Genomic DNA, 49,290 nt, shown 5'->3' with positions numbered 1-49,290 from the left:
GCAAAACGCTCAGCTGGGAAACCCCAGCCGAGCGCCTGCATAAACTACTCGCCGTCTAACACAACCGACCACGTGTTGCGACGATCCCCAGAAACCGCCCTTTCCGCCCCGGGGCTTCGGCTGCCGCGCGCTCCTCTTCTGCCTGGATGCGCGTCCGGTCTCCCTGGGTGCGCGTCCAGTGCCGCCCACCCCTCGGCCCGAACCGACCCGCGCCCGGTCCGCCGCGTACGGCTCGCGCGGTGTCCCCGTCGACGCGGTCTCGCCCGGCCCCCTCCACGGCCCCTGCCCGAGGGAAGGGAGCCCCGGGCGACGTGACGAGGGACTGCCCCCCCGGCGGGACGCCGCGGCACTCCCGGGGGCCTCGCGGCGCCGCCGTCCCCCTCGCGCGCGACGAGACCGTCCCAGTCCCGGCCCGCCGCGCCCTGCCCGCACCCGCCGCTCTCTCAGCCCTCCCGCATGAGCGCCGCCAGACACCTGTCCAGGTCCACCGTGATGCGTTCCTCGCCCGGGGCGACGACCGCGGCTGTCCGCTCCAGGAAGCCGCGCACCTCCGCGCTCGGCAGGTGCACGACGGCCATGCCCTCGGGCGCGTGGAACTCCACGATCAGCCGCTCCCAGCCGTGCGGGCGCACCCGCACGTCACCGCTCCCGGCCGGGCCCGTGAGCCCGTCGCGCAGGAGGTCGCGCGCGAAGGTCCAGCTCACCTCCGTGCCCTCCAGCGTCGCTGAGGCGGGGAAGTCCACGCGCACCGCGAACGGGTCGCGCGCGTCGTAGTGGAACGTGGCCCGGACGGTGGGCAAGAAGGCGGCTGCGGCCACGACATGGGCCTTGACAGCTTGTTCGATGGTGAGGGTCAACGCCTGCTCCCCTTGTTGTCGACGGGCGGGACCTGCGGCCGTACACCAGCTAAAGACGCCGGAACGCCCCGTTCAGTGGCCGCCCGAGGGCAGTGAACTTCGTCACCGCGCCCCCGGGGACCACGTATCCGCAGGTGAGCGGGCCCATGATGGGCGCGTGGAGATCTTGCGCACACCCCCCGACTGGCCACGTACCGAGACGGAGGCGCGCGCCGCGCAGGAGGCGCTGCGCGCGCGACGCGTGCGCGACGAGGCGGGGCCCGCGCCCGGCACCGTTCCGCTCACCGGCGTGGACGTCGCCTACGACGACGCCCGCGACCTCGTCGCCGCCGCGGCCGTCGTCCTCGATCCCGAGGGCCGCGGCGTGCTCGGTCAGGCGACGGCCGTGGGCCGCGTCTCGTTCCCGTACGTGCCCGGGCTCCTCGCCTTCCGTGAACTCCCCACCGTCCTCGCGGCCCTGGAACGCCTCCCCGTCGCCCCCGGCGTCGTGGTCTGCGACGGCTACGGGGTCGCCCACCCGCGCCGCTTCGGGCTCGCGGCCCACCTCGGCGTCCTCACCGGGCTGCCCGCCTTCGGCGTCGCGAAGAACCCGTTCCTCTTCACGTACGAGGCGCCGGGCGAGGAGCGCGGCGCCCGCACTCCGCTCCTGGACGGGACGGAGGAGGTCGGCGCGGCGCTGCGGACCCGTACCGGCGTCAAACCGGTCTACGTCTCGGCGGGCCACCGCGTCACGCTCGACACCGCCTGTGCCCACACCCTCGCCCTGACCCCGCGCTACCGCCTGCCGGAAACGACGCGCCGCGCGGACGCGCTGTGCCGGGCGGCGCTCAGGGAGGCCTCGGGGAGCTGAGGCGGGACCCGTGCCGCCTGCCGCCCCGGAGGGCCGGGGGCTCGGGGGCCGTCCGGCAGCCCGTAGCGTAGGGGCGAACCTGCCCTCGCTGCCCGGGAGTCCGTCGTATGACCGCACCCCGTCCCCTTCCCCTGGAGGACGTCACCCTCCGCCGCGTCCCCGTCAACGGGGTCACGCTCAACGTCGCGCTCGCGGGCTCGGGTCCGGCCGTGCTCCTGCTGCACGGCTTCCCGCACACGTGGGAGCTGTGGCGCGTCGTCATGGCCGGCCTCGCCGACCGGTACACGCTCATCGCGCCCGACCTGCGCGGGCTCGGGGCGAGCGACAAGCCGGAGAGCGGGTACGACGCCGCGACGCTCGCCGAGGACGCCGAAGCGCTCCTCGGCGAGCTCGGCGTGACGTCGGCCGCCGTCGTCGGCATCGACGCGGGCACTCCGCCCGCCTTCTTCCTCGCCCTGAGCCGCCCCGCGCTCGTCCGGCGGCTCGTCGTCATGGAGTCGCTGCTCGGACGGCTGCCGGGCGCCGAGGACTTCCTCGCGGGCGGCCCGCCGTGGTGGTTCGGCTTCCACGCGGTGCCGGGGCTCGGCGAAACGGTCCTGGAGGGTCACGAGGACGCCTACGTCGACTGGTTCCTCTCGCAGGGGACCCTCGGCGAGGGCGTCCCCGACTGGGCGCGCGAGGCCTTCGTCCGCGCCTACACGGGCCGTGAGTCCCTGCGCGCCGCCTTCGCCCACTACCGCGCGCTCCCGGAGAGCGCCGCCCGCATCGCCGAGGCGGTCGCCACGACCCGCCTCACGGTCCCGGCCCTCGCCCTTGGCGCCCACCCGGTCGGCAGGGCCCTTGAGCACCAGCTGCGCGGCTGCGCGGACGACGTGAGGGGAGAACTGGTCGAGGACTCGGGCCACATCATCCCGCTGCACCAGCCGGAGGCGCTGCTCGGACGGCTGCGGACGTTCCTGGCGGAGTGAGCCGGGGCCGACGGGCCGCTCCGTCGCCCGGGAAAAGGGCGCGGTGCCCGTCGTCCTCCGGTGCGGGGCGGGCGGTGGCCCTCTCGCGGTGCGGGGCGTGGCGGTCGCTGCCGTGCCCCGGGCCGGGGGAGCGTGGCGCCGCGCGTACGCGAGCCGCGCCGCCGCTTCGCTCAGTCCTCCCGCCGCGCCGCCTCCCTGAACACCAGCCCCGAGTTCCGCAACCGCTCCGTGAGCGCCTCGCCCATCGCCACCGCCGGGGTCAACTGCCCCGACAGCGGCGGAAGGGCGTCCAGGGCGAGGCACAGGGCCGACTCGCCGAGGATGCGGGCCGTCTCGTCGTAACCCGGGTCGCCGCCCCGGATCTCCGTGTACACGCGCCGGCCACCGCCCTCGCCGATGAAGCGCAGCGAGAAGGTGCTGCGGGCGCGGCGTTCCTCGCTCGGGCCTGTGCCGGGCGCGAGGCGCGCGGAGAGGGCACGGCGCAGGGGCGGGAGCTGGGCGGCGGCGAGGAGGGCCGTCGCGCCCGCCAGGCCCGCGAGCGCGGTGGGGAGGCGGCGGGCGGTCACGTGGTGGCGGTAGCGGAAGTCCGGGCCGTAGCGGGGCAGGGCGCGGGCCGAGCGGACGACGAGCAGCGGGTCGAGTACGGGCAGCGGGAACGCCCAGGCGCCGAGTTCGCCCACGTGGCGGGGCGGTCCCGGCGGGGCCGTGACGCGGCGGCCCGGTCCGGGCGGCGCTTCGACGGCGGCGCGTTCACGGGCGGCGCGGGCCATCGCGAGCGGGCGCCCCAGCGCGCTCAGCGCCGAGTCGACCGTGCCGCCCGAGGGCGCCGCGTCGACCGCCAGGAAGCCGTCGACCCGCAACGGCACCCCTTCCGGCAGCCGCCCCACGGTGAAGAGGACGCCGAGGTCGGCGGGCACCGAGTCGAAACCGCAGCCGTGCACGAGCCGCGCCCCCGTCGCCCGTGCCCGCGCTTCGTGGCGCAGATAGCTCCGGTCGACGAACTCGGGCTCCCCGGCCAGGTCCGCGTAGTCCGTACCCGCGTCCGCGCACGCCCCGACGAGCGCGTCCCCGTGCCGCAGATAGGGACCCACCGTGGTCGCCAGGACCCGCGTCCGCGCGGCGAGTTCGCGCAGCGCGGCCGGGTCACCGGCGTCGGCGGCGAGGACGGGCACGTTCTCCAGCCCCAGCGACGCGCGCGTCCGCTCCAGCTTCTGCGCACTGCGCCCGGCGAGCGCCCAGCGCAGCGAGGGCGGCGCGTGTCCGGCGAGATACGCGGCCGTCAGCGCTCCGGCGAATCCGCTCGCCCCGTAGAGGACGAGGTCGAACTCGCGTTCCTTCCGGGCGGCTTCGGGGGAACGGGTGGGCGAGGCGTTCGGCTGCATCCCCCCACTGTCGCAGCTCGCCGCCGCGCTCACGGCAGGGCATGGCGGCGCGTTGTGGCCTGCCATGCCCCGCGCGCCGCACCCGGCGTCCGGCCCCGCGCCCCACGTCCGGCCCGCGCCCAACGCCCCGTGTCCGGCCCCGCGCCCAGCGCCCCACGTCGGCCCCGCGCCAACGCCCCCCCCGCCCGGCCCGCGCCTCGTGTCCTGCCCCGCGCCAACGCCCCGTGCCCGGCCTACGCCTTGCGGGCGAGGAGGTGCACCGTCCGGAACTGCCGCTTGTCCGCGGGCTCCGGTTCGGTCACCGTGCGGGCGGTTTGGCACAGTCCCCGCGCGCCGAGCAGCGCGGCGAGGCGGTCGGGGCACCAGCGGTAGGCCGTGGTCACCGCGTGGTCGTAGGACTGCGTCTCGTGCTCGGGCCCGTCGCTCGCCGGGAAGGAGAGCAGGAGGTGTCCGCCCGGAGCGAGTACACGGGCGAACTCGTCCAGGACGGCGGGCACTTCGGCCGGTGGGGTGTGGATGAGCGACCACCGCGAGAGGATGCCGCCGAGCGCGCCGTCCGCGAGGTCGAGGGCGGCCATCGAGCCGGCCTCGAAGCGGAGCCCCGGGTGGGCCTCGCGCGCGAGCCCGATCATCGTGGGCGAGGCGTCGACGCCGAAGGCGCGCAGGCCCAGGCCGTGCAGGTGCGCGGTCACATAGCCGGGCCCGCAGCCGAGGTCCCCGACCTCGCCGTCCCCGTCCGCCCGCACCAGCTCCGCGAAGGCACCCAACAGGGCCCGCTCCAGCGGGGCGTCACGCAGGGTGTCGCTGAACATCCCGGCGTAGACGGAGGCGACGGCGTCGTAGGCGGTGCGCGTGGCGGGCAGGCTCGTGAGTTCGGTCATCCGCCGAGAATACGAGCCGGCCCGCACGAGGATCCCGGGAAACGAGGACGAGCCCGGTCGCCCCGGCCGCTTCGCGCGGCGCCGCCTCCCCGGGCAACTCGCCCGCCACGACGCCCCGCCCGCCGGTGACCGGCACACCTCCCACGTGGCGGCGCTGGACGCCGCGCGGTCAAGCGCTCGGGGCTCGGTCCCGGTCTTCCCCGCCCGTGCCCCCGCGCCCCCGTGCCCCTCCCGAACGACACTTCTGAGCGCTTGCTTTCCCGGGGCTTGTGCCGGGACCGCGCCGTTCATAGCATCGCCGGTGTTACATCAGTTGTGTCACAGGCCGGGAGTCGTGCGGATGAGCGGAACAGCGGAGCGGGGCGGGCCCCTCGGCGGAGTGCGGGTCCTGGAACTGGCGGGGCTCGGCCCCGGGCCCTTCGCCGCGATGCTCCTCGCGGACCTCGGCGCGGACGTCGTACGGGTCGACCGGCCCGAGCGCGGCGGCATGTTCGGCATGGACCCCGCGCGCGACTACACCAACCGCGGCAAGCGCTCCGTCGCACTCGACCTCAAGACCGAGGAGGGCGCCGCCGCGGTGCTCGCGCTCGCGGCCCGTGCCGACATCCTCATCGAGGGCTTCCGGCCCGGCGTCGCCGAACGCCTCGGTGTCGGCCCCGAGCAGGCGCTCGCCGCCAACCCCCGGCTCGTCTACGGGCGCGTGACCGGCTGGGGCCAGGAAGGCCCGCTCGCCCACCGCGCCGGGCACGACCTCACCTACCTCGCCCCCACCGGGGCCCTCGCGCTCGGCGGCGACCCCGGCGCGCCCCCCACCTTCCCCGCCAACCTCCTCGGGGACTTCGCGGGCGGCTCCCTCTACCTCGTCGTCGGCCTCCTCGCCGCCCTGCGGCACGCCGAACGCACGGGCGAGGGCCAGGTCGTGGACGCCGCGATCGTCGACGGCGCCGCGCACCTCACGACCCTCCTGCACGGACTCATGGCGGCGGGCGGCTGGCAGGACAGGCGTGGCAGCAACCTCCTGGACGGCGGCAGCCCCTTCTACGGCTGCTACGAGACCGCCGACGGGAAGTACATGGCGGTCGGCGCGCTGGAGAAGCGCTTCTACGACGAGTTCGCCGAGCGCCTCGGCATCGCCGGAACAGCGCCCGCGCGCGAGGACTTCGACCGCTGGGACGAACTGCGCGCACGCATCGCGGCGGCCTTCAAGTCCCGTACGAGGGCGGAGTGGACGAAGGTCTTCGCCGACTCGGACGGCTGCGTCGCGCCCGTACTGTCCCTGCGCGAAGCCCCCCAGCACCCGCACCTCGCAGTCCGGGACACCTTCGTCCCCGGGCCCGGGGGCACCCCGCAACCCGCCCCGGCTCCCCGTTTCTCCGCCACTCCGGCCCCGGCTCCCGGCCCGCTCCTGACACCGGGCGCCGACACGGCGGCGGTGGCGGAGGAGTGGGGAGTGCCGCACCTGACCGCACCCGGGAGTCCCGGGCCCCGCGACTGAGTCCCCCCGGCGGGCAAGGAGCGGGGGCCCGGCGCAGGGCCCCGGGCCGAACCCTCGCCGGCGCCCGTCCGCCCCGCCCCTCGAAAGGCCGAGATGACCACCGAAGCGTATGTCTACGACGCCCTCCGCACCCCACGCGGCCGCGGCAAGGCCAACGGCTCCCTGCACGGCACGAAGCCCATCGACCTCGTCGTGGGACTCCTGCACGCCCTCCAGGAGCGCCTGCCGGACCTCGACCCCGCCGCGATCGACGACATCGTCCTCGGCGTCGTCTCGCCGCTCGGCGACCAGGGCTCCGACATCGCCCGGATCGCCGCGATCGCTGCCGGGCTGCCCGAGACCGTCGCCGGGGTGCAGGAGAACAGGTTCTGCGCCTCCGGCCTCGAAGCCGTCAATCTCGCGGCGGCGAAAGTCCGTTCGGGCTGGGAGGACCTCGTGATCGCGGGGGGCGTCGAGTCGATGTCGCGCGTCCCGATGGCCTCCGACGGCGGCGCCTGGGCGATGGACCCCATGACGAACCTGGAGACGGGCTTCGTCCCGCAGGGCATCGGAGCCGACCTCATCGCGACCATCGAGGGCTTCTCACGCCGCGACGTCGACGAGTACGCCGCGCTCTCGCAGGAACGCGCCGCGACCGCCTGGAAAGAGGGCCGCTTCGCGCGCTCCGTCGTACCCGTCCGCGACCGCAACGGCCTCGTCGTCCTCGACCGCGACGAACACCTGCGACCCGGCACCACGGCCGACAGCCTCGCGGCGCTCAAGCCGTCCTTCGCCGGCATCGGCGAACACGGCGGCTTCGACGCCGTCGCGCTCCAGAAGTACCACTGGGTCGAGGAGATCGACCACGTCCACCACGCGGGCAACTCCTCCGGGATCGTAGACGGTGCGGCGCTCGTCGCGATCGGCGGCGAGGAGGTCGGCCGGCGGTACGGGCTGCGCCCCCGCGCCCGTATCCTCTCGGCCGCCGTCTCAGGATCGGACCCCACGATCATGCTCACCGGGCCCGCGCCCGCCTCCCGCAAGGCGCTCGCCAAGGCCGGACTCAGCGCCGCCGACATCGACCTGTACGAGATGAACGAGGCGTTCGCCGCCGTCGTCCTCCGCTTCGCCCGCGACATGGACATCCCGCTCGCCCGCGTCAACGTCAACGGCGGCGCCATCGCCCTGGGCCACCCCCTCGGCGCCACGGGCGCGATGCTCCTCGGCACGCTCATCGACGAACTCGAACGCCGCGACCAGCGCTACGGCCTCGCCACCCTCTGCGTGGGCGGCGGCATGGGCGTCGCCACCGTGGTCGAACGCCTCTGACGGGCCCCGTCCCGCCCCTACCCGTCCGCAACGGAGCCCAGGAGCCCCCCCCATGAGCGAGCCCACTCCCATCCGCTGGGAACGCGACGACACCGGCGTCCTCACCCTCGTCCTCGACGACCCCGCCCAGTCCGCCAACACGATGAACGCCGCCTTCCGCGCCGCGCTCATCGCCACCGCCGACCGCCTCGAAGCCGAGCGCGACAGCGTCCGCGGCGTCATCCTCACCTCCGCCAAGAAGACCTTCTTCGCGGGCGGCGACCTCCGCGACCTGCGCGCGGCCCGCCCCGAGGACGCCGAGCGGGTCCTCGCCGACTCGCTCGCGCTCAAGGGCGCCCTGCGCCGTATCGAGACCCTCGGCAAACCGGTCGTCGCCGCCCTCAACGGCGCGGCCCTCGGCGGCGGTTACGAACTCGCCCTCGCGAGCCACCACCGGGTCGCCCTCGACGACCCCGGCTACCGCATCGGCCTCCCCGAGGTCACCCTCGGGCTGCTCCCCGGCGGGGGCGGCGTCACCCGCTCCGTGCGCCTCCTCGGGGTCACCGACGCCCTTCTCGCTCTCCTCCTCCAGGGCACCCAGTACACCCCGCGCCGCGCCCTGGAGAAGGGACTGATCGACGAACTCGCCACCGACCGCGACGACTTGCTCGCCAAAGCCCGCGCCTTCATCGACGCGCACCCCGAGTCCGCGCAGCCCTGGGACCGCCCCGGGTACCGCATCCCCGGCGGCACCCCCGCCCAGCCGAAGTTCGCCGCGAACCTGCCCGCCTTCCCCGCCAACCTCCGCAAGCAGACCGGCGGCGCCCCCTACCCGGCCCCGCGCGCCATCATGGCCGCCGCCGTCGAGGGCTCCCAGGTCGACTTCGAGACCGCGCAGACCATCGAGGCCCGCTACTTCACCGGGCTCGTCACCGGCCAGACCGCGAAGAACATGATCCAGGCGTTCTTCTTCGATCTCCAGAAGGTCAACTCCGGCGCCGCGCGTCCCGCAGGCGTGCCGCACCGCACGGCGGCGAAGGTCGCCGTGCTCGGCGCCGGGACGATGGGAGCGGGCATCGCCTATGCCTGCGCCCGCGCGGGCATCGAGGTCGTCCTCAAGGACGTCGACCCCGAGGCGGCGGCGCGCGGCAAGGCGTACTCCGAGAAGCTGCTCACGAAGGCCGTCGCGAAGGGCCGCGCCACGGAGGCCGAGAAGGCGGAACTCCTCGCGCGCATCACCGCGACCGCCGAGACGAAGGACCTCGCGGGCTGCGACACCGTCATCGAGGCCGTCTTCGAGGACACCGCGCTCAAGCACCAGGTCTTCCAGGAGATCCAGCACGTCGTCGCACCCGGCGCGCTCCTGTGCTCCAACACCTCCACGCTGCCCATCACGACCCTCGCCGAAGGCGTCGAGCGGCAGGCCGGCTTCATCGGGCTCCACTTCTTCTCGCCCGTGGACCGGATGCCGCTCGTCGAGATCATCAAGGGCGAACGCACCGGGGACGAGGCGCTGGCGGACGCCGTCGACCTCGTACGGCAGATCGGCAAGACGCCGATCGTCGTCGCCGACGCGCGCGGCTTCTTCACCTCGCGGGTCATCGGGCAGTTCATCCGGGAGGGCGTGGCGATGGTCGCCGAGGGCATCGAGCCCGCCTCCGTCGAACAGGCCGCCGCCCAGGCGGGCTACCCCGCGAAGGTCCTCTCACTCGTCGACGAGCTCACCCTGACCCTGCCGCGCAAGATCCGCGACGAGAGCCGCGCGGCCGTCGAGGCGGCGGGCGGCACGTGGGCGCGGCACCCGGCCGACGCCGTCATGGACCGCATGGTGGACGAGTTCCGGCGCCCCGGGCGCGCGGGCGGCGCGGGCTTCTACGACTACGAGGACGGCAGGCGCGGGCGGCTGTGGCCCGGACTGCGCGAGCACTTCACGAAGCCGGGCGCCGAGATCCCGTTCCGTGACATGCAGGAGCGGATGCTCTTCTCGGAGGCGCTCGACACGGTGCGGCTCCTGGACGACGAGCACGTGCTCGGCTCCGTCGCCGAGGCCAACATCGGCTCGCTCCTCGGCATCGGCTTCCCCGCCTGGACCGGCGGCGTCCTCCAGTACGTCAACGGGTACGAGGGCGGACTGCCCGGCTTCGTGGCCCGCGCCCGCGAACTCGCCGCCCGCTACGGCGAGCGCTTCGAGCCCCCGGCCTCGCTCGTGGCCCGCGCGGAGCGCGGCGAGCCGTACGCCGACGAGGACTGAGGCCCCACGGGGAGGGGGAGCCGGGTCAGTCCGCGTCCGGCTCCCCCTCGCGCGCGGTCCCTTCCGCCGGGAACGCCCCCCGCAGCTCCTCGGTGAGCGAGCGCTGGAACGCGGTCAGCAGCGCCTGGAGCACGAGTGGCTGCATGTGCGCCGACAGCGACCGCGCCTCGCCCGCCTCCCGCACGCCCACCTCGCCCCGGAACACCTCGCTCAGCTCGTGCGCCGTCCGCGCCGCGTTGCCCAGCAGCACCTCGCGCGCCGCGGCGATCGCCTCGCGCGACAGGGGGAGATCGAGGAGACGCACGGCGAGCCCGACGAGCACGGTGTCGAGGAGGTACCGCCCCTCGGTCCCCGGCACCGGCGTGAGCACCCCCATCGCCGCGAGCCGCTCCAGCTCGTCGGCCCCGAGGCGTCGCCCGATCCGTTCCTCCGCCTCCGCGCGCCCGCACTCCACGGCGGCGTCGGGGAGCCAGGAGGCGACCATCGCGCGGTGGATGGCCAGCTCGTACGCCGTCGTCTCCTCGGGCAGCCGCGCCACGTACCGCTCGATCGCGGCGAGCGTGAGGCCCTGCCGCCGCAGATCGTCGACGAGCGCGAGACGCGCGAGGTGCCCGGGGCCGTAGAGCCCGACACGGCGCGGCCCGATCCGGGGCGGCGGGAGCAGCCCGCGCGTCGCGTAGAAGCGCACCGTGCGCACGGTGAGGCCCGCGCGGGCCGCCAGTTCGTCGACGGTGTACGCGCGCTCCTCCTCGGGGTCGGGGGCGCCCGGCGTCGCGGGCGTGCGCGCGGTGCGGGTGACTGCCACGATCCTGCTCCCCGGGGGCTGCGGTGCGTCTTTGCGGTGGAACACTATTGCTGTCTCACCGATGTTGTGAAGATCGAGCCCGTCACCGAGGGTTGCGCACCCGCTCGTGCCGGGTAGCTCTTGGACATGCACCTGCTCCTCGCGGGATCGCTCCTGATCGCCTCGGCCTTGCTCCTCGCCCGCGCACTCTCCGCCCGCAGGCGGGGGCACTGGGGCGTACGCGAGACGGCGGCGCCCGCCGCGCCCCTCGCGGGCATCGTGGTCGCCGCACCGGGACCCCTGCCCCCGCCCGGCGGCCCACGCCACACCGACCAGGCACGCCGTGAGGCGGCCAGGGTCCGCGCCGAGGCCGAACTGCGTGACCGCGCTTCGGAACTCGCCGCACTCCTCGCGGCCCGCGCCGCCTGAGCCCCCGCCCCCGCCACCGTCCGTTCCGCCGCCCCCGCACCGTCCGTGTCCTCGCCCGCACCGCCCGTCCCCCAGGCGTCACCACCCCACCCCGCGCATACTGGAGGCACCGACCACCACCCCGAGGAGAGGTGCCCCGTGCCGCCCAGCGCTCCACCGCCCGAGCCGCCGCCGCCCGGCGGCGTGCTGTGGAGTCTCGCCGGGGACGTGCGGATGCTGCTCGTCCTTCCCTCCGCGCTGCTCCTCCAGGTCGCGCACCCGGCGGTCGGCGCGGGCGTCGACACGTACTCCGTCTTCCGCACCGACCCCTGGGGCCGCGCCGCGCGCTCCCTCGACTCGCTCCTGCTGTGGGTCTACGGCGGCGAGGCGGCCCGCGCGGAGGGCCGCAGGCTGCGCGCGATGCACCGCGACATCAGCGGCACCGACACCCGGGGCCGCGCCTACCACGCGCTGCGTCCCGAGACGTACGCCTGGGTGCACGCGACCGGCTACCCCGTCAACCGTCGCGGCCTCGCCCTCCTCGTCCGCCCCCTCACCCCGGCGCAGGACCGCGCCCTGTACGCGGAGTGGCTGCGGGTCGGCCGGCTGCTCGGGCTCCGCGAGCGGGACATGCCCGCGACGCCCGAGGAGTTCTGGCCGTACTACCGCCGGATGCTCGCCACGGAGGTCGAGACGAACGCGGTCGTGCGCGAACTCCTCGCCACGGCCACGCGTGTCCCCGCCCCGGACCGCGGCCCCCGCGCCCTGCGCCTGGTCCTGCGCGCCCTGTGGCCGCTCCTGCTGTCCCCGGCCCTGCGCGCCCGCCGCTTCCTGACGATCGGCTTCCTCCCCGCCGACGCCCGCACCGCCCTCGGCCTGGACTGGACCCCCGCCCAGGAGCGCCGTCTGCGCCGCCTCGCGACAGCCTTCCGCCTCCTGACCCCCGCTCTCCCCGAACGCCTCCGCTACCTCCCCTACGCCCGCCGCGCCCGCGCGGAGGCCCGGCGCACAGGCACCTGGCGGCGCGGGACACCGGCCCGCTGACGGCGTCCGCTCCGGCCTCGCGCACCTGGGTGACGGGCCGGGCGGCGCGCGGTGGCTGGGGGAGGAGCGGCGGACGAGGGCGGCCGGGCGGACGGCGGGTGACCTCGCCCTCAGCGCCCCAGCGCCCGCGCCACCAGTCCGGCCGCCTCCCGCGCGCAGCCCCACGCCACCGTCACCCCGGCGCCCCCGTGCCCGTAGTCGTGGACGACCGGGGTGCCGTCCGGGAGGTGCTCCGCGGTGAGGCGGACGCCTCCGGTGCGGGCGGGGCGCAGGCCGACGCGGTGGGCGAGCACGCGGGCCCCGGCTATCTCCGGGCGGAGCGCGGCGCAGTCGCGGATGATCGCCTCCGCCGTGGCCGGGTCCGGGGTCTCGCGGAAGTCGTGCTCCTCCGCCGTGCCGCCGAGGAGGAGGCCGTACGGCTGCGGGATGTAGTAGACCGAACGGCCGCCCTCGCGCGTCGTGGACGTGAACCACGTCGTCACGCCGGGGTTCTCGACGAGGACGAGCTGACCGCGCACCGGGTGCACCGCCTCGTCGGGCACGAGGGAACGCGCCCCCAGCCCCGTGCAGTTGACGACCGCGCGGGCCCCCTCGGCCGCCTCGGCGAGGGAGGCGGCGGTACGGGGCACGAGACGGCAGCCCGCCGCGCGCAGCCGTTCCTCCAGCCAGGCGAGGTGGTGCGGCATGTCGATGACCGGCAGCCGCCCGAAGAGCCCGGGGGAGTGCGGGGACTCCGCGGCCGTCGCGACGCGCAGGCCGCGCACGGATCCCGCCCACGGGCCCAGCGTCTCGAACGACGTCTCCGCGTGCACGCCCTCGACGAGCCGGACGCCGGTCCGTTCGGGCTCCGTGGCCCACTCCTCGTACACCGCGAGCGTCTCCAGCGCCCACGCGCCGACCCGCTCCTCCGGTTCGATGTGGTATGGCCACCAGAGGCCGCCCGCGACGGCGGACGTCACGTGGGCGGCGGGCCGTCGCGCCCACACCTCGACCTCGTGCCCGGCCGCGCGCAGCTCCAGTGCCGTACTGAGCCCGATCACCCCGGAGCCGAGGACGCGGACCGGGGCAGAGGGGGTGACAGAAGGTGAGGTCATGGCCCCGACCGTACCGCCGGGTGCGCGGCGCCCCCTTTCCGCCCCCGTGATTCCGGCCGAACGCCTCCATGGCGGCGCGTATTTGGCCGCATGAGAGTGACTACGGCGCCGGGGAGCGGCAACACGGGGGGACAGGGGATGGGGGCGGCTCGTACGGGAGCCGCCCCCTCTTGCCTCTGCTCATGGCCCCGACGGGGCCGCTCGCGACTCTCGCGGGCTCAGCGCCCCGAACGGCCACCACCGCGCCGCTGACCGCCCTGACCGCCGTTCTGGCCGCCGCCGGTGAGGCCCGCGCGCCGCAGCGCGTCCGCCATCGCCGAGTTGACCGGGGCGGGCCCGCCCGAACCGCCGGAACGACCCGTGCCCCCGGAACGCCCCGCGCCCGCCGCGCCGCCCGTACCAGCCCCGCCGCCGCGCTGACGCGGCGGTCGCTGACCGCCCCCGCGCCGCTCGCCGGTGCCGCCGCCGTCCTGGCCCTGCGGGGCGCGAGGCCCCCGCTCCTGGCGGCCGGCACCGCCGCGCCGCCCGCCGCGCTCCGCGCCGATCTCGTCGTCGAGCCGCAGCGTCAGCGAGATCCGCTTGCGCGGCAGGTCCACGTCGAGGACCTTGACCTTCACGATGTCGCCCGGCTTGACGACCTCGCGCGGGTCCTTCACGAACTCACGCGAGAGCGCGGAGACATGGACGAGCCCGTCCTGGTGGACACCGATGTCCACGAAGGCCCCGAAGGCCGCGACGTTCGTCACGACGCCCTCCAGGACCATGCCGGGCTCCAGGTCGGAGAGCTTCTCCACGCCCTCCTTGAAGGTCGCCGTGCGGAACGCGGGCCGCGGGTCGCGCCCCGGCTTCTCCAGCTCGCGCAGGATGTCCGTCACGGTCGGCAGTCCGAAGGTGTCGTCCACGAAGGCGTCCGGGCGCAGCGAGCGCAGCGTCGTTGTGTCGCCGATGAGCGCGGCGACGTCGCCGCCGGTCGCCTTGGCGATCCTGCGCACGACCGGGTACGCCTCGGGGTGCACGCTGGAGGCGTCGAGCGGATCGCCGCCGCGGATGCGGAGGAAGCCCGCGCACTGCTCGTACGCCTTGGGACCGAGCCGCGCGACCTTCTTCAGCTCCGCGCGGGAGGAGAAGGGGCCGTTCTCGTCGCGGTGCCGCACGATGTTCTCGGCGAGCGTGGCGCTCACCCCGGAGACCCGCGAGAGCAGCGGCGTGGAGGCGGTGTTGACGTCGACGCCGACGCCGTTCACGCAGTCCTCCACGACCGCGTCGAGCGAGCGCGAGAGCTTCACCTCGGACAGGTCGTGCTGGTACTGGCCGACACCGATCGACTTCGGGTCGATCTTGACCAGCTCGGCGAGCGGGTCCTGCAGACGGCGCGCGATCGAGACCGCGCCGCGCAGCGAGACGTCCAGCTCGGGGAGTTCCTGCGAGGCGAAGGCGGAGGCCGAGTAGACCGAGGCGCCCGCCTCCGAGACCACGACCTTGGTGAGCTTCAGCTCCGGGCGCGCGGCGATGAGTTCGCCCGCGAGCTTGTCGGTCTCGCGCGAGGCGGTGCCGTTGCCGATGGCGATGAGGTCGACCTGGTGCCGCTCGGCGAGCCGCGCGAGCGTCGCGAGGGAGTCGTCCCAGCGGTTGCGCGGGGCGTGCGGGTAGATCGTGTCGGTCGCGACGACCTTCCCCGTCGCGTCCACGACGGCGACCTTCACGCCGGTGCGCAGGCCCGGGTCGAGCCCCAGCGTGGCGCGGGTCCCGGCGGGCGCGGCGAGCAGCAGGTCGCGCAGGTTCGCCGCGAAGACCGCGACGGCCTCGTCCTCGGCCGTCGTGCGCAGCCGCAGCCGCAGGTCGATCCCGAGGTGCACGAGGACGCGCGTGCGCCAGGCCCAGCGGACCGTCTCGCGCAGCCACGCGTCCCCCGGCCGTCCCCGGTCCGCGATCCCGAAGCGGTGCGCGATGACCCCCTCGTACGAGGAGGGCGTGCCGGGCTCGGCGGGCGGCTCCTCGGGCTCCAGGGTGAGGTCGAGGACCTCTTCCTTCTCACCGCGCAGGAGTGCGAGGACGCGGTGCGAGGGGAGCTTGGTGAAGGGCTCGGCGAAGTCGAAGTAGTCGGAGAACTTCGCGCCCGCCTCCTCCTTGCCCTCGCGGACCTTCGAGGAGAGGCTGCCGCGCGTCCACATGCGCTCGCGCAGCTCACCGATGAGGTCCGCGTCCTCGGCGAAGCGCTCCGAGAGGATCGCGCGGGCCCCGTCGAGCGCGGCCTGCGCGTCCGCGACGCCCTTGTCCGCGTCGACGTAGGCGGCGGCCACCTCGGCCGGCTCCCGCGAGGGATCGGCGAGCAGCCCTTCCGCGAGCGGTTCGAGCCCGGCCTCGCGGGCGATCTGCGCCTTGGTGCGGCGCTTGGGCTTGAAGGGGAGGTAGACGTCCTCCAGACGCGCCTTCGTGTCGGCGCCGAGGATGCGGGCCTCGACCTCCTCCGTGAGCTTGCCCTGCTCCCGTACGGAATCGAGCACCGCCGTGCGCCGCTCCTCCAGCTCCCGCAGGTAGCGCAGCCGCTCTTCCAGGGTCCGCAGCTGGGCGTCGTCGAGCGTGCCCGTGACCTCTTTGCGGTAGCGCGCGATGAAGGGCACCGTCGAGCCGCCGTCGAGCAGTTCGACGGCCGACCTCACCTGCCGCTCCTGGACTCCGAGTTCCTCGGCAATGCGCCCTTCGATGGACGCTGATTCGGTGGACCCCGTGCGGGCTGTCGTCACGTTCCCGTACCGCCTTCTGACTTGCGAAGCTTGTGCCCCATTCTGGCAGGCGGTACCCGGACGGCGGGGCAGGGCCGGTGGGCTCAGGCGCGATGGGCGGTGCTGGAGGCGCCGCCGAAGAGCCGTGCGACGGCGCGGAACGGCAGCGTGACGACGGTGGCGATGGCGGAGCCGATCTGGCGCAGGACGTCGGCGATGGCGCGGAACATGGTGTTCTCCTTCCGGGGGTGTCGCCGGGGGGAGTTCCCTTTCCGGCGTACGAAGCGGGTTTCCCCGGGCCGTACCCGTAAACCCCCGGCCCGCCCGCCCCGGCGCCCGTCCGCTCCGCGCCCTCGCTCGGCCCGCCCGCTTCCTCCCGGGCCGCCGCCCGCCCGCTACTCCTTGCCGAAGATCCCCGCCGGGAAGGCTCCCGCCGCGATGCCCGCGCGCGTGAAGCCGCGCGCGAGGTCGGTGAGGCGGGCGACGTCCTCGGCGCCGAGGTGCGCGTACGGGGCCTCGTCGAGGGCGTCCGTCTCCGCCTCGACGCGGTCGCGCAGTGCCTGCCCCGCCTCGGTCAGTTCGCCCTCCCGGTCGAGCAGCCCGCGCTCCCGCAGCCGGGCGACGGCCGCGTCCCAGTCGGCGCGGTGCCAGCCGCGACTCGCGACGACGAAGCGCGGCACCATGCCGCGTCCCGTCGCGGTGTGCGTCACGAGCGCCTCGACCGGGTCGAGCCCGGCCCGCAGCAGGACGTGCACGTGGCCGTCGCCCCGGTGCTCGCGCAACAGCGTCGCCGCGTGCCAGTACGCCAGGTGCGGTTCCTCCGGGACGGGGAGGTCCGCGTGCGCCGCGTAGAGCGGGCGGCCCTCGGGGCGGCAGGCCTCGGCGGCCCGGAGCGCGAGCCGGGCCGCGTCCTTCATCTCCGCCGACTCCACGGCCTCGTCCCCGAGCAGCCGCCGCAGCACGCGGTCGGCCGTGCGCAGCCGGGCCCGGAGCACGACGCCGGGCGCGGCCGTGTCCCAGACGGCCGGCAGGTGACGGGCGACGAGTTCCGGCGAGAAGTTGTAGAAGCTCGCCGTCACGGCCCCGGCCCCCACAGGACCGAAGGCGGCGGCACGTGTGGCGAGATAGACGGCGGAGGAGTCGGTCAGCCCGAGCTCGCCCATCTCGGCGCCGAGTTCGGGCGAGAAGTAGTGGAAGGAGTGCAGCGGATTGACGGCGTTGTGACAGCGGCGCGCGGCGCGCTCGGGCAACGGGGTGCGGGTCGGTTCGCTCATGGCCCGTACGTTACCTACGAGTAGGTGCGTGGTGGCAGGGGCCGGGAACGCGGGATTCCCGCCATCGCCGCGCGGACGGCCCGCCGGACACGTACCGTCGCGCCGTACCCGTACGTCCAGAGAACCGGGAGCCCCTGTGCCGCTCTTCGCCCTCGCCCTCTTCGACGGCTTCACCGCTCTCGACGCGATCGGGCCGTACGAGATGCTGTGCCGCGTCCCCGGGGCGCGCACCGTCTTCGTCGCCGACCGTGCCCGGCCCGTCCTCGCCGACCGCGGCGAGGTGACGCTCGGCGCGACGCACGCCTACGAGGACATCGCGGCGCCCGACCTGCTGCTCGTCCCCGGTGGCCCGGGGCAGAGCGCGCACATGGCCGATCCCGCGCTCCTCGGCTGGCTGCGCGCCGCCGACGCGCACACGCGCTGGACGACCTCGGTGTGCACGGGCGCGCTGCTCCTCGCGGCGGCGGGTCTCCTGACCGGGCGGCGCGCCACGACCCACTGGCTCTTCCCCGACGCGCTCCGGGAGTACGGGGCCGAGCCCGTCGCCGAGCGCGTCGTGCGCGACGGCAAGTACGTCACCGCCGCCGGTGTCTCGGCCGGGATCGACATGGGCCTCGCGCTCGTCGGCGCACTCGCCGGGCGCTCCCGTGCCGAGGAGGTCCAGCTCGCCACCGAGTACGACCCCGAGCCGCCCTATGACGCGGGTTCCCCGGCCAAGGCTCCCGCCGCGCTCGTGGAGCGGCTGCGCGCAGGCCGCAGGCCCGTCGTCGACGACGGGACCTACAGCCCCGTGCGGGCGGCGCGGTAACCGGATGATCCGGACCGTGCAGCTTGCGGCCCGCACCGTTCAGCGCATGACCGGAGACGGTCGAAGACTGCCGATCTCCGGCCATTTGCGGTCAGTGGGGTGGGGGAGACCTGCGAGGTGCCGACACTCGGGCGCGTGGTGACTACCGAACGCGACGACGAGCCGGGCATGGACAGGGACGGGAACGCGGGGGACGCACCGAAGCCCTGGGAGGGGGTGTGGCGCTTCACCGCCCCCGCCGTCGACGTCTCCGTGCCGCAGGCCAGGCACGCCGTACGGGACCTGCTGCGCCGCCAGGGCGTCCCGCTCGCCCCCGACCTCGTCCAGGGCCTGCTGCTCATCGTCTCCGAACTCGTCACCAACGCCGTCCGGCACGCGGCCGTCGTCTCACCCGAGCTGGGCGTCGAGGTCGCCGCCGGGGCGGACTGGGTACGGGTCGCCGTCGAGGACGACCACCCCTACCGCCCCACCGCGCTGGAGGCCGACGCGGGACAGACCGGGGGGCGGGGGCTGCTCCTCGTGAGGGAGATCGTCCGCGAGGAGGGCGGCGCCTGCGACGTCGAGCACACCGCGGGAGGCGGAAAGGTCTGCTGGGCGGCCCTGCCGCTCTCCCCGCCCACGGGACGGCCACCGGTATGACGGTCCCGGAGACGGCTCCCCAGTAACGAGGCCCCCGCCCACGAGGTCCCGCCCCCGAGGCTCCGCGCGGGAGGCCCACCCGCCGAAGGCCGCCGGGCAAGCGCCCCGCCGCGCCGGGCAAGCGCCCCGCGGCGGCGGAGACCGCCGCCGCGAAGGCGGCCTCACCAGCCCGACGTACCGCCCGTCAGCTCCCGCACCGCCGGCCGCACCGCGTCCAGCACGGTCGGGAACCACGCCGAGAAGGTGTCACGTGCGTGCCGCTCGGCCAGTTCTCGCGGCGTCACGAAGGCGGTCTCGGCGATCTCCTCGGGGTCGGGCGACAGCTCGCTCGGCGAGAGTCCGACGAAGAGGTGGTTGTACTCCTGCTCCACGAGGCCGGAGAGCGGGTCCGGGTGGTTGTAGCGGACCGTGCCGGCCTCGGCGAGCAGCGTGGGAGCGATGCCCAGCTCCTCGAAGGTGCGCCGCGCGGCGGCGGCGAAGGGGGCCTCGCCCGGGTAGGGGTGGCCGCAGCACGTGTTCGACCAGACACCGGGGGAGTGGTACTTGGCGAGCGCGCGGCGCTGGAGCAGCAGCCGTCCCTCGTGGTCGAAGAGGAACACGGAGAAGGCGCGGTGCAACTGGCCCGGAGGCTGGTGAGCGGCGAGCTTCTCCGCCGTACCGATGGTGGTCCCGCTCTCGTCCACCAGCTCCAGGAGGATCTCCTCGGTGCTGGCGGAAGGGGAGGAACTGTCGGCCGCGGTGGCTGATGAGATCGGCATGCGCATCCTTCGCTTCTGGCTTGCCCCCAAGTCTGCCGTACACCGCACGCGCGTCCCGCGACCGCCTGCCCCCGCGTCGTGGCCGCCTCTGCCCGAGCCCGCGCGGGCGGGCCCCGCCTACAGGCAGCTTCCCGCCTCGTGCTCCGCGTGCCCGGCGGGCTCCAGCTGGAAGGTGCAGTGCTCCACGTCGAAGTGGTGCCCGAGGCAGCCCTGGAGCTCGTGGAGCATCTTCTCGTGGCCGACCGAGTCGAGCACGGCGGAGTCGACGACGACGTGCGCCGAGAGCACCGGCATGCCCGAGGTGATCGTCCACGCGTGCAGGTCGTGCACCGCCCGCACCCCCGGCGTACCGAGGATGTGCGCCCGTACCTCCGCGAGATCGACCCCGCGCGGCGCCGCCTCCAGGAGCACGTTGAGCGTGTCCCGCAGCAGCCGCCACGTGCGCGGCACGATCATCAGCCCGATGAGCAGCGAGGCGATCGTGTCCGCGTACGGCCAGCCGGTCAGCCACACGAGGAGCGCCGAGACGATCACGGCGAGCGAGCCGAGCGCGTCGGCCACGACCTCCAGGAAGGCGCCGCGCACATTGAGGCTCTCCTCCTGGCCGCGCAGCAGCAGCCCGAGCGAGACGCAGTTCGCGACGAGCCCCACGACACCCACGACGAGGGCGAGCGGGCCGTCGGTCTGCGCGGGCTCCATGAAGCGCCGCACCGCCTCGTAGACGACGTAACCGCCGACCCCGAAGAGCAGCAGGCAGTTGGCGAGCGCCGCCAGGATCTCGGCCCGCGCGTACCCGAACGTCGCCGTGTCGCTCGGTGGGCGCGCGGCGACGTGCACCGCGAGGAGCGCCATGCCGAGGCCGAGCGCGTCCGTCGCCATGTGCGCCGCGTCGGCGACGAGCGCGAGCGAGTGCGAGAGGAGGCCGCCCGCGATCTCGACGACCATCACGGTGAGGGTCAGTGCGAGGGCGAGGCGGAGCGGGCCCCGGTGAGCGTGCGTCGCGGTGCCGTGCGCATGGTCGTGGCCCATGGATGCCTCCCCTTCTCGCGGTCAGTGAACCCTCAGCGGCCGGGCTGAGGCAACACGAGGGTGAACACCGTTGTCATTGCGCTGAGCAGCGGCTTTCGCGCGGCACCGCCCGAAGCTCCCGTTCCTCCCCTCGCCGCAGGGGCCGGATTTCGGGCGCGCTCGACGCGTGTGGGGCCTTCCGGCGGGCTCGTCCCGTTACGCCCGCCGCGTTTGGGAACCCGCGCCCCGATCGCGCATGATGATCACGCGCTTCGGCGGTCCTCGGGCCATGAACGGGTGGTGAACCCCCGGTACACGGCATCGGATAACCTCAGCCGACGCCCGCCCATCACGCTCCCCCCGGTGTGGTCCGCGGTGCTGGTCACCCCCTTCGCTGCCCGGCCCGTCGCCGGGCCGGCCCCCAAGGAGTGAGTTCCTCTGTCGACCGCCATCCTCACCGGTCCGCCGGTGCCCGGCTCCGCCCTGGAGGGTGAGCTGCGGGCGCTCGGCTTCGGGGTGCGGGTCGTCACCGAACCGTCGCAGACCCCGAGCGTCCTCGCGAGTGTCCCCGCCGGGGAACGCGTCGCGCTCGTCGACTCCCGGTTCGTGGGCCACACGCATTCCCTGCGGCTCGGACTCACCGACCCCCGGTTCCCCGCCGCCGCCGTTCCCGGAGCCGTCACCGCGCAGCCCGAGGCCCGCCCCGCCCTCGCCCACGCGCTCGACACCGCCCTCCGCGGAGCGGCCCCGGCCGGCCACGAGGCCGCGCTCGCGCCGGCGCACCCCCTGCGCCGGCCGATGCCCGCCGAGGGCGGCGCCCCGCGCACGGAGGTGCTGCCCGAGACGGACACCGGCGGCCCGCTGCCCGACCGGCTCGCGGGACTCCTGGACGCGGACGGCACCGCCGTGCACCGCCCCGACCTCGGCACGCTCGTCGCCGCCGTGCCCGAGAGCACCCAGGAGCGCAACGAGGTACGGCAGTCCGTCGAGTCCGTCGACGAGGAGGCGGTCCGGCTCCGCTCCGCAGTCAAGGCCCGCGACGGCTTCTTCACCACGTACTTCATCAGTCCGTACTCGCGCTACATCGCCCGCTGGTGCGCACGCCGCGGCCTCACCCCGAACCAGGTCACGACCGCCTCGCTGGTCACCGCGCTGATCGCCGCGGCCTGCGCCGCCACGGGGACGCGGCCCGGCTACGTCGCCGCCGGCGTGCTGCTCCTCGCCTCGTTCGTCCTGGACTGCACGGACGGCCAGCTCGCCCGCTACTCGCTCCAGTACTCGACGCTCGGCGCCTGGCTCGACGCGACCTTCGACCGCGCCAAGGAGTACGCGTACTACGCGGGGCTCGCCCTCGGCGCGGCGCGCGGCGGGGACGACGTGTGGGCGCTCGCGCTCGGCGCGATGGTCCTCCAGACCTGCCGCCACGTCATCGACTTCTCCTTCAACGAGGCCAACCACGACGCCGCCGCCAACACGAGCCCGACCGCCGCGCTCTCCGGCAAGCTCGACGCGGTCGGCTGGACCGTGTGGCTGCGCCGCATGATCGTGCTGCCCATCGGCGAGCGCTGGGCGATGATCGCCGTGCTCACCGCGTGCACCACGCCCCGCGTCACCTTCGTCGTCCTGCTCGTCGGCTGCGGCCTCGCCGCCTGCTACACCACCGCCGGCCGCCTCCTGCGCTCGGTGACCCGCAGGGCCACCCGTACCGACCGCGCCGCCCAGGCCCTCGCCGACCTCGCCGACTCCGGCCCCCTCGCGCGCCTCTTCGCCCGCGTGCTGCGCCCCCTCGGCCGCGCCCTGCCGCGGATCGGCGTACCGCTGCTCGCCCTGCTCGGCGCCGCCGCCGTCACCGCGAGCGCCGCCTTCACCGCCTACGGCTCCGCCTGGCCGGTCCTCGGCGCCGGGGTCTACGTGCTGTTCTCCGCGCTCGCCGTCTCGCGCCCGCTCAAGGGCGCGCTCGACTGGCTCGTACCGCCCTTCCTGCGGGCCGCCGAGTACGGCACGATCCTGCTGCTCGCGGCGCGCAGTGACACGCACGGCGCGCTTCCCGCGGCCTTCGGGCTCGTGGCGGCGGTCGCCTACCATCACTACGACACGGTGTACCGCATCCGCGGTGGCACCGGCGCTCCGCCCCGCTGGCTCACTCAGGCCATCGCCGGACACGAGGGCAGGACCCTGCTGGTCGCCCTCCTCGCGGCGGTCCTCGGCGGGAGCGGTTTCGCCACCGCGCTCACGGTCCTGGCCGTGCTCGTGGCCCTCGTGGTGCTCTTCGAGAGCATCCGTTTCTGGGTGTCCGCAGGGGCACCCGCCGTACACGACGAAGGAGAACCCGCATGATCGGCCTCGTGCTCGCGGCCGGCGCCGGAAGGCGTCTGCGCCCGTACACCGACACCCTGCCCAAGGCACTGGTGCCGGTCGGGCCCGAAGGCCAGGAGGAGAGCCTCACGGTCCTCGACCTGACCCTCGGCAACTTCGCCGAGATCGGCCTGACCGAGGTCGCGGTCATCGTCGGCTACCGCAAGGAGGCCGTCTACGCCCGCCGCGAGGCCCTGGAGGCCAAGTACGGGCTGAAGATCACGCTGATCGACAACGACAAGGCCGAGGAGTGGAACAACGCCTACTCCCTGTGGTGCGGCCGGGACGCGATCAAGCACTCGGTGATCCTCGCCAACGGTGACACCGTCCACCCCGTCTCCGTCGAGAAGACGCTGCTCGCCGCGCGCGGCGAGGGCAAGAAGATCATCCTCGCCCTCGACACGGTGAAGAAGCTCGCCGACGAGGAGATGAAGGTCGTCGTGGAGCCCGGCAAGGGCGTCCGCAAGATCACCAAGCTCATGGACCCGGCCGAGGCGACCGGCGAGTACATCGGCGTGACCCTCATCGAGGGCGACGCCGCCGAGCAGCTCGCCGACGCGCTGAAGACCACGTACGAGCGCGACCCGCAGCTCTACTACGAGGACGGCTACCAGGAGCTGGTCAACCGCGGCTTCACCATCGACGTCGCCCCCATCGGCGAGGTCAGCTGGGTCGAGATCGACAACCACGAGGACCTGGCCAAGGGGCGGGAGATCGCGTGCCGGTACTGACGCGGCTCATTCCCTCACCGCTCGCCGTCGACATCCGCCCCGGCGCCCTGGACGATCTCGCGACCGTCCTGTGCGACCAGCGGATCTCCTCGTCGGGCAAGCTCGCCATCGCGATCAGCGGCGGTTCCGGGGCCAGGCTGCGCGAGCGGCTGGCCCCGGCCCTGCCGGGCGCGAGCTGGTACGAGGTGGGCGGCGGCACCCTCGACGACGCGATCCGGCTCGCCGACGCGATGAAGTCCGGGCACTACGACGCGGTCGTGGGCCTCGGCGGCGGCAAGATCATCGACTGCGCCAAGTACGCCGCCGCGCGCATCGGGCTGCCGCTCGTCGCCGTCGCCACGAACCTCTCGCACGACGGGCTCTGCTCCCCGGTCGCGACCCTCGACAACGACGCGGGCCGCGGCTCCTACGGGGTGCCGAACCCGATCGCCGTCGTCATCGACCTCGACGTCATCCGCGAGGCCCCGGCGCGCTACGTGCGCTCCGGCATCGGCGACGTGATCTCCAACATCTCCGCGGTCGCCGACTGGGAGCTGTCGCACCGTGTCACCGGGGAGTCGATCGACGGGCTCGCCGCCGCGATGGCCCGGCAGGCGGGCGAGGCGATCCTGCGCCACCCGGGCGACGTGAGCCAGGACGACTTCCTCCAGACGCTCGCCGAGGGCCTGGTCATGACCGGCATCTCGATGTCGGTCGCCGGGGACTCGCGCCCCGCGTCCGGCGCCTGCCACGAGATCAACCACGCCTTCGACCTGCTCTTCCCCAAGCGCGCCGCGAGCCACGGCGAGCAGTGCGGCATGGGCGCGGTCTTCGCGATGCACCTGCGCGGCGCGGGCGAGCAGGCCGGCCACATGGCCGAGGTCCTGCGCCGCCACCACCAGCCCGTACTGCCCGGGGACATCGGCTTCTCCGTGGACGAGTTCGTCCAGGCCGTCGAGTTCGCCCCGCAGACCCGACCGGGCCGCTACACGATCCTCGAACACCTCAACCTGTCGACAGACCAGATCAAGGACGCGTACGCCGACTATGCCAAGGCCATCGGTAGCTGAACTCCGCCCCGTCGTCCACCCCGCCGGGGTCAAGGACCGACGCAGCGGCGAGCACTGGGCCGGCCGGATCTACATGCGCGAGATCTCGCTGCGCATAGACCGGTACCTGGTGAACACCAAGGTCACGCCCAATCAGCTGACCTACCTGATGACGTTCTTCGGTGTCCTCGCCTGCCCGGCGCTCCTGTGGCCGGGCATACCGGGGGCCGTGCTCGGGGCCGTCATGGCCCAGCTCTACCTGCTCCTCGACTGTGTGGACGGCGAGGTGGCCCGCTGGAAGAAGCAGTTCTCGCTCAGCGGGGTCTGGCTCGACCGGGTCGGCGCCTACCTCACCGACGCCGCCGTCCTCGTCGGCTTCGGTCTGCGCGGCGCCGACCTCTTCGGCACCGGCCGCATCGACTGGCTGTGGGCCTTCCTCGGCACGCTCGCCGCGCTCGGCGCGATCCTCATCAAGGCCGAGACCGACCTCGTCGGCGTCGCCCGCCACCAGGGCGGACTGCCCGTCGTCAAGGAGGCGGCGGCCGAGCCGCGCTCCTCCGGGATGGCGCTCACCCGCCGGGCCGCCGCCGCCCTCCAGTTCCACCGGCTGATCCTCGGCATCGAGGCCTCGCTGCTCATCATCGTGCTCGCGGTGATCGACCAGATCCGCGGCGACCTCTTCTTCACCCGCCTCGGGATCGCCGTTCTCGCCGCCATCGCGCTCGTGCAGACCCTGCTGCACCTCGTGTCGATCCTCGCCTCCAGCCGGCTGAAGTGAGACCGGCCCGTGACGGGCGCACACGTGCGACGAGCGAGTTGAGCGCCGCGTTCCCGGCACCGGGTCGTCCCGGGCCCCGGGGCGCGAGAAGGAAGAGGAAGCAGGCATGAGTCAGTCCGCGCCGACGGTGGGCGCCGTCATCATCACCATGGGCAACAGGCCCGAGGAGCTGCGACTGCTCCTCGACTCGGTCGCCAAGCAGGAGGGCGAGCCCGTCCAGGTCGTCGTCGTCGGCAACGGCTCCCCGGTGCCCGAGGTGCCCGAGGGCGTCCGCACCGTCGAGCTGCCCGAGAACCTCGGCATCCCCGGGGGCCGCAACGTCGGCATCGAGGCCTTCGGCCCGGCCGGGCGCGAGGTCGACATCCTTCTCTTCCTCGACGACGACGGGCTCCTGGAGCGGACCGACACCGCCGAGCTGTGCCGCGAGGCGTTCCTCGCCGACGAGAAGCTCGGCATCATCAGCTTCCGCATCGCCGACCCCGAGACCGGCGTCACGCAGCGCCGCCACGTCCCCCGCCTGCGGGCCTCGGACCCGATGCGCTCCTCCGAGGTCACGACGTTCCTCGGCGGCGCCAACGCGGTCCGCACCCGGGTCTTCGCCGACGCCGGGCTGCTGCCGGGGGACTTCTTCTACGCGCACGAGGAGACCGACCTCGCCTGGCGGGCGCTGGACGCCGGCTGGTCGATCGACTACCGCGCCGACATGGTGCTCCTGCACCCCACGACGGCCCCCTCGCGGCACGCGGTCTACCACCGCATGGTGGCCCGCAACCGGGTCTGGCTCGCGCGCCGCAACCTGCCGCTGCCGCTCGTCCCGGTCTACCTGGGCGTGTGGCTCCTGCTCACCCTCGCGCGGCGGCCGAACGCCGCCGCGCTGCGGGCCTGGTTCGGCGGTTTCCGCGAGGGCTGGTCGAAGCCCTGCGGTCCGCGCCGTCCGATGCGCTGGCGCACGGTGTGGCGGCTCACCCGGCTGGGCCGTCCGCCGATCATCTGACACGCTGTCCCGCACACGCCGTACCGCGGCGGCTGCCGGTGCCCCGGGCGCGCCCGCGCCCGGGGCACCGGCAGCCGCAGTCCCCGCAGTAGTCCCCGCAGACGAAGGTTCCCCCGTGAGTGACACAACGCAGGAGAAGGGCGCCCCGGTGAGTACACCCACGCCCCCGCCCTCGCCCGACGAAGGGCTCAGCCGCTCCGAGCTGGCGGCGAAGTACGGGCTGACGGTGAGCGGCGCCCGGCCAGGACTGCCGGCGTACCTCCGTGCGCTGTGGGGCCGCCGCCACTTCATCCTGGCCTTCTCGCGGGCCAAGCTCACCGCCCAGTACAGCCAGGCGAAGCTCGGCCAGCTGTGGCAGGTCGCCACGCCTCTGCTCAACGCACTGGTCTACTTCTTCATCTTCGGGGTGCTGCTGGGGGCGCGGAAGGGCATCGACAAGGACATCTACGTCCCCTTCCTCGTCACCGGCGTCTTCATCTTCTCCTTCACGCAGTCCTCGGTGCAGGCGGGCGTACGGGCCATCTCGGGCAACCTGGGACTGGTCCGCGCCCTGCACTTCCCGCGCGCCTCGCTGCCCATCTCCTTCTCGCTCCAGCAGCTCCAGCAGCTCCTCTACTCGATGATCGTGCTGGTCGTGATCCTCTTCGCGACCGGCTGCTGGCCGAACCTGCGCTGGCCGCTCGTCATCCCCGCCCTGGTGCTCCAGTTCGTGTTCAACACCGGGCTCGCGATGATCTTCGCCCGCGCCGGGGCCAAGACGCCCGACCTCGCGCAGCTCATGCCCTTCGTGATGCGCACCTGGATGTACGCCTCGGGCGTCATGTTCAGCCTCTCGGTGAAGCTGGAGGACATCAACGCGCCGGGCTGGGTGGCCGACGTGCTCCAGTGGAACCCGGCAGCCGTCTACATGGACCTCGTGCGCTACTCGCTCATCGAGGGCTACGGCAGCGGCTACCTGCCGCCGCACGTGTGGGCCTTCGCGCTGGGCTGGGCCGTGGTCATCGGGGTCTTCGGGTTCGTGTACTTCTGGAAGGCGGAAGAGCGGTATGGCCGTGGCTGAGGGACGCAACGCGGGCCGGGAGCACATGCCCACGGTGATCGCGGACGAACTGCACATCGTCTACCGGGTGCACGGGGCCAAGGGCGGCAAGGGCAGCGCCACCGCGGCGCTCAACCGCATCGTCAAGCGCGGCGACTCGCCCGGGGTGCGCAAGGTGCACGCCGTGCGCGGGGTCTCCTTCACCGCCTACCGGGGCCAGGCCATCGGCCTCATCGGCTCCAACGGCTCGGGCAAGTCGACGCTCCTGCGCGCGATCGCCGGGCTGCTGCCCGCCGAGAGCGGCAAGGTCTACACGGACGGGCAGCCCTCGCTGCTCGGCGTCAACGCCGCGCTCATGAACGACCTCACCGGCGAGCGCAACGTGATCCTCGGCGGGCTCGCGATGGGCATGAGCCGCGAGGAGGTCAGGGCCCGCTACCAGGAGATCGTGGACTTCTCGGGGATCAACGAGAAGGGCGACTTCATCTCGCTGCCGATGCGGACCTACTCCTCCGGCATGGCGGCCCGGCTCCGCTTCTCCATCGCGGCGGCCAAGGACCACGACGTCCTCATGATCGACGAGGCCCTCGCCACGGGCGACCGCTCCTTCCAGAAGCGCTCCGAGGCCCGGATCAGGGAGCTGCGCAAGGAGGCGGGGACCGTCTTCCTCGTGAGCCACAACAACAAGTCGATCCGCGACACGTGCGACCGCGTGCTGTGGCTGGAGCACGGGGAGCTGCGGATGGACGGGCCCACGGCCGAGGTGATGAAGGAGTACGAGAAGTTCACCAGTAAGTAAATAGCTGAAACGCCGTAAGGGAGCTTTTCATCCCTTCTTCACGGCATCAGGAGTGAAAGCGGAACCCCTGCCGGACAAATCCGGCAGGGGTTCCGTCGTGCCGCCGGGGAGGGTGCCGTTTATTCCCCGGGCGCGGCCGTGCGGGTCAAAGATCAGTCAACTACGTCGCAGGTCGGGAAGGTTGACGGCAATCGGTGTGTTCTTGTGACGTGCTGAACACCCCGCCGCGAGCGGTTGAGTTGTACAACGTAAGCTGTGCCGGTGCCGAATCGCGACGAGTGGTGCGATACCGCACACAGGGACATGCTGCACCGAAACGCCCGGGCGGCGGCCGGGCGGCGTGTCCGAAATAGTGAGTTTTGTGTGCGCAGTGTAGAACGGGAGATGTGACGGCATTGGCTACGGACGACCTCCGCCTCCACGCTGTACCCGCCGTCCCCGCGACGGGCGGTCGCCGATGAGCGCCCCCCGCGCAGCGGCGCCCGGTACCGGGACGGCGCACGCCACCGCGACGGAGAACGCCACGCTCGGCAAGGCCGGAGCGGAGAACTTCCCGGTGGCGCCCTTCTTCGTGCCCAAATCCTGGCGCGCCGACCTCATGGCCGTCTACGGCTTCGCCCGTCTCGTCGACGACATCGGCGACGGCGACCTCGCCCCCGGCGGCGCCGACGCCCGCTACCTCGACGTCCCCGAGGAGCAGGCGGAGGACCGCCTCGTCCTCCTCGACGCGCTGGAGACCGACCTCGCCCGCGTCTTCCGCTCCACCGGCACCCCGCACCACCCCCTGCTGCGCGCCCTGCGGCCCACCGTGCGCCGCTGCGGCCTCGTCCCCGACCCCTTCGAGGCGCTCATCGGCGCCAACCGGCAGGACCAGAAGGTCGGCCGCTACGCCACCTGGGACGAACTGGCCGCCTACTGCGAGCTGTCCGCCAACCCGGTGGGCCGCCTCGTCCTCGGCCTGACGGGGACGGAGAGCGACGAGCGCCTGCGCCGCTCGGACGCCGTCTGCACCGGGCTCCAGCTCGTCGAGCACCTCCAGGACGTCGCCGAGGACCTGCGGCGCGACCGCGTCTACCTGCCCGCCGAGGACATGACGCGCTTTCACGTCACCGAGGCGGACCTCGCGGCCCCGCGCGCGAGCGCCCCGGTCCGCGCCCTCATCGCCTTCGAGGCCGACCGCGCCCGCGCCCTGCTCGACGAGGGACTGCCCCTCGTCGCGAGCGTGCGCGGTCGCCTCCGGCTCCTGCTCGCCGGTTTCGTCGCCGGGGGCCGCGCGGCCCTCGCCGCGATCGCCGAGGCGGACAACGACGTACTCGCCACCACGCCGAAGCCCACCAAGGCCCGGCTGCTGCGCGAGATGGGAGCAGTACTGCGAGGAGAGGGGTGAGTCCGACGATGAAGGAGCAGGGCGTACTGCCCGCGGCGGTGAGCGCCGCCTACGGCTACTGCGAGAGCGTCACAGGGGCCGAGGCGAAGAACTTCGCCTACGGCATCCGCCTGCTGCCCGGCGACAAGCGCCGCGCCATGTCGGCCGTCTACGCCTTCTCACGCCGCGTGGACGACATCGGCGACGGCCTGCTGTCGCCGGAGGAGAAGACCCGTCGGCTGAACGAGTGCCGCGCGCTCCTGGAGCGGGTGCGGACCAAGGACGTGGCCGAGGACGACACCGACCCGGTCGCCGTCGCCCTCGCGGACACCGCCCGGCGCTTCCCGGTGCCGCTCGGCGCCCTGGACGAGCTGATCGACGGCGTCCTGATGGACGTACAGGGCCGCGTCTACCGCACCTGGGAGGAACTCGCCGACTACTGCCGCTGCGTCGCCGGGGCGATCGGACGGCTCTCGCTCGGCATCTTCGGTGTCCGGCCCGGCGCGCGCGACCGCGTACGCGCCCCCGAGTACGCCAACACGCTCGGCCTCGCGCTCCAGCTCACCAACATCCTGCGCGACGTGCGCGAGGACGCCGAGAACGGCCGCACCTACCTGCCCGCCGAGGACCTCGACAAATTCGGTTGCTCCGCGGGCTTCGGCTCGGCGACGCTGCCCGAGGGCGCGGACTTCCCGGGCCTCGTCCACTTCGAGGTGCGCCGCGCGCGTGCGCTCTTCGACGAGGGCTACCAGCTGCTTCCCCTGCTCGACCGGCGCGGCGGCGCCTGCGTCTCGGCCATGGCCGGGATCTACCACCGCCTCCTGGACCGCATCGAGCAGGACCCCGACGCCGTCCTGCGCGGCCGGGTCTCGCTGCCGGCCCGTGAGAAGGCGTACGTCGCCGTGCGCGGCCTCGCGGGGGTCGATGCCAAGGCGGCGGCCCGTCAGAGAGACGGGGAACAAGCATGATCCGCAGGGCCCCGCGGCAGGGCCGCGCGAAAGCACCCGTATCCGGTCACGACCGGGCAACCTCCGGGCTGAGGTCCGCGTCCCTCACTGCGCACGCCACCACCCCGGGGGCAGGCAGGGAGGACGCATGACCGAACAGGCCGATTCAGCCACCACCCCCACCGGCGGCGCGGGACATGCCGTCGTCATCGGCGGCGGACTCGCCGGAGTGACCGCGGCGCTCGGGCTCGCCGACGCGGGAGTCCGCGTCAGCCTTCTGGAGGGCAGGCCCCGCCTCGGCGGGCTCGCCTTCTCCTTCCGGCGCGGCGACCTCACCGTAGACAACGGCCAGCACGTCTACCTGCGCTGCTGCACCGCCTACCAGCAGTTCCTGCACCGCATCGACGCCGCCCACCTCGCCCCCGTGCAGGACCGGCTCGATGTCCCCGTGCTCGACGCCGACACCTGGCGCCTGGGACGACTGCGGCGCACCCAGGCCCCGGTGCCCCTGCACCTCGCCGGGGGCCTCGCCACGTACCCCCACCTGAGCCTGCGGGAACGCGCGTCCGTCGCGCGCGCCGCGCTCGCGCTGCGCAAGCTCGACCCCGCCGACCCGGAGCTCGACCGGCGCGACTTCGGGAGCTGGCTGCGCGCACACGGGCAGAGCCCCCGCACCATCGCGGCCCTGTGGGACCTCGTCGGTGTCGCGACACTCAACGCCCGCGCCGACGACGCCTCACTCGCCCTCGCCGCCAAGGTCTTCAGGACCGGGCTGCTCACCGAGCCGGGCGCCGCCGACATCGGCTGGGCCCACGTCCCGCTCGGCGAACTCCACGACACCCTCGCCCGCCGCGCCCTCGACAAAGCCGGCGTCACCACCCGGCTGCGCGCCCGGGTGAGCGCCGTCGAGGCCGCCGAAGGGGGCGGCTGGCGGGTACGCACCGAGGACGGCGTGCTCGACGCCGACACCGTCGTGCTCGCCGTGGCCCAGCACGAGGCATACTCCCTGCTGCCCGCCGGGGCACTCGACCACCCCGAGCGGCTCACCGCACTCGGCACCTCACCCATCCTCAACGTCCACGTCGTCTACGACCGCAAGGTGTTGCGTCAGCCCTTCTTCGCCGCGCTCGGCAGCCCGGTGCAATGGGTCTTCGACCGCACGGCCCCTTCCGGGCTCACCGGTCCCGGCCAGTACCTCGCGGTCTCGCAGTCGGCCGCCGGCGAGGAGATCGACGCGCCCGTCAGCACGCTGCGCGCGCGCTACCTGCCCGAACTGGAGCGACTCCTGCCCGCCGCGCGCGGCGCCGGGATCCGCGACTTCTTCGTCACCAGGGAACGCACGGCGACCTTCGACCCGGCCCCCGGCGGCAAAGGGCTGCGGCCGGGCAACACCACCCGAGCCCCCGGCCTCTACCTCGCCGGGGCGTGGACCGACACCGGCTGGCCCGCCACGATGGAGGGCGCCGTGCGCAGCGGCAGCGACGCCGCCCGCGCGGCGCTCACCGGCCTGGGCCGCACCGGCGCGCACCTCTTCCACTTCCAGGAGGCGGCATGAGCACCGAGGCCCCGGCCGACCGGGTGCTGCTCAGCACCCCCCAGACCAGCACCGCGAACAGAGGAGAGAAGAACGTGCCGACTGTGCCCTCGGCCGAAGCCGCCGCCGACGCCCCGGACGTGACCGCGCTCGTCGAGCGCAGCCGTGCCCTCGTCACGCCGGTGCTGCGGTCCGCCGTGGACCGGCTCGCGCCGCCCATGGACTCGGTGTCCGCCTACCACTTCGGCTGGACCGACGCGGAGGGCAGGCCCGTCGCGGGCGACGGCGGCAAGGCCGTGCGCCCCGCCCTGGCGCTCATCTCCGCCGAGGCCACCGGGGCGAGCGCCGAGACCGGCGTGCCCGGCGCCGTCGCCGTGGAACTCGTGCACAACTTCTCGCTGCTGCACGACGACCTCATGGACGGCGACGAGCAGCGCCGCCACCGCGACACCGTCTGGAAGGTGCACGGTCCCGCGCAGGCGATCCTCGTCGGCGACGCGCTCTTCGCCCTCGCCAACGAGATCCTCCTCGAACTCGGCACCCCCGAGGCGGGCCGCGCGACCCGCCGACTCACGCGCGCCACGCGCGCGCTGATCGACGGTCAGGCCCAGGACATCTCCTACGAGCACCGCGACCGGGTCACGGTCGAGGAGTGCCTGGAGATGGAGGGCAACAAGACCGGTGCCCTCCTCGCCTGCGCCGCCTCCGTCGGTGCCGTGCTCGGCGGTGCCGACGAGGCCACCGCCGACACCCTGGAGCGCTACGGCTACCACCTCGGGCTCGCCTTCCAGGCCGTGGACGACCTCCTCGGCATCTGGGGCGACCCCGAGTCCACCGGCAAGCAGACCTGGAGCGACCTGCGCCAGCGCAAGAAGTCGCTGCCCGTCGTCGCCGCGCTCGCCGCGGGCGGCCCGGCCTCCGACAAGCTCGCCCGGCTCCTCGCCGCCGACGCCGCCGCCACCGGGCCCGACTCCGTGCCCCAGGAGGAGTTCTCCGAGGAGGAGTTCGCCGCCCGCGCCGCCCTCATCGAGGAGGCCGGGGGCCGCGAGTGGACCTCGCAGGAGGCACGCCGGCAGTTCGACATCGCCATCGGGGCCCTCGACAGCGTCCCGATGCCCCCCCACGTGCGGGCGTCCTTCGTGGCGCTCGCGGACTTCGTCGTCGTACGAAAGAGATGATCACCATCAGACGGACATGCCAGCGATGACGCGCAGTCGCCGACCGGTGCGGCCCGCCCGGTGTCCCCGCCTCCTGCCGGCGGACACCGGGCGGGCCGCGGCCCCGGCCGACGGCGGACCCACAGCAGATGATCGAGACTGCACGAAGGGGAAGCCATGACAGCGACGACCGATGGAAGCACCGGAGCGGCGACGCCCCCGGCTACCACGGCCAGTGCTCCTTTGCACCTCAGCCCCGAGGCGAGTGAAGCCGTCGAGGCCACCGCCCGCGCCACCCGGCGAGCCGTGGACTTCCTCCTCGACCGGCAGAGTGACGAGGGCTGGTGGAAAGGCGATCTCGCCACCAACGTCACCATGGACGCCGAGGACCTCCTGCTGCGGCAGTTCCTCGGCATCAGGGACGAGGCCACGACCCAGGCCGCCGCGCTCTTCATCCGCGGGGAGCAGCAGGAGGACGGCACCTGGAACACCTTCTACGGCGGGCCCGGGGACCTGTCGGCCACCATCGAGGGATACGTCGCGCTGCGCCTCGCCGGGGACAGCCCCGAAGCGCCGCACATGCGCAAGGCGTCCGCCTTCGTCCGCGCCCAGGGCGGCGTCGCCCGCTCCCGGGTCTTCACGCGGATCTGGCTCGCCCTCTTCGGCTGGTGGAAGTGGGAGGACCTGCCGGAGATGCCTCCGGAGCTGATGTTCTTCCCCAAGTGGGCTCCGCTCAACATCTACGACTTCGGCTGCTGGGCCCGCCAGACGATCGTGCCGCTCACCGTCGTGTGCGCCCAGCGTCCGGTGCGGCCCGCGCCCTTCGCGCTCGAAGAGCTGCACACCGACCCGGCCGACCCCAACCCGGCCCAGCCGGCGCCCCCGGTGGCCAGCTGGGACAACGTTTTCCACAAGCTCGACAAGATGCTCCACGGCTACCGCAAGGTGGCCCCCCGCCGCCTGCGCGAGGCCGCGATGCGCGCCGCCGCCACGTGGATCGTCGAGCGCCAGGAGAACGACGGCTGCTGGGGCGGCATCCAGCCCCCCGCGGTGTACTCGATCATCGCCCTGCACCTGCTCGGCTACGACCTCGACCACCCCGTGCTGCGGGCCGGGCTCGAATCGCTCGACCGCTTCGCGGTCTGGCGCGAGGACGGCGCGCGCATGATCGAGGCGTGCCAGTCCCCGGTCTGGGACACCTGCCTGGCCACCGTCGCGCTCGCCGACGCCGGCGTCCCCGCCGACCACCCGCAGATGATCAAGGCCGCCGACTGGATGCTCGCCGAGCAGATCGTGCGCCCGGGCGACTGGGTCGTGCGCCGCCCCGACCTGCCGCCGGGCGGCTGGGCCTTCGAGTTCCACAACGACAACTACCCCGACATCGACGACACCGCCGAGGTGGTCCTCGCGCTGCGCCGCGTCGCCCACCCCGACGCGACGCGGGTCGACAAGGCCGTGCGCCGCGCGGTCGACTGGAACGCGGGGATGCAGTCGAAGAATGGAGCCTGGGGCGCCTTCGACGCCGACAACACCAGCCCCTTCCCCAACCGGCTGCCGTTCAGCGACTTCGGCGAGGTCATCGACCCGCCGTCGGCCGACGTCACCGCGCACGTCGTCGAGATGCTCGCCGAGGAGGGCCTCGCCCACCACCCGCGCACCCGGCGCGGCGTGGAGTGGCTCCTGAAGAACCAGGAGACGAACGGTTCCTGGTTCGGCCGCTGGGGCGTCAACTACGTGTACGGGACCGGGGCCGTCGTCCCCGCGCTCGTCGCGGCCGGGGTCCCCGCCTCGCACCCGGCGATCCGCCGCTCCGTCGCCTGGCTCGGCCAGGTGCAGAACGAGGACGGCGGCTGGGGCGAGGACCTGCGCTCGTACCAGGACACCGCCTGGCACGGCCGCGGCCACTCCACCGCCTCGCAGACCGCCTGGGCGCTGCTCGCGCTGCTCGCGGCCGGTGAGCGGGACTCGGAACAGGTGCGCCGCGGTGTCGCGTACCTCGTCGAGACCCAGACCGAGAACGGCACCTGGGACGAACCCTGGTTCACCGGGACCGGCTTCCCCTGGGACTTCTCCATCAACTACCACCTGTACCGGCAGGTGTTCCCCGTGACGGCGCTCGGCCGCTACCTCAACGGCACCGGCCCGGGGGAGAACTGATGGCACAGGCCCCCGGAACCGGGACCGATCCCGGCTCAGTACCGCTGCTCGTCGCCTGCGCGCTCGGCATCGAGCACGTCGCGCTGCGCAGCGGAGGGGGCCGCCGCACCCTGCGGCAGGCCGGCGGCGCGGTGTCCGTGCTGCGCACGGGCATGGGGCCCAAAGCCGCGGAGCGCGCCGTCGCGCGCGCGCTCCGGGCCGCGTCCCCCGCGACCGCCGTCCTCGCCACCGGGTTCTGCGCCGGACTCGTCCCCGGGATGCACCCCGGCGACCTCGTGGTCGCCGAACGCACCGAGGACGCGGCCGGCTCGACCTCGTGTTTCGCCACCGCCGCGCTCGCCGCCGCGCTCGCCCGTACGATCCCCGGCCGCACCGTGCACACCGGGGTGCTCGCCGGATCGGACCACGTGGTGCGCGGCCCCGAGCGGGCGACGCTGCGCGAGACGGGCGCCGTCGCGGTGGACATGGAGTCCGCCGCCACGCTCCGCACGGCCCGTGCGGAGTCAGCCGCCGCCACCCGTCCGGTGGCCGCCGTCCGGGTGGTGGTGGACGCACCGGAACACGAACTCGTCCGTATCGGCACGGTCAGCGGGGGAATATCTGCCTTCCGCGTACTCCGTGCCGTCCTGCCTGCTTTCTCTGAATGGCACCGTACTTTTCTGCTCCCCAGGAGGTGAGCCAGATGGCCATGCCGCTTCGCCAGACCATCAGGATCGGGACGTATCTGATGGAACAGAAGCTCCGCAAGCGGGAGAAGTTCCCGCTCATCGTCGAGCTCGAACCGCTCTTCGCGTGCAACCTGAAGTGCGAGGGCTGCGGCAAGATCCAGCACCCCGCGGGAGTCCTCAAGCAGCGCATGCCGGTCGCCCAGGCCGTCGGCGCTGTCCTGGAGTCCGGCGCCCCGATGGTCTCCATCGCGGGCGGTGAGCCCCTCATGCACCCCCAGATTGACGAGATCGTGCGCCAGTTGGTGGCCAAGCGGAAGTACGTCTTCCTCTGCACCAACGCCATGCTGCTCCGTAAGAAGATCGAGAAGTTCACCCCTTCCCCGTACTTCGCCTTCGCCGTGCACATCGACGGCCTCAAGGAGCGGCACGACGAGTCGGTGGCCAAGGAGGGCGTCTTCGACGAGGCCGTCGCGGCGATCAAGGAGGCCAAGCGCCGCGGCTTCCGCGTCACCACCAACTCGACCTTCTTCAACACCGACACCCCCCAGACCGTCATCGAGGTGCTCGACTTCCTCAACGACGAACTCCAGGTCGACGAGATGATGATCTCGCCCGCCTACGCCTACGAGAAGGCCCCTGACCAGGAGCACTTCCTCGGCGTCACGCAGACCCGCGAGCTCTTCAAGAAGGCGTTCGCGGGCGGCAACAGGCAGCGGTGGCGCCTCAACCACTCGCCGCTCTTCCTGGACTTCCTGGAGGGCAAGCAGGACTTCGACTGCACCGCCTGGGCCATTCCCAACTACTCCCTCTTCGGCTGGCAGCGCCCCTGCTACCTCATGAGCGACGGTTACGTGCCCACCTACCGGCAGCTCATCGAGGAGACCGACTGGGACAAGTACGGGCGCGGCAAGGACGAGCGCTGCGACAATTGCATGGCGCACTGCGGCTACGAGCCGACGGCCGTCATGGCGACCATGGGCTCCTTGCAGGCCTCGCTGCGCGCCGCCCGCGAGACGATCGCGGGCAACCGCTCCTGACCGTGACGGGCCGCGCCCGTCCTGACCGGCCCCCACGCGGCCCCGGACTCGCACCCCTGCGAGGCCGGGGCCCCGTGCCTGCCGCTCCGCTGCGCCGCGCGGCCCCGCTCACGCATCCCGCCGACCCGACCGGGCCGGACGTCCGAAGAGAGAGGGCCCGAACGTGACACTGCTCGAAAGCATCCGGGGGCCGCGCGACCTCAAGGCCCTGGGCAGCGACCGGCTGCCCGAACTGGCCTCGGAGATCCGGGAGTTCCTGATCCAGGCGGTCTCCAGGACCGGCGGCCACCTGGGCCCCAACCTCGGGGTCGTCGAGCTGACCATCGCCCTGCACCGGGTCTTCGACTCGCCGCACGACCGCGTCCTGTGGGACACGGGGCACCAGGCGTACGTGCACAAACTCCTCACCGGCCGGCAGGACTTCTCCAAGCTGCGCTCCAAGGGCGGTCTCTCCGGCTACCCCTCGCGCGCCGAATCCCCGCACGACGTCATCGAGAACAGCCACGCCTCGACCGTGCTCGGCTGGGCCGACGGCCTCGCCAAGGCGCGCGACCTGCGCGGGGAGGACACCCACGTCGTCGCCGTCACCGGCGACGGGGCGCTCACCGGCGGCATGGCCTGGGAGGCGCTCAACAACATCGCCGCCGCCAAGGACCGCCCCCTCGTCCTCGTCGTGAACGACAACGAGCGTTCGTACGCCCCGACGATCGGCGGCCTCGCCCACCACCTCGCGGCGCTGCGCACGACCGACGGCTACGAGAAGGTCCTCGCGTGGGGCAAGGAAGTGCTCGACCGCACCCCCGTCGTCGGCAAGCCGCTCTACGAGTCGCTGCACGGCGCGAAGAAGGGCTTCAAGGACGCCTTCGCCCCGCAGGGCATGTTCGAGGACCTCGGCCTGAAGTACGTCGGCCCCGTCGACGGCCACGACATCGCGGCCCTGGAGTCGGCCCTCGCCAGCGCCAAGCGCTTCGGCGGGCCCGTCATCGTGCACGTCATCACCGAGAAGGGCCGCGGCTACGAGCCCGCCCTCGCCCACGAGGCGGACCGTTTCCACACGGTGGGCGCGATCGACCCGCTCACCGCGGAGGCGCTCACGCCCTCCGCCGGGCCCTCCTGGACGGCGGTCTTCGGCGAGGAGCTGGTACGGATCGCCGAGGAGCGGCACGACGTCGTCGCGCTCACCGCCGCGATGCTCGACCCCGTGGGCCTCACCCCCTTCGCTGCGCGCTTCCCCGAGCGCGTCTGGGACGTCGGGATCGCCGAGCAGCACGCGACCGTCTCGGCCGCCGGACTCGCGACCGGCGGACTGCACCCCGTCGTCGCCGTCTACGCGACCTTCCTCAACCGCGCCTTCGACCAGCTCCTCATGGACGTCGCCCTGCACCAGTGCGGGGTCACCTTCGTCCTGGACCGGGCCGGCGTCACGGGGACCGACGGCGCCTCGCACAACGGCATGTGGGACATGTCCGTGCTCCAGGTGGTGCCCGGACTGCGCATCGCGGCGCCCCGCGACGCGGGCGAGCTGCGCGCGCAGCTGCGCGAGGCGGTCGCCGTGGACGACGCGCCGACCCTCGTGCGCTTCCCCAAGGAGACGGTGGGCGCGGACCTGCCCGCGCTGCGCCGCGAGGGCGGCCTCGACGTGCTCGCCGAGGACGCCGGGGAGGAGGCCGACGTCCTCTTCGTCTCGGTCGGTGTCATGGCCTCCACGTGCCTCGCCGCCGCCGGCCTCCTGCGCGAGCGCGGCATCCGCTCGACCGTCGTGGACCCGCGCTGGGTCAAGCCCCTCGACCCCGCCCTCGCCCCCCTCGCCGCGCGGCACCGGGTGGTCGCGGTCGTCGAGGACAACAGCCGTACCGCCGGGGTCGGCGCCGCCGTCTCGGTGGCCCTCGCCGACGCCGATGTGGACGTCCCCGTACGCCACTTCGGCATCCCCGAGCAGTTCCTGCCGCACGCCAAGCGCGGGGAACTGCTCGCCGACCTCGGCCTCACCCCGGTGGAGATCGCCGGACGCATCGGGGCCCACCTGGCCCGTAAGGAGAAGACGCAAGGATGACCACCGGCACGACGGACGCAGCGGCTCCCGGGGGCGAGGGCACGCGGGGCAAGGGGTTCGATCTCAACGGCCTGCTCGCGGCGCGCGGCCGCGAGCGCTACGCACTGCACACCAAGCACCTCAACCACCAGTTGCCGCGCATGCTCCACACGATCGGTTTCGACAAGTACTACGAGCGCGGCCAGGGCGCTCACTTCTGGGACGACCAGGGGCAGGACTACCTCGACATGCTCGCCGGCTTCGGCGTCATGGGGCTCGGCCGCCACCACCCGGTCGTCCGCCAGGCGCTGCACGACGTGCTCGACGCCCAGCTCGCCGACCTCACGCGCTTCGACTGCCAGCCGCTGCCCGGTCTCCTCGCCGAGAAGCTGCTGTCCCACAGTCCGCACCTCGACCGCGTCTTCTTCGGCAACAGCGGCACCGAGGCCGTCGAGACGGCCCTCAAGTTCGCGCGCTTCGCGACCGGGCGCGAGCGCGTCCTCTACTACGACCACGCCTTCCACGGCCTCACCACGGGCTCCCTCTCCGTGAACGGCGAGAAGGGCTTCCGCGACGGCTTCGCGCCGCTGCTGCCCGACACCGCCCTGCCTGTGGGGGACCTCTCCGCGCTGGAGCGGGAGCTGCGCAAGGGCGACGTGGCCGGGCTCATCGTCGAGCCGATCCAGGGCAAGGGCGTCACCGAGACCCCGCCCGGCTACCTCAAGGCGGCGCAGGACCTGCTGCGCAAGCACAAGGCCCTGCTCATCGCCGACGAGGTGCAGACCGGCCTCGGGCGCACCGGCGACTTCTACGCCTACCAGCACGAGGAGGGCGTAGAGCCGGACCTCGTGTGCGTCGCGAAGTCGCTCTCGGGCGGCTACGTCCCCGTGAGCGCGACGCTCGGCAAGGAGTGGATCTTCAAGAAGGTCTACTCCTCGATGGACCGCGTCCTCGTCCACTCGGCGAGCTTCGGCGCCAACGCGCAGGCGATGGCCGCGGGGCTCGCCGTGCTGCACGTCATGGAGGACGAGAACATCGTCGCCCACGCGCGCCGCACGGGGGACTACCTCAAGGGACGCCTGAGCGAGCTGATCCCCGCGTACGAGATGCTCGCCGACATCCGCGGGCGCGGCCTCATGATCGGCATCGAGTTCGGCCGCCCCGACTCGCTCAAGCTGCGCAGCCGCTGGGCCATGCTCCAGGCCGCGCGCAAGGGGCTCTTCGCGCAGATGGTCGTGGTGCCGCTGCTCCAGAAGCACCGCATCCTCACGCAGGTCTCCGGGGACCACCTCGAAGTCATCAAGCTCATCCCGCCGCTCGTGATCGACGAGAAGGACGCGGACCGCTTCGTGGACGCCTTCACCGCCGTCATGGACGACGCGCACAACGGCGGCCTCATGGGCGACTTCGCGAAGAACATCGTGAAGCAGGCGGTCGCCCACCGCTGAATCCCTGCTTTTTGCCTCTCGGGTAAGAAATTTGCCCGAGAGGCACGGCGGTGGCTGAATAGGGGCATGAGCACCGAGCCCGAGGGCCCGTCCGGAGAACTCGCCGTCACCGTCGCCCCGCACCTGCGCGAACTGCGCCGCCGCGCGGGGCTCACGCTGGAGGCCGCCGCGCGCGCCGCGAGTCTCTCCCCGGCCCACCTCTCCCGGCTGGAGACGGGCCGCAGGCAGCCGAGCCTGCCGATGCTGCTCGCCCTGGCCCGTACCTACGGTACGACGGTCTCCGAACTCCTCGGCGAGACCCCCGCGGGACCGGGCGCGGTCGTCCGCGCCGGCGCCATGGAACCCACCGAGGCGGGCGGCTGGACGTACTGGCAGGCGGGAGGCTCGGGGCGCGCGATGCAGGCGCTGCGCGTACGGGTCCCCTACGGCAGCCAGGGCGACATCGTGCGCGTGCACCCGGGCGAGGAATGGCTGCACGTCCTGACCGGACGCCTGCGGCTGCGCCTGGGCGACAGCGCGCACCTGCTCGCACCCGGCGACAGCGCCCATTTCGACTCGCTCACCCCGCACCGCATCGCCGCCGCGGACCCGGACGGCGCGGTGCTGCTCTTCGTCCACACGCTCTTGCAGAGCCCGCTCGGCGCGCTCTGCCTCGGCGACGTCCACCCAGGAGGCGCGTAATGCCCGAGCCCGAGTACCCGTCCGAGCCCGCCGGACGAGCCGCGACGGAGGAGCCGAGGGCCGCGGAACCGCTGTCCTCGCACGCCCAGCGGTCCTCGCAGGACCCGCAGTCCTCGCCGGAGGACGGCTCGCTCCGCCGCTTCGTCGAGGACAAGATCCCGACCGGCCTGTGGGTCCGCGTCTTCGTCTACGTCGTCGCCGCGCACGGCGTCGCGGCCTTCCTCTACCTGCTCTTCGTGCTGGGCGCCAAGAACCAGTGACGGTCAGGGGCGGTACCTCCCCCGGGCGGAGCCGCCCCCGTCCCGCGCCCCCTCCCGCGGCCGCCTATTCCACGAGCCGCTCCCGCAACCGCTCGCGCAGCGCGTCGTCGAGTCCCAGGACCTCGCCGAAGTAGCGGTCCCTGCCGCCCCAGTGCGAGTCGATCGTCTCCAGCGCGGCGTGCAGATAACTCGCCCGCGCGGCGAAGAGCGGGTCGAGGAGTCCGGCGATCTCGGGGTCCGTCGGCGGCGCCGCGTCCCCGCCGCGTGAGACGCGGTAGCGGCGGTGGCGCGCGTTCGACTTGAGGTAGTCCTCCTCGATCGCCGCTTCCTCCACGCCCACGGCGAGCAGGACGAGCGCGACCGAGATGCCCGCCCGGTCCTTGCCCGCCGCGCAGTGCAGCAGCGCGGGCACACTGTCCTCGGCGAGCGCCCGCAGCAGCCGCCCGTGTTCGGCGGTGCGCTCCTTGATCAGCCGCCGGTAACTGGCCTCCATGCGGGCCGCGCCGCGCCCCTCGCCGAGCGCGGCCCGCAACTGCTCCACCTCCCCGTCCCGCACGATCCGCCAGAACTCCGCGCCCTCCGCAGGGTCGTTGAGCGGCAGGTGCACATTGCGCACGCCGGGCAGTTCGACGTCGGGGCCTTCGAGGGCGCGGTCGGCGGCGTTGCGGAAGTCGAAGACCGAGTGGAGGCCGAGGCCGGCGAGGTAGGCGGCGTCGGCCGCGGTCGCGTGCGCGAGGTGGCCGCTGCGGAAGAGGACGCCGGTCCGGGTGCGGCGGCCGTCGCGCGTGGGCAGCCCGCCCACGTCGCGGAAGTTGCGGATGGCGCTCAGCGCGGGCTCATCCGGTCCTGCCGGGGGGACGACGACGGGCTCGGGCGCGGTCCCCGGGGGCGGCTGCGTCACGGGACTCCTTCCGGTGGGCCGCCGGCGCGGCTCGCCGGCGTGGGCGCGAGGCCGAGACTGGCACGGACGGCGGGGCCGGGCAAGGTACCGGAGCACGGGAGAACCCCGAGGTGAGCAGCGTCATAGCGGTGACGGACGGTGCCGGAAGGGCGGCCGGGGCGGCGTGGCCCGTTTTCGCTGCAAAAGCCGTACGTCCGGTTCTGTCCGGATCGGATGGTTTCCACGGAGAGTGACGGAAATCTGCGGAATGGATCACCAAATGTGATTCGCAACGCAAAAGGGCTGCTTGTCCGGCGTGTCGCGTTGCCTTTACGGTCACCAGCAGTCCGGCCGGAACGCCGAATCCTGCCGCCGCCCCGGACTCTCACGCTCACTCACACCCGTACCGGCAGGAGCGGGGGACCCACACGCTTCACGCCGTTCCCGGTCCCTCCGGGACGGCTCGGGGTGAAGTCGCCGCGCGCACCGCGCCGGTGGCCGGGCAGCTCCAGCCCGAACCCGACAGCTCACCCCGCAGGCGACGGAGAAGGAATCCGCATGTCCGCCACGGCCAACCGCCGCTCGTTCACCCGTCGCCTCGCGCTGCTCGGCACCACCGGTGCCGCAGCCGTGGCACTCCCGCTCACCGCCCTCGGCGGCGCCCACGCCGCGAGCCCCGCGAAGGACGCGACGTACACCGTCAAGACCGGTGACACGCTCATCAAGATCGCCAAGAAGGAGAAGGTCTCCGGCGGCTGGAAGAGGCTCTACGAGCAGAACAAGGGCACCATCGGCGCCAACCCGGGCATCATCAAGCCCGGTGCGAAGCTCGTCGTGAAGAAGGCCGCGGCCCCGGCGCCCACCGCCAAGAAGGCCCCCACGGGCACCGGCTGGACCGCGCCCGTCGACGGCGTCAAGGGCAGCGGCTACGGCCGCAGCGGCAACCTGTGGTCGCACGGCCACACCGGTGCCGACTTCCCGGTCGGCACCGGCACCCCCGTCAAGTCCATCGCCGCCGGCACGGTCGTCGCCGCGGGCTGGGGCGGCGCCTACGGCAACCAGGTCGTCATCAAGCACGCGGACGGCCACTACAGCCAGTACGCCCACCTCTCCGCGTTCAAGGTCTCGGCCGGCCAGTCCGTCGCCGAGGGCCAGCAGATCGCCCTCTCCGGCGCGACCGGCAACGTGACCGGCCCGCACCTGCACTTCGAGGTCCGCACGGGCCCCGACTACGGGAGCGACGTCAACCCGATCACCTTCCTCGCCCAGCACGGCGTCACCGCCTGAGCGCCGTACCTCCGCGCGTCGTGACGGCCCGCCCCCTCCACGGGGCGGGCCGTCCCGGCCGTTGGGGGACAGGACCGCCAAGGGGTCCCGTTTATTCCGTGGTTGGGGCTTTCTTGACCGGTGGCCTTTCTCACTTCGCGTCACCCCCTCCCTACGGTGGCGTAAGTCTGGCGTAAGGGTGAAGGATGCCGAGGTGGCACGAGAAGCGAGGATTCCCAGCAGCAAGGCCCTCCGCCCCGAGGGCACCGTGACGTCGTACGTGGCCGTGGGCGACAGCTTCACCGAAGGCGTCGGTGACCCCGGTCCCGGCGGGCTCTTCACCGGCTGGGCCGACCGCCTCGCCGTCCAGCTCGCCGACCGCCTCCCCGAGCGCTCCGCCTTCCGCTACGCCAACCTCGCCGTACGCGGCAAGCTCCTCGACCAGATCGCCGAGGAGCAGGTCCCCCGCGCGGCGGCGCTCGCCCCCGACCTCGTCTCCTTCGTCGCCGGCGGCAACGACGTGCTGCGCCCCGGCACCGACCCGGACGACCTCGCCGAACGCTTCGAGAAGGCCGTCGAGACGCTCTCGGCCGCCGCCGGCACCGTCATGATCGCGACCGGCTTCGACACGCGGGACACGCCGGTCCTGCGCCACCTGCGCGGCAAGATCGCCACGTACAACGCACACGTACGCGCCGTCGCCGACCGCCACGGCTGCCTCGTCCTGGACCTGTGGGCCCTGCGCTCGGTCCGCGACCGCCGCGCCTGGGACAGCGACCGTCTCCACCTCGGCCCCGAGGGCCACACCCGCGTCGCCCTGCGCGCCGCCCAGCTCCTCGGCCTCGACGTCCCCGCCGACCCCGAGCAGCCCTGGCCTCCGCTGCGCCCGCGCGGCACCTTCGTGGAGCGCCGCGACGACATCGCCTGGGCCCGTGCGTACCTCGTCCCCTGGATCGGCCGCCGCCTGCGCGGCGAGTCCTCGGGCGACCACGTCCACGCGAAGCGCCCCGACCTCATGCCCCTGTAGAGGGAACCAATTCCGGGCGCCGTGGCGTTTGAGGGGCGGGGGCCTGGGGGCGGAGCCCCCGCAAGGCCCACCCCGGCGGGCGCCGAGCCGACGGACCGGCCGAATATTGACACGTACCGCCCCGGAACTTCCGTACCCGAGGAGACACCGTGCCCCCCACCCGCCGCCGCCTTCCCTCTCCGCCGGCCTTCGGGGCCGACCCGAGCGGCGCCCGCATGGCCCGCATCCGCCGCTCCCCGCACTTCGACCCGGCCAAGGGCGTCTTCACCAACCCCGAGGGCCCCACGGGCGAGACGACGGGCGGCGCCCCCACGCCGGACCGCAAGGAACTCCTGCGCACCTACTTCCGCTCCGAGGACCGCGCCCGGCGCGCCCCCTCCGGAGTCCTCCCCGTGCACCCCACGACCCTCGCCGACCTCGCGCGCCCCCCGCGCGACGGCCTGCGCGTCACCTGGACCGGGCACTCCTCGGTGCTCACCGAGATCGACGGCGCCCGCATCCTCTTCGACCCGGTGTGGGGCGAGCGCTGCTCCCCCTTCTCCTTCGCCGGGCCCAAGCGCCTGCACCCCGTCCCGTTCCCGCTCACCGCGCTCGACCGCGTCGACGCCGTGGTCATCTCGCACGACCACTACGACCACCTCGACATGCCCTCGATCCGCGCGCTCGCGGCCAGCGGCACCACCTTCGTCGTCCCGCTCGGCATCGGCGCCCACCTGGAGCGCTGGGGAGTGCCCGACGCGCTCGTCCGGGAGCTGGACTGGCACGAGTCGACGGAGCTGGCGGGGGTGCGGCTGACCGCGACGCCCGCCCGTCACTTCTGCGGGCGCGGCCTGCGCAACACGCAGCACACGCTGTGGGCCTCCTGGGTCGTGGCGGGGCCCGAGCACCGCGTCTTCCACAGCGGGGACACCGGGTACTTCCCCGGCTTCGCCGAGATCGGCCGCGAGCACGGCCCCTTCGACGTCACCATGATCCAGCTCGGCGCCTACAGCGAGTACTGGCCCGACATCCACATGACCCCCGCCGAGGCGCTGCGCGCCCACGGGGACCTCGGTGGCGGCGTCCTCCTGCCGATCCACTGGGGCACCTTCAACCTCGCCCCGCACCCGTGGGCCGAGCCCGCCGAGTGGACGAAGGACCTCGGCGACGCCTCCGGCTCCCGCATCGCCTTCCCACGCCCGGGCCAGCCCTTCGAGCCCACCGGCGAGCTGCCGGAGGAGCCGTGGTGGCGCGCGGTCTCGCTGCCGCTGGAGCGGCACTGGGAGCCCGGCACGGCCGCCGGTCCCGCCCCCGACCCGGGTGGCGAGCCGACCCCGGACCCGGCCCTCGGTCTCGCCGCCGACCGGTGAACGCGCGCCACTCCCGCACCGTCGCCTAGTCCCTCGCCCGCACGCGGCACCGGACCGCCCGGTAGCGGACGGGGTGTCCGGCAGGGCGGGGAGCGGGTGTGCCCGGCTCTGTCCGCAGCGGGGGAGGGCCCGCCCGTACCCGTACGCCCGAAGGGGCCGCCGGTGGAAGATCCCACCGACGGCCCCTTCGGACGGACGCTCAGCCGAGCGGTGCCGGGAAGGTCGGGTACTCGACGCCCGAGACGTGCTGGACGACGCGTACCACCTGGCACGAGTAGCCGAACTCGTTGTCGTACCAGAGGTAGAGGATCGCGTTGTCGCCGTCGACCTTGGTCGCCCCGGCGTCGACGATCGAGGCGTGGCGCGAGCCGACGAAGTCGCTGGAGACGGCGTCGGCGGAGGTGGTGAAGTCGATCTGGCGGCGCAGCGGCGAGGTGAGGGAGACCTCGCGCAGGTGGGCGAGGACCTCTTCGCGGTTCGTCCCGCGGCTCAGCTGGAGGTTCAGGATCGCGATCGACACGTCGGGGACGGGGACGCGGATCGAGCTGCCGCTGATCTTCGCCTTGAGGTCGGGCAGGGCCTTCGCGACGGCCGAGGCGGCGCCCGTCTCCGTGAGGACCATGTTGAGCGGCGCGGAGCGCCCCCGGCGGTCCGACTTGTGGTAATTGTCCAGCAGATTCTGGTCGTTGGTGAAGGAGTGCACCGTCTCGACGTGTCCGCGCTCGACGCCGAACTCGTCCGCCATCGCCTTGAGCGGCGGCACGATCGCGTTCGTCGTGCAGGAGGCGCAGGAGATGATCCGCTCGTCCGGCTTGATCGTCTCGTGGTTCACGCCGTGCACGATGTTCGGCACGTCGCCCTTCCCGGGCGCGGTGAGGACGACCTTCGCGATACCCGGGCGCAGGTGCTGCGAGAGGCCCGCGCGGTCGCGCCAGCGGCCCGTGTTGTCGACGAGGATCGCGTCGTTGATGCCGTACGCGGTGTAGTCGACGGTCGCCGGGTCGTCGGAGTAGATGAACCGGATCGCGTTGCCGTTGGCGACGAGGGTGTCGTTCTCCTCGTCGACGATGATGGTGCCCTGGAACTGGCCGTGCACCGAGTCGCGGCGCAGGAGCGAGGCGCGCTTGACGAGATCCTGGCCCGCGGCCTTGCGGACCACGACGGCCCGCAGCCGCAGGCCGTTGCCCGAGCCGGCCTTCTCGATGAGCAGCCGGGCCAGGAGCCGCCCGATCCGCCCGAAGCCGTAGAGGACGACATCGCGCGGGGCGCCGCGCTCGATCTTCCGCTCGCCGGTCGCGCCCTCGACGGCCCGGGCGGTGAACTCGGCGACGCTCAGGCCCTGCTCGTCGCTCTTGTACGTCGCGGCGAGCATGCCGATGTCGATCTGCGAGGGACCGAGGTCGAGCGTCGTGAGCGCCTGGAGGAACGGCATCGTCTCGGTGACCGACAGCTCCTCGCCCGCGATCTGCCGGGCGAAACGGTGGGTCTTGAGAATCCCGACCACCGACTTGTTCACCAGCGAGCGGCTGTGCAGCAGCACGGTGACGTCCCGTTGCCGCTGAAGCCTGCCGATGACGGGGATCATCGATTCCGCGATCTCCTCGCGGGTCTTCCAATTGGTGAACGAGTCCTCGTTGACAGTCACAGATCCATCTTTCGAGCTAGGTGGCGCTCATATGTTAACCCGATGGGTGTAGCCCTCTGTCGGGCGCGGGTGTGATGTACGACCAGTTCGGGACGGTGCGGGGGCGCGGGAAGTGCGGCCGGAACGGTAGGCGGGTAAGGGGTGTGCGGCCGGGGCGAGTAGGGGAGTTGCGGCGCGGCGGGTGCGGGGCGGGGGTGGCTCGCTGAGGGCGGACGCCGTGTTCGGGCCGAGGTGCGGCTCGGCGTTCCGCGTCCTCGCGGAGACGAGAGCGCCGCCGACCGCACGTCGCCGTCGTCGTCCGGTCGCGCGTCATCGCCGCCGTCCGACCGTGCGCCCGCCCGGTGCGCGGCGATCTCCCCGTGTGCCGGACGGACCGCGCGACTCGGCGCGGTACGGGGTCCGCTTTCCCGCCTGTCGTCGGCGGCCCGAGGTTACGGGGCGGCGTGGGGGCTTCCGGTGTGCGAGGGCGCACGTGTGTTCCCGTACGCGCGTGCGAAGGGAGAGTCGCGCGGGTACGGGTGTTCGCGAGGCTGCCCGTACGCCTGTTCGTCACCTCCCGCTGAAGCGGGACCTCGGCCGTACTGGTTTGTCAACGGGCCCCATCCGTTGTTCAGTTGGTCACTACCGTGGGCTGCCGTCGCCCCCCGCCGCACCAGCGCCGGGAGTGGCGCGAGATCCGTGCCCGCAGCACGTAATCCCCCGTACCGAGGACGTCGATGACACACCTCCGCGCCTCCGCCGGGCGAGCGGACCGCCGAGACGGCGGGGCCCGTCACGGCAGACCGGGCGGCCTGCTGCCCGAGTCGCACATACGGACACTGCTGCTGCGCACCGCGGTCCTGCCCGCGCTCGCCGTCGCGCTCAGCGGCCTCGCCGCGGTACTGCTGCTCCTCGGCGCCGAGGACGATCTCGGGGCCGCCGTGCAACTCGGCGTCGGACTGTCGGCGGGCGTCGCGTTCGCCGCGCTGTGCGGCGCCGTGCTCGCCGCGCGCCGCGCGAGCCGCACCGTGCTCGACCGGGTCGGCGCGCTGCGCACCACGAGCGCCCGCAGGCAGACCGAACTGCGCGGTCTCGTCGACCGCTTGCGGCGCGGCGAAGTGCCCCCGGTGCGCGAGGTGCCGTCGCGCCCCGACCGCGGCGGCGACGGACTCGACCTGCTCGCCGACGAACTCCACCGCTTCCACGACGTCGCCATGGCCTCCGTCGTGCGCGCCTCGCAGCTCTCCAGCCACGCGGGCCACGAACAGAAGGTCGAGGTCTTCGTCAACCTCTCGCGGCGCCTCCAGTCCCTCGTGCACCGGCAGATCCAGGTGCTCGACGAACTGGAGAGCTGCACCGAGGACCCCGCGCTGCTCAAGGGCCTCTTCCACATCGACCACCTCGCGACCCGCACCCGCAGGCACGCCGAGAACCTCGCCGTGCTCGGCGGCTCCGTCTCGCGCCGCCAGTGGAGCACGCCCATCCCGCTCCAGCAGGTACTGCGCTCGGCGGTGGCCGAGGTCGAGCAGTACCCGCGTGTCCGCCTGGTCCCGCCCGTGGACGGCGCGGTGCATGGCCAGAACGTCGCCGACATCGTCCACCTCATCGCCGAACTCGTCGAG

43 protein-coding genes and 1 riboswitch (1 of these 44 cut by a window edge) are annotated in these 49,290 nt (G+C 73.5%); of the genes, 31 read left to right on the top strand and 12 right to left on the bottom strand.

Annotation, left to right across the window (positions count from 1 at the left end; genetic code table 11):
- Nucleotides 1-443: 443 nt before the first annotated feature.
- Entirely contained in the window at nucleotides 444-857 is a 414-nt protein-coding gene (locus tag IF99_RS0103740) for an SsgA family sporulation/cell division regulator (RefSeq protein ID WP_030994858.1), read from the bottom strand.
- Between the two features lie 157 nt (nucleotides 858-1,014).
- Between IF99_RS0103740 and IF99_RS0103735 the strand changes: the two genes are divergently transcribed.
- Both IF99_RS0103735 and IF99_RS0103730 read left to right on the top strand, forming a co-directional pair.
- The gene (locus IF99_RS0103735) at nucleotides 1,015-1,707 is read left to right on the top strand and encodes an endonuclease V (protein ID WP_030994857.1); all 693 of its coding nucleotides are present in this window, start codon (nucleotides 1,015-1,017) and stop codon (nucleotides 1,705-1,707) included.
- Nucleotides 1,708-1,814: 107 nt separating this feature from the next.
- Nucleotides 1,815-2,675, top strand: a complete 861-nt coding sequence (locus tag IF99_RS0103730; RefSeq protein ID WP_030994856.1) for an alpha/beta fold hydrolase — start codon at nucleotides 1,815-1,817, stop codon at nucleotides 2,673-2,675.
- A gap of 170 nt (nucleotides 2,676-2,845) precedes the next feature.
- Here the strand turns inward: IF99_RS0103730 and IF99_RS0103725 are convergent, their stop codons facing one another.
- A complete protein-coding gene (locus IF99_RS0103725) occupies nucleotides 2,846-4,057 on the bottom strand; it encodes a saccharopine dehydrogenase family protein (protein WP_030994855.1) in 1,212 nt (403 codons plus the stop codon).
- 233 nt (nucleotides 4,058-4,290) lie between these two features.
- The gene (locus IF99_RS0103720; protein ID WP_030994854.1) at nucleotides 4,291-4,938 is read right to left on the bottom strand and encodes a class I SAM-dependent methyltransferase; all 648 of its coding nucleotides are present in this window, start codon (nucleotides 4,936-4,938) and stop codon (nucleotides 4,291-4,293) included.
- Nucleotides 4,939-5,278: 340 nt separating this feature from the next.
- Between IF99_RS0103720 and IF99_RS0103715 the strand changes: the two genes are divergently transcribed.
- The 3 genes from IF99_RS0103715 to IF99_RS0103705 all read left to right on the top strand — a co-directional run bounded on the left by IF99_RS0103715 (nucleotide 5,279) and on the right by IF99_RS0103705 (nucleotide 9,971).
- Nucleotides 5,279-6,433 (top strand): CaiB/BaiF CoA transferase family protein, encoded by a 1,155-nt coding sequence (locus IF99_RS0103715; protein WP_030994853.1) that lies wholly within the window; start codon nucleotides 5,279-5,281, stop codon nucleotides 6,431-6,433.
- A gap of 93 nt (nucleotides 6,434-6,526) precedes the next feature.
- Nucleotides 6,527-7,741, top strand: a complete 1,215-nt coding sequence (locus IF99_RS0103710) for an acetyl-CoA C-acetyltransferase (protein WP_030994852.1) — start codon at nucleotides 6,527-6,529, stop codon at nucleotides 7,739-7,741.
- A 52-nt stretch (nucleotides 7,742-7,793) separates the two neighbouring features.
- Entirely contained in the window at nucleotides 7,794-9,971 is a 2,178-nt protein-coding gene (locus IF99_RS0103705; RefSeq protein WP_030994851.1) for a 3-hydroxyacyl-CoA dehydrogenase NAD-binding domain-containing protein, read from the top strand.
- 25 nt (nucleotides 9,972-9,996) lie between these two features.
- Here IF99_RS0103705 and IF99_RS0103700 read toward each other — a convergent pair whose 3' ends face one another.
- Nucleotides 9,997-10,776, bottom strand: coding sequence for a MerR family transcriptional regulator (locus IF99_RS0103700; RefSeq protein WP_030994850.1), 780 nt, complete (start codon nucleotides 10,774-10,776; stop codon nucleotides 9,997-9,999).
- A gap of 126 nt (nucleotides 10,777-10,902) precedes the next feature.
- Here IF99_RS0103700 and IF99_RS0103695 point away from each other — a divergent pair, with 126 nt between their 5' ends.
- Both IF99_RS0103695 and IF99_RS0103690 read left to right on the top strand, forming a co-directional pair.
- Complete coding sequence (locus tag IF99_RS0103695) at nucleotides 10,903-11,184, top strand: hypothetical protein (protein ID WP_030994849.1); 282 nt, start codon at nucleotides 10,903-10,905, stop codon at nucleotides 11,182-11,184.
- Between the two features lie 138 nt (nucleotides 11,185-11,322).
- On the top strand, nucleotides 11,323-12,207 hold the full coding sequence (locus tag IF99_RS0103690) for an oxygenase MpaB family protein (protein WP_030994848.1): 885 nt from the start codon (nucleotides 11,323-11,325) through the stop codon (nucleotides 12,205-12,207).
- Between the two features lie 110 nt (nucleotides 12,208-12,317).
- Here the strand turns inward: IF99_RS0103690 and IF99_RS0103685 are convergent, their stop codons facing one another.
- The 4 genes from IF99_RS0103685 to IF99_RS0103670 form a co-directional block, all read right to left on the bottom strand.
- Nucleotides 12,318-13,301, bottom strand: coding sequence for an FAD-dependent oxidoreductase (locus tag IF99_RS0103685; RefSeq protein WP_030994847.1), 984 nt, complete (start codon nucleotides 13,299-13,301; stop codon nucleotides 12,318-12,320).
- Nucleotides 13,302-13,519: 218 nt separating this feature from the next.
- Nucleotides 13,520-16,045, bottom strand: a complete 2,526-nt coding sequence (locus IF99_RS0103680) for a Tex family protein (protein ID WP_030994846.1) — start codon at nucleotides 16,043-16,045, stop codon at nucleotides 13,520-13,522.
- Between the two features lie 83 nt (nucleotides 16,046-16,128).
- Nucleotides 16,129-16,254, bottom strand: a complete 126-nt coding sequence (locus tag IF99_RS35395) for an LPFR motif small protein (protein ID WP_010266821.1) — start codon at nucleotides 16,252-16,254, stop codon at nucleotides 16,129-16,131.
- A gap of 165 nt (nucleotides 16,255-16,419) precedes the next feature.
- Entirely contained in the window at nucleotides 16,420-17,298 is an 879-nt protein-coding gene (locus IF99_RS0103670; RefSeq protein ID WP_030994845.1) for an SCO6745 family protein, read from the bottom strand.
- A gap of 136 nt (nucleotides 17,299-17,434) precedes the next feature.
- Between IF99_RS0103670 and IF99_RS0103665 the strand changes: the two genes are divergently transcribed.
- Both IF99_RS0103665 and IF99_RS0103660 read left to right on the top strand, forming a co-directional pair.
- Entirely contained in the window at nucleotides 17,435-18,106 is a 672-nt protein-coding gene (locus tag IF99_RS0103665) for a DJ-1/PfpI family protein (protein WP_030994844.1), read from the top strand.
- Nucleotides 18,107-18,274: 168 nt separating this feature from the next.
- Complete coding sequence (locus IF99_RS0103660) at nucleotides 18,275-18,745, top strand: ATP-binding protein (RefSeq protein WP_030994843.1); 471 nt, start codon at nucleotides 18,275-18,277, stop codon at nucleotides 18,743-18,745.
- 161 nt (nucleotides 18,746-18,906) lie between these two features.
- On the opposite strand, the gene idi is transcribed toward IF99_RS0103660, so the two are convergent.
- Nucleotides 18,907-19,503, bottom strand: coding sequence for an isopentenyl-diphosphate Delta-isomerase (idi, locus tag IF99_RS0103655; RefSeq protein ID WP_030994842.1), 597 nt, complete (start codon nucleotides 19,501-19,503; stop codon nucleotides 18,907-18,909).
- Nucleotides 19,504-19,620: 117 nt separating this feature from the next.
- Nucleotides 19,621-20,532, bottom strand: coding sequence for a cation diffusion facilitator family transporter (locus IF99_RS0103650; protein ID WP_030994841.1), 912 nt, complete (start codon nucleotides 20,530-20,532; stop codon nucleotides 19,621-19,623).
- Nucleotides 20,533-20,949: 417 nt separating this feature from the next.
- On the opposite strand from IF99_RS0103650, the gene IF99_RS0103645 reads away from it, so the two are divergent.
- The 18 genes from IF99_RS0103645 to IF99_RS0103560 all read left to right on the top strand — a co-directional run bounded on the left by IF99_RS0103645 (nucleotide 20,950) and on the right by IF99_RS0103560 (nucleotide 41,522).
- The gene (locus tag IF99_RS0103645) at nucleotides 20,950-22,848 is read left to right on the top strand and encodes a DUF5941 domain-containing protein (RefSeq protein WP_030994840.1); all 1,899 of its coding nucleotides are present in this window, start codon (nucleotides 20,950-20,952) and stop codon (nucleotides 22,846-22,848) included.
- On the top strand, nucleotides 22,845-23,597 hold the full coding sequence (locus tag IF99_RS0103640) for a sugar phosphate nucleotidyltransferase (protein ID WP_030994839.1): 753 nt from the start codon (nucleotides 22,845-22,847) through the stop codon (nucleotides 23,595-23,597). The genes IF99_RS0103645 and IF99_RS0103640 overlap by 4 nt, the downstream gene beginning before the upstream one ends.
- Nucleotides 23,585-24,646, top strand: a complete 1,062-nt coding sequence (locus IF99_RS0103635) for an iron-containing alcohol dehydrogenase family protein (RefSeq protein WP_030994838.1) — start codon at nucleotides 23,585-23,587, stop codon at nucleotides 24,644-24,646. Before IF99_RS0103640 ends, IF99_RS0103635 begins: the two co-directional genes overlap by 13 nt.
- On the top strand, nucleotides 24,624-25,403 hold the full coding sequence (locus tag IF99_RS0103630) for a CDP-alcohol phosphatidyltransferase family protein (protein WP_199806448.1): 780 nt from the start codon (nucleotides 24,624-24,626) through the stop codon (nucleotides 25,401-25,403). The genes IF99_RS0103635 and IF99_RS0103630 overlap by 23 nt, the downstream gene beginning before the upstream one ends.
- A gap of 106 nt (nucleotides 25,404-25,509) precedes the next feature.
- Nucleotides 25,510-26,397: a glycosyltransferase family 2 protein gene (locus IF99_RS0103625; RefSeq protein WP_030994836.1), complete on the top strand. Its 888-nt coding sequence runs from the start codon at nucleotides 25,510-25,512 to the stop codon at nucleotides 26,395-26,397.
- A 115-nt stretch (nucleotides 26,398-26,512) separates the two neighbouring features.
- Nucleotides 26,513-27,457: an ABC transporter permease gene (locus IF99_RS0103620; RefSeq protein ID WP_051703344.1), complete on the top strand. Its 945-nt coding sequence runs from the start codon at nucleotides 26,513-26,515 to the stop codon at nucleotides 27,455-27,457.
- Nucleotides 27,444-28,235 (top strand): ABC transporter ATP-binding protein, encoded by a 792-nt coding sequence (locus IF99_RS0103615; protein ID WP_030994834.1) that lies wholly within the window; start codon nucleotides 27,444-27,446, stop codon nucleotides 28,233-28,235. Before IF99_RS0103620 ends, IF99_RS0103615 begins: the two co-directional genes overlap by 14 nt.
- Nucleotides 28,236-28,692: 457 nt before the next feature.
- Complete coding sequence (gene hpnC / locus IF99_RS0103610; RefSeq protein ID WP_030994833.1) at nucleotides 28,693-29,622, top strand: squalene synthase HpnC; 930 nt, start codon at nucleotides 28,693-28,695, stop codon at nucleotides 29,620-29,622.
- Between the two features lie 8 nt (nucleotides 29,623-29,630).
- Nucleotides 29,631-30,569: a presqualene diphosphate synthase HpnD gene (gene hpnD / locus IF99_RS0103605; protein ID WP_030994832.1), complete on the top strand. Its 939-nt coding sequence runs from the start codon at nucleotides 29,631-29,633 to the stop codon at nucleotides 30,567-30,569.
- 127 nt (nucleotides 30,570-30,696) lie between these two features.
- Nucleotides 30,697-32,103 carry a hydroxysqualene dehydroxylase HpnE gene (hpnE, locus tag IF99_RS0103600; protein ID WP_030994831.1) on the top strand — a complete coding sequence of 469 codons (1,407 nt, stop codon included), beginning with the start codon at nucleotides 30,697-30,699 and terminating at the stop codon, nucleotides 32,101-32,103.
- Nucleotides 32,100-33,260 carry a polyprenyl synthetase family protein gene (locus tag IF99_RS0103595; protein WP_030994830.1) on the top strand — a complete coding sequence of 387 codons (1,161 nt, stop codon included), beginning with the start codon at nucleotides 32,100-32,102 and terminating at the stop codon, nucleotides 33,258-33,260. Before hpnE ends, IF99_RS0103595 begins: the two co-directional genes overlap by 4 nt.
- Nucleotides 33,261-33,416: 156 nt before the next feature.
- Nucleotides 33,417-35,396, top strand: a complete 1,980-nt coding sequence (gene shc, locus IF99_RS0103590; protein WP_030994829.1) for a squalene--hopene cyclase — start codon at nucleotides 33,417-33,419, stop codon at nucleotides 35,394-35,396.
- On the top strand, nucleotides 35,396-36,073 hold the full coding sequence (locus tag IF99_RS0103585; RefSeq protein WP_030994828.1) for a hypothetical protein: 678 nt from the start codon (nucleotides 35,396-35,398) through the stop codon (nucleotides 36,071-36,073). The genes shc and IF99_RS0103585 overlap by 1 nt, the downstream gene beginning before the upstream one ends.
- Before the next feature lie 5 nt (nucleotides 36,074-36,078).
- The gene (gene hpnH / locus IF99_RS0103580; protein ID WP_007819823.1) at nucleotides 36,079-37,101 is read left to right on the top strand and encodes an adenosyl-hopene transferase HpnH; all 1,023 of its coding nucleotides are present in this window, start codon (nucleotides 36,079-36,081) and stop codon (nucleotides 37,099-37,101) included.
- Nucleotides 37,102-37,264: 163 nt separating this feature from the next.
- A complete protein-coding gene (gene dxs, locus IF99_RS0103575) occupies nucleotides 37,265-39,154 on the top strand; it encodes a 1-deoxy-D-xylulose-5-phosphate synthase (protein WP_030994827.1) in 1,890 nt (629 codons plus the stop codon).
- Entirely contained in the window at nucleotides 39,151-40,581 is a 1,431-nt protein-coding gene (locus IF99_RS0103570; RefSeq protein WP_030994826.1) for an aspartate aminotransferase family protein, read from the top strand. The genes dxs and IF99_RS0103570 overlap by 4 nt, the downstream gene beginning before the upstream one ends.
- Before the next feature lie 66 nt (nucleotides 40,582-40,647).
- Nucleotides 40,648-41,262 (top strand): helix-turn-helix domain-containing protein, encoded by a 615-nt coding sequence (locus IF99_RS0103565; RefSeq protein WP_030994825.1) that lies wholly within the window; start codon nucleotides 40,648-40,650, stop codon nucleotides 41,260-41,262.
- Nucleotides 41,262-41,522 (top strand): DUF6126 family protein, encoded by a 261-nt coding sequence (locus tag IF99_RS0103560; protein ID WP_030994824.1) that lies wholly within the window; start codon nucleotides 41,262-41,264, stop codon nucleotides 41,520-41,522. The genes IF99_RS0103565 and IF99_RS0103560 overlap by 1 nt, the downstream gene beginning before the upstream one ends.
- A gap of 64 nt (nucleotides 41,523-41,586) precedes the next feature.
- Here the strand turns inward: IF99_RS0103560 and IF99_RS0103555 are convergent, their stop codons facing one another.
- On the bottom strand, nucleotides 41,587-42,423 hold the full coding sequence (locus tag IF99_RS0103555) for a tyrosine-protein phosphatase (protein WP_030994823.1): 837 nt from the start codon (nucleotides 42,421-42,423) through the stop codon (nucleotides 41,587-41,589).
- Between the two features lie 357 nt (nucleotides 42,424-42,780).
- A riboswitch (cyclic di-AMP (ydaO/yuaA leader) is annotated at nucleotides 42,781-42,958 on the top strand.
- Between the two features lie 2 nt (nucleotides 42,959-42,960).
- Here IF99_RS0103555 and IF99_RS0103550 point away from each other — a divergent pair.
- The 3 genes from IF99_RS0103550 (at nucleotide 42,961) to IF99_RS0103540 (ending at nucleotide 46,044) form a co-directional block, all read left to right on the top strand.
- Nucleotides 42,961-43,689: a M23 family metallopeptidase gene (locus IF99_RS0103550; protein WP_030994822.1), complete on the top strand. Its 729-nt coding sequence runs from the start codon at nucleotides 42,961-42,963 to the stop codon at nucleotides 43,687-43,689.
- 193 nt (nucleotides 43,690-43,882) lie between these two features.
- On the top strand, nucleotides 43,883-44,695 hold the full coding sequence (locus IF99_RS0103545; protein ID WP_030994821.1) for an SGNH/GDSL hydrolase family protein: 813 nt from the start codon (nucleotides 43,883-43,885) through the stop codon (nucleotides 44,693-44,695).
- A 149-nt stretch (nucleotides 44,696-44,844) separates the two neighbouring features.
- The gene (locus IF99_RS0103540; RefSeq protein ID WP_030994820.1) at nucleotides 44,845-46,044 is read left to right on the top strand and encodes an MBL fold metallo-hydrolase; all 1,200 of its coding nucleotides are present in this window, start codon (nucleotides 44,845-44,847) and stop codon (nucleotides 46,042-46,044) included.
- Nucleotides 46,045-46,243: 199 nt separating this feature from the next.
- On the opposite strand, the gene IF99_RS0103535 is transcribed toward IF99_RS0103540, so the two are convergent.
- Nucleotides 46,244-47,689: a glyceraldehyde-3-phosphate dehydrogenase gene (locus tag IF99_RS0103535; RefSeq protein WP_030994819.1), complete on the bottom strand. Its 1,446-nt coding sequence runs from the start codon at nucleotides 47,687-47,689 to the stop codon at nucleotides 46,244-46,246.
- Nucleotides 47,690-48,405: 716 nt separating this feature from the next.
- Between IF99_RS0103535 and IF99_RS0103530 the strand changes: the two genes are divergently transcribed.
- Nucleotides 48,406-49,290: the 5' end (the start) of an ATP-binding protein gene (locus tag IF99_RS0103530; RefSeq protein WP_030994818.1), read on the top strand. Its footprint extends 1,350 nt past the window's final position; only the first 885 of its 2,235 coding nucleotides appear in the window; its start codon is at nucleotides 48,406-48,408; the stop codon falls past the right edge of the window.

The organism is Streptomyces sp. NRRL F-5630, from assembly GCF_000719475.1.
In the GTDB taxonomy this organism is placed as follows: domain Bacteria; phylum Actinomycetota; class Actinomycetes; order Streptomycetales; family Streptomycetaceae; genus Streptomyces.
The sequence above is the reverse complement of the archived record's forward strand: the minus strand, read 5'-3'. Positions and strand labels throughout refer to the sequence as shown.

Excerpts from the sequence above, each read along its gene's own strand:
- IF99_RS0103560 (WP_030994824.1), top strand. The coding sequence starts at position 41,262 with ATGCCCGAGCCCGAGTACCCGTCCGAGCCCGCCGGACGAGCCGCGACG.
- IF99_RS0103710 (WP_030994852.1), top strand. The coding sequence starts at position 6,527 with ATGACCACCGAAGCGTATGTCTACGACGCCCTCCGCACCCCACGCGGC.
- IF99_RS0103565 (WP_030994825.1), top strand. The coding sequence starts at position 40,648 with ATGAGCACCGAGCCCGAGGGCCCGTCCGGAGAACTCGCCGTCACCGTC.
- IF99_RS0103615 (WP_030994834.1), top strand. The coding sequence starts at position 27,444 with ATGGCCGTGGCTGAGGGACGCAACGCGGGCCGGGAGCACATGCCCACG.
- IF99_RS0103630 (WP_199806448.1), top strand. The coding sequence starts at position 24,624 with ATGCCAAGGCCATCGGTAGCTGAACTCCGCCCCGTCGTCCACCCCGCC.
- IF99_RS0103670 (WP_030994845.1), bottom strand. The coding sequence starts at position 17,298 with ATGAGCGAACCGACCCGCACCCCGTTGCCCGAGCGCGCCGCGCGCCGC.
- IF99_RS0103585 (WP_030994828.1), top strand. The coding sequence starts at position 35,396 with ATGGCACAGGCCCCCGGAACCGGGACCGATCCCGGCTCAGTACCGCTG.
- IF99_RS0103725 (WP_030994855.1), bottom strand. The coding sequence starts at position 4,057 with ATGCAGCCGAACGCCTCGCCCACCCGTTCCCCCGAAGCCGCCCGGAAG.
- IF99_RS0103625 (WP_030994836.1), top strand. The coding sequence starts at position 25,510 with ATGAGTCAGTCCGCGCCGACGGTGGGCGCCGTCATCATCACCATGGGC.
- idi (WP_030994842.1), bottom strand. The coding sequence starts at position 19,503 with ATGCCGATCTCATCAGCCACCGCGGCCGACAGTTCCTCCCCTTCCGCC.
- hpnH (WP_007819823.1), top strand. The coding sequence starts at position 36,079 with ATGGCCATGCCGCTTCGCCAGACCATCAGGATCGGGACGTATCTGATG.
- IF99_RS0103595 (WP_030994830.1), top strand. The coding sequence starts at position 32,100 with ATGAGCACCGAGGCCCCGGCCGACCGGGTGCTGCTCAGCACCCCCCAG.
- IF99_RS0103685 (WP_030994847.1), bottom strand. The coding sequence starts at position 13,301 with ATGACCTCACCTTCTGTCACCCCCTCTGCCCCGGTCCGCGTCCTCGGC.
- IF99_RS0103550 (WP_030994822.1), top strand. The coding sequence starts at position 42,961 with ATGTCCGCCACGGCCAACCGCCGCTCGTTCACCCGTCGCCTCGCGCTG.
- IF99_RS0103720 (WP_030994854.1), bottom strand. The coding sequence starts at position 4,938 with ATGACCGAACTCACGAGCCTGCCCGCCACGCGCACCGCCTACGACGCC.
- IF99_RS0103705 (WP_030994851.1), top strand. The coding sequence starts at position 7,794 with ATGAGCGAGCCCACTCCCATCCGCTGGGAACGCGACGACACCGGCGTC.
- hpnE (WP_030994831.1), top strand. The coding sequence starts at position 30,697 with ATGACCGAACAGGCCGATTCAGCCACCACCCCCACCGGCGGCGCGGGA.
- IF99_RS0103650 (WP_030994841.1), bottom strand. The coding sequence starts at position 20,532 with ATGGGCCACGACCATGCGCACGGCACCGCGACGCACGCTCACCGGGGC.
- IF99_RS0103715 (WP_030994853.1), top strand. The coding sequence starts at position 5,279 with ATGAGCGGAACAGCGGAGCGGGGCGGGCCCCTCGGCGGAGTGCGGGTC.
- IF99_RS0103570 (WP_030994826.1), top strand. The coding sequence starts at position 39,151 with ATGACCACCGGCACGACGGACGCAGCGGCTCCCGGGGGCGAGGGCACG.
- hpnC (WP_030994833.1), top strand. The coding sequence starts at position 28,693 with ATGAGCGCCCCCCGCGCAGCGGCGCCCGGTACCGGGACGGCGCACGCC.
- IF99_RS35395 (WP_010266821.1), bottom strand. The coding sequence starts at position 16,254 with ATGTTCCGCGCCATCGCCGACGTCCTGCGCCAGATCGGCTCCGCCATC.
- IF99_RS0103660 (WP_030994843.1), top strand. The coding sequence starts at position 18,275 with ATGGACAGGGACGGGAACGCGGGGGACGCACCGAAGCCCTGGGAGGGG.
- IF99_RS0103640 (WP_030994839.1), top strand. The coding sequence starts at position 22,845 with ATGATCGGCCTCGTGCTCGCGGCCGGCGCCGGAAGGCGTCTGCGCCCG.
- IF99_RS0103730 (WP_030994856.1), top strand. The coding sequence starts at position 1,815 with ATGACCGCACCCCGTCCCCTTCCCCTGGAGGACGTCACCCTCCGCCGC.
- shc (WP_030994829.1), top strand. The coding sequence starts at position 33,417 with ATGACAGCGACGACCGATGGAAGCACCGGAGCGGCGACGCCCCCGGCT.
- hpnD (WP_030994832.1), top strand. The coding sequence starts at position 29,631 with ATGAAGGAGCAGGGCGTACTGCCCGCGGCGGTGAGCGCCGCCTACGGC.
- IF99_RS0103695 (WP_030994849.1), top strand. The coding sequence starts at position 10,903 with ATGCACCTGCTCCTCGCGGGATCGCTCCTGATCGCCTCGGCCTTGCTC.